Genomic DNA, 52,573 nt, shown 5'->3' on the forward strand with positions numbered 1-52,573 from the left:
GCCGATCAGGCCGGTCAGCACCACGAACAACGAGATCACGAACAGCGCTTTTTCGGCGGTGCCCATCATGCTCCACAACTCTTGCAGCGCCACGCCCGGCAAGATCGCCAGCATCGGCTCCCCACGGAAATCATTGATTTCCCGTTGCAGCGCGAACGTGGAGATCTTGTTGTTCAGGCCGAGCATGAACGCGGTGATGGCCTGGGGCGTGAGGTCCATGTTGCGCGCCTGGTCGGCACTGATACGGCCTTTGCCCTGGGCCGGTACGCCGTTGTGCCAGTCGATGTGGATGGCTTCCATGCCCCCGAGGCTGATGTGCAAGGTGCGGTCCACCGGCGTGCCGGTGCGCTTGAGGATGCCGACCACGGTGAAGGGTTTGTCGTCGTGTTTCACCAGGCTGACCACGGCGACACCGTGGGCCAGCACCAGCTTGTCGCCGAGTTTATAGTGCAGCGCGTCGGCCACTTCGGCACCGAGCACCACCTCGAAAGGGTCGGTAGCGAAGGCGCGGCCGCTGGCCAGTTCGAGGTTTTGCTTGCGGCCGTACTGGTAATGCTCGAAGTAGGACTCGTTGGTGCCCATTACGCGGTAACCGCGATGGGAGTCACCGAGGGAAATCGGGATCGCCCATTTCACTTGGGGGTTGGCGGCGAAATGCTCGAAGCTGTCCCAGCGAATGTTGTTGGTGGCGTTGCCGATGCGGAATACCGAGTAGAGCAGCAGGTTCACGGAGCCGGAGCGCGCGCCGACGATCAGGTCGGTGCCGCTGATGGTGCTGGCGAAACTGTTGCGCGCCTCAGTGCGCACACGCTCCACGGCGAGCAGCAAACAGACTGACAGCGCGATGGCGAACGCGGTGAGGATCGCGGTAAAACGGCGGTTAGCCAGGCTGGCCATGGCTAGACGGAACAGATACATCTCAAACCTCTGCGGGCGTGGCGGCGCGATTGAGTTCGGCCAGCGACAGGTTACGGTCGAACAGCGAGGCCAGGCTCTGGTCGTGACTGACAAACAACAGGCTGGCGCCGGCTTCGCGGCATTCGGCGAACAACAGTTGCAGGAAGGCTTCGCGGGCGTCGTAGTCCAGGGCCGAGGTGGGCTCGTCGGCGATCACCAGTTCCGGCTGGCCGATCAACGCACGGGCGGCGGCCACCCGTTGTTGCTGGCCGATGGACAGCGAGTCGGCGCGGCGCTCCAGCAGGTCCTTGTCCTTCAAACCCAAGTGCGCCAGCAAGGCAGCGGCAGCTTTGTCGACACTGCCGTGACGCTGCTTTGCCCGTTGTGCGCGCAGCTTGGAGAAGTGACACGGCAATTCGACGTTCTCACGTACTGACAGAAACGGCAGCAGGTTGAACTGTTGGAAGATGTAGCCGGTGTGGTCGACGCGAAAGCGGTCGCGGGCGCCGGCCGACAGCTCGGTCAGTTCCTGGCCCAACAGGCGGATGCTGCCTTGGGTAGGTTTTTGAACGCCACCGAGCAGGCCCAGCAACGTGGTTTTGCCACTGCCGCTGGGGCCTTTGAGAAACAGGGTTTCCCCGGCTTCCAGGCGGAACGCGGGGATGTCCAGCAACTGGGGGTGACCGGGCCAGTTGAAGGCCAGGTCAGACAGTTCGATCAGTGCTTGAGTCATGTGAAATCAAATTCGCCTGCTGGCTAAATTGGACCCCTGTGGGAGCTGGCTTGCCTGCGATGGCATCGCTGCGGTGTGTCTGCTGTACCGAGGCGTCTGTATCGCAGGCAAGCCAGCTCCCACAGGGGTTTACATCAGAATTTCAGGGTAGCGGCCTGTGCCGTGGCTTGCACACCTTGCTGGCCGCTTGGGCCGATCAGTTGTACCTGAATTTTCTGGGTGGCGGGGAAGGTCTTGAACACCTGGGTCAGGTCGAGGTTGCTCAGTGCAGTCGGCGTCGCGCAGGTGAATTGGTAGTGGGCGTGGATTTCGCTGTGATCGTGATGATGCTCGTGGGCGCCGTCTTTGGCGTCGTGATCGTGGTCATCGTCGTCGTCATGGTCGGCTTCCGGCTTGTCACCGAACAGCGGGCTGTTGAGCTCCTGGGTGCTGACCACGCAACCGGCGCCCTTGGGCAGGTTGAACAGGGCGAGCGGGTTTTCCAGTTGTTTGCGCGCGGCGGCGACTTTGGCTTTGTCGGCCGGGGTGGTGGCCAGGTGTTCGAAGCCCACCAGGTTCATCGCCGGGCTGTCCAGTTCAAGCTCCAGGGCCTGGCCATCGAGCACGGCATTCAGGCGACCAACGCCGTGTTCGTGGGCGCCGAGGCTGCCGTGCTCGTGTTCATGTTCGTCAGCGGCGTGGGCGATAGCCAGTGGCAGGAGGGCAAACGGCAAAGCGAGCAACAGACGGCGCATGAGAAGGCTCCAGAACATGAAAGTTTTGTTATGTGATCTTATAACAATAGTGCCAGAGTTTGACCGCCCGCTTGGCGTTGCGCAAGCCGCGTGGGAGCATGCCTGTCAGAAAACAGCAGGAGGAAGGACGATGTTGCGAATCCGTGGAACCGTCGGCGACTGGCCGGTGGACTTGACCCTGGAGCTGGACGAAGGCGATTGGGCACGCCTGGGCGCGCAATTGCAGGCGGCCCCTGTAACCGCCGCACCGGCAGCCGCACCGGTCAAACAGAATGACGACCTGTGGCAGAACGCCCAGGCTCTGTTGCGTAACGCCGGGCAGCTCACGGGCCTGGAACTGCTCGATCAATTGGAAGGCTTAGCCGGTGACGCCGCGTCAGGCAAGCGCCTGCTGGTGCGCCTGCGCCACAGTTCAAGCGTGAAAGTGGCCAGCGGCGCAGACACGCCGCTGTACAGCTGGGTCGGCGATTAGTACAGCGCGGCAAACAACTTGCGGCGGTACACGGTCACCAACGGGTGATCATTGCCCAGCAGTTCGAACACCTGCAGCAAGGTCTTGTGCGGCAAACCTTCGCTGTAGCTGCGGTTGCGGATGAACAGCTTGAGCAGGCCTTCCAGCGCCGCGTCGTACTGCTGGCGCGCCAATTGCTGGATGCTCAACTGATAGGCCGCTTCGTCGTCTTGCGGGTTTTGCGCCAGGCGGCTTTTCAAGTCGGCGGCGTCTGGCAGGTCGGCCGCCTGGCGCAGGAAGGTGATCTGCGCCTTGGCGCCGGCGAGGGCGGCTTTGTGATCGTCGCTCTTCACTGCGTCCAGCACGGTCTGGGCTTCGCCCAATTCACCGCGTTCAGCCAGGCAGCGTGCGTACAGGATCAACGCGCCGGCGTTGGTGTTGTCCTCACCCAGCAAGGCCACCAGCACGGCTTCGGCATCGCTGATGCGGCCGTCGGCGAACAGCGCCTGGGCCTGCTCCAGCGGGTCCGCCGCTGCCGGTGGTGGCATCTGTACATGGGGCTCCAGCATCGCCCGCACCGCCGACTCCGGCTGCGCCCCGGCAAACCCGTCCACCGGCTGGCCGTCCTTGAACAGCACCACCGTCGGCAGGCTGCGAATACCGAAGCGCGCAACGATGTCCTGCTCGGCCTCGCAATCGACCTTGGCCAGCAACAACTCGCCTTGATAACTCTCGGCAATCTGCGCCAGCAACGGCATCAACGCCTTGCACGGCGCGCACCACTCGGCCCAGAAATCCACCAGCACAGGTTTGTGGAACGAATTCTCGATCACCGCCTGATCGAAGGTGGCGGTGGTGACATCGAAGATGTACGGCGTGGGCTCACTCATGGGGCGTCTCGAATAAAGCGGGAATGGGGCAACTATAAGGGCTGGCGCAGCTAGCTGAAAGCGTGGCGGTTTCAAGACCGCTATCGCAGGCAAGCCAGCTCCCACAGGGGAGCGCGATCACGCGTAGGAGCCGGCTTGCCGGCGATGCCTTTAAAGGCGGCGCGAATGGTACAGGCTCACCTTGCGAAACTCCCAAGGCTCGGCCAGATCCGGCAACGTCAGCGCATCCAGGATCTCCAGCCGCCGATAATCCGGGTGCTGAAAGTCCCGCACCCGCGAGTCCGCCACCAGCGCCTCTCGGCCGCGAGTGAGAAACTGATCCAGCAGCGGCAGGTTCGCCCGGTCATAAAGCACGTCAGCCACCAGGATCAAATCGAAGCGGTCAGCCTCGGCAAAAAAATCTTCCGAGTAACCCAGCGCCACACCGTTAAGCTCGGCATTCGCCCGGCAAGACGCCAGCGCCAACGGGTCCAGGTCGCAAGCCACCACTTCCAGCGCACCGGCTTTGACGGCAGCAATCCCCGCCACGCCAGAACCCGCGCCGAAATCCAGCACGCGTTTGCCGGCGACCCACTCAGGATTGGCCGCCAGATACCTCGCCAACGCCAAGCCACTGGCCCAGCAAAAGCTCCAATAGGGCGGCTCGTGCAGGATGCGCCGGGTTTCTTCGGGGCTGAAGGCGCGGTCCATGTTGTCGGCGTCCAGCAGCCACAACGACAGCTCGGTGCCCGGCAGCGGGCAGGGCACCAAGTGCGCATCGCCGATCAGCTCACTGAGCGCGGCTTGCAGGCCCAGCGGTGGCGTCATGGTGCCGGGACGAGTTGCAGGGGGCCGGTGCTCTGGGTGATCGCCTGGGTGATGCGCACCGCAGGCAGGTGCAGGATCAACTGGCCCGACTGGCTGGCGCGGCCGCGCAACTCCACCCGCGCACCGGCCGGGAAGGCCTCGGGGTTAAAGCGCAAACGAAAGGCCAGGGGTTGGTTGTTGCCGGTCAGCACGCTGCTGGCGAGCAGTTGTTGCGGGCGCGAGCGGTCGTCGATCACCAGCAGCGCCAGCTCAACTTCGGCACCGGCAGGCACGCCGTTGAGGGTGCCGTTGATTTCACGCTGATACGCCGGCAACGGGCCGAGGTCTTCAATGCCCGGGACTTTTTTCTCCTGGGCGGGCGTCGGTTGAGGGGTGGTTGGCTTGGGGGCTTCGCTGCTGCAGGCGACCAGGACACTGAACAGGGCGAGCAAAACAAGTGGTCGTAACTGCATGTACGGCTCCAGAAAGGGCAAAATCCGTGACTTGAACACAAAGAAACATATAAGCCAGCCTATATACCGTAAAGGCTATGGCTTGTCTTGCCACAGGGATGCGCTACCATGGCCCTCCCTTTTTTTGTTGCCTGCCAACCATGCACTGTCCCTTCTGCGGTGCCAACGACACCAAGGTCATTGACTCGCGTCTGGTCGCCGAGGGCGATCAAGTGCGTCGCCGGCGCGAATGCCTGGCCTGCGGTGAGCGTTTCACCACCTTCGAAACCGCCGAACTGGTGTTGCCCCGCCTGATCAAGTCCGACGGCAGCCGCCAACCTTTCGACGAAGAAAAACTGCGTGCCGGTATGCAGCGCGCCCTGGAAAAACGCCCGGTGAGTGTCGAGCGCCTGGAAGCGGCGCTGGTGCACATCAAGCACAAACTGCGTGCGACCGGCGAGCGCGAGGTCAAGAGCCTGGTGGTTGGAGAGCTGGTGATGGGCGAGCTGCAAAAGCTCGACGAAGTTGCCTACATCCGTTTCGCCTCGGTGTATCGACGCTTCCAGGACCTCAATGAGTTCCGCGAAGAGATCGACCGCCTGGCCCGTGAGCCTGCCAAAGAATGAATTCGCCTAGCGCTGAACAAGCTGTCCTCGACGCCCACTACATGGCCCGTGCCCTGGAACTGGCCCGTAAAGGCCTGTACACCACCCACCCCAACCCTCGGGTGGGCTGCGTGATTGTGCGGGATGGGCAGATTGTCGGCGAAGGCTGGCATGAACGTACCGGCGAGCCCCATGCCGAGCCCAATGCCCTGCGCGCCGCTGGCGACAAGGCACGCGGCGCCACGGTGTACGTGACCCTTGAGCCCTGCAGCCACCACGGCCGCACGCCGCCATGCGCCGATGCGCTGGTGAGTGCGGGTGTGGCGCGTGTGGTCGCCGGCATGCAGGATCCCAACCCGGAAGTGGCGGGGCGCGGCATGCAGCGTCTGGCCCTGGCGGGTATCGAGACTCGCAGCGGCGTGCTGGAACAAGAAGCGCGGGCGCTGAACCCGGGCTTCCTCAAACGTATGGAACACGGCTTGCCGTTTGTGCGGGTCAAGCTGGCGATGAGCCTGGACGGGCGCACTGCGATGGCCAGCGGCGAAAGCCAATGGATCACCGGCCCCGACGCCCGCGCAGCGGTGCAACGCCTGCGCGCCGAGGCGAGTGTGGTGCTGACCGGTGCCGACACCGTGTTGGCCGACGGTGCTCGCCTGACCGTACGCGCCGCCGAGCTGGGCCTGGATGAAGCAACCACCGCCCTGGCCATGTCGCGTCCGCCCTTGCGCGTGTTGATCGATGGCCGCCTGCGCGTGCCGCTCAACGCGCCGTTCTTCAAGGCTGGCCCGGCGCTGGTCATCACTTGCGTCACCCCGGAAAATCAGTTCCCCCGTGGCCCTGAATGCCTGGTGGTGCCGGGCGTAGATGGGCAGGTCGACCTGCGCTCGGCGTTGGTTGCGCTGGCAGCCCGTGGCGTCAACGAAGTGCTGGTGGAGGCCGGCCCGAGCCTGGCAGGTGCGTTTGCCCAACAGGGCCTGGTGGACGAGTACGTGATATTCGTCGCCGGCAAGTTCCTCGGTTCCGCTGCCCGGCCTTTGCTCGACTGGCCGCTTGAGAAACTGGCCGACGCCCCCCACCTCAAGATCACTGAAATGCGCGCTGTAGGCGACGACTGGCGAGTCACTGCCATCCCTGTGCCAGCAGCGAGCGTATAATTCTGACCGGACGCTCAAGTGTCCCGTACCGTTTTCCAGGAGAAGGCCATGTTCACCGGCATCATCGAATCCATCGGCAGCATCCGCGCCATGACCCCCAAAGGCGGCGACGTTCGCCTGCTGGTTGAAACCGGCAAGCTGGACCTGGGCGACGTCAAGCTGGGCGACAGCATCGCCGTCAGCGGCGTGTGCCTCACCGTCATCGAACTGCCAGGCAACGGTTTCGCCGCCGACGTCAGCCGGGAAACCCTGGACTGCACCGCGATGAACGACCTTAAAGCTGGCAGCCCGGTCAACCTGGAAAAAGCCCTGACCCCGACCACCCGCCTGGGCGGCCACCTGGTCAGCGGCCATGTCGATGGCGTCGGCGAAGTTGTCTCGCGCAGCGAAAACGCGCGTGCCGTGGAATTCCGCATCCGCGCACCCAAAGAGCTGGCCAAGTACATCGCCCACAAAGGCTCGATCACCGTCGACGGCACCAGCCTCACCGTGAACGCCGTGAACGGCGCCGAATTTGAACTGACCATCATTCCCCACACCCTCAGCGAAACCATCATGGCGTCTTACCAGCCGGGTCGCCGGGTGAACCTGGAAGTGGACTTGCTGGCCCGTTACCTGGAGCGCCTGTTGCTGGGCGAAAAGGCCGCAGAGCCTACTGCCGGTAACATCACTGAAAGTTTTCTGGCCGCTAACGGCTACCTGAAATCCTGACCAAGGGGGTGCCACGTGGCGCTCAATAGCATCGAAGAACTGGTTGAAGACATCCGCCAAGGCAAGATGGTCATCCTGATGGATGACGAAGACCGCGAGAACGAAGGCGACATCATCATGGCCGCCGAGGCCTGCAAGCCTGAGCACATCAACTTCATGGCCAAGCACGCCCGTGGGCTGATCTGCATGCCCATGAGCCGCGAGCGTTGCGAGTTGCTCAAGCTGCCGCTGATGGCGCCGCGCAATGGGTCGGGTTTTGGCACCAAGTTCACCGTGTCTATTGAAGCGACCACCGGCGTCACCACCGGTATCTCCGCCGCTGACCGCGCGCGCACCGTGCAAGCCGCCGCCGCGAAAGACGCCAAGGCCGAAGACATCGTCAGCCCTGGCCATATCTTCCCGCTGATGGCCCAACCGGGCGGCACCCTGGCCCGTGCCGGCCACACCGAAGCGGCCTGCGACCTCGCGCGCATGGCCGGTTTCGAGCCGAGCGGCGTGATCTGCGAAGTGATGAACGACGACGGCACCATGGCCCGTCGCGCCGAACTCGAAGCCTTTGCCGCTGAACACGACATCAAGATCGGCACCATTGCCGACCTGATCCACTACCGCATGATCCACGAACGTACCGTTCAGCGGATTGCCGAGCAGCCGCTGGACAGCGAACTGGGCCAATTCAATTTGGTGACCTACCGTGATTCAGTGGAAGGCGACGTGCACATGGCCCTGACCCTGGGCACCATTTGCGCCGAAGAGCCGACCCTGGTGCGCGTGCATAACATGGACCCCTTGCGTGACCTGTTGATGGTCAAGCAACCGGGCCGTTGGAGCCTGCGAGCCGCCATGGCCGCGGTTTCCGAGGCGGGCAGTGGTGTGGTGCTGTTGCTGGGCAACCCGGTGGATGGTGATGTGCTGCTGGCGCATATCCGTGAAACCGCCGAGCACACCCAGGTCAAGACACCGACCACCTACAGCATCGTCGGTGCCGGTTCGCAGATACTGCGCGACCTCGGCGTGCGCAAAATGCGCCTGATGAGTGCGCCAATGAAATTTAATGCGATATCCGGTTTCGACCTGGAAGTAGTAGAATACGTGCCCTCCGAATAAAGGCTGGCGATTTTTGCCCCTTGTTCGCGGTTAACACATCACTGAGGGACGCACTTTTCGCGTCCCTGCTCTTTAAGAGATTTGTCGAATGACCCTGAAGACCATCGAAGGTACCTTCATCGCCCCCAAAGGCCGCTATGCCCTGGTGGTTGGCCGCTTCAACAGCTTCGTCGTTGAAAGCCTGGTAAGCGGTGCTGTGGACGCCCTGGTTCGCCACGGTGTGAGCGAAAGCGATATCACCCTTATCCGTGCCCCTGGCGCCTTCGAGATTCCACTGGTTGCGCAAAAAGTTGCTCAACAGGGTGAATACGCGGCAATCATCGCCCTGGGCGCGGTCATTCGTGGCGGTACTCCGCACTTCGAATACGTGGCAGGCGAATGCACCAAGGGCCTGGCCCAGGTGTCCATGGAGTTCGGTGTGCCGGTAGCATTCGGCGTGCTGACCGTTGATTCCATCGAGCAAGCCATCGAGCGTTCCGGCACCAAGGCCGGTAACAAAGGTGCTGAAGCTGCCCTGTCCGCCCTGGAAATGGTCAGCCTGCTGTCGCAGTTGGAGGCCAAGTGATTTCCGACGAGAGCGACAACTTCAACCCGCGCGAACCACGCCCTGCCGATGCTGGCAAGCCGTCCAAGAACGAGAAGCGTCGCGCTGCTCGTCAACTGGCGACCCAGGCGCTGTATCAGCGTCACCTGGCCGGTGCCTCGCTGAACGAGATCGAAGCACAGTTTCGTGTCGACAACGATTTCACCTTTGCCGACCTGCCGTACTTCCACGACATCCTGCACGGTGTGCATGCCCACCTGACCGAGATCGACACGGCCCTGGCACCTTGCCTGGACCTGACCATCGAAGAGCTGGACCCGGTTGAACTGTGCGTGATGCGCCTGTCGGCCTGGGAACTGCTGTATCGCGTCGACGTGCCGTACCGCGTGGTGATCAACGAAGGCATCGAACTGGCGAAAGTCTACGGTTCGACCGACGGCCACAAGTTCGTCAACGGCGTGCTCGACAAGCTGGCCCCGCGCCTGCGTGAAGCCGAAGTGAAGGCGTACAAGCGCTAAGCGCTTGAGTCCTGAATGGGCGAGTTTGAGCTGATCCGCAACTACTTCGCCGCCGCGCCCTGTGCGCAAGGCGGCGAAGGCATTGCGTTGGGGATCGGCGATGACTGCGCCTTGCTGGCGCTCCCCGCCGGGGAGCAGTTGGCAATCTCCACGGATACCCTGGTAGCCGGCGTACACTTTGCCGACCCTTGTGATCCGTACCTGCTCGGCCAGCGCTCGCTGGCCGTGGCGGTGAGCGACCTGGCCGCCATGGGCGCCCACCCTCTCGCGTTTACCCTTGCCCTGACTACCCCAACGGTCGATGCCGATTGGCTGCAACGCTATGCCCAGGGTTTGAACGCCATGGCGCAAAGCTGCGGCGTGGGCTTGGTAGGCGGGGACACCACGCGCGGCCCGTTGAGCCTGACCCTGACCGTGTTCGGCCGCGTGCCGGCCGGGCAGGCGCTGACGCGCAGCGGTGCACAGCCGGGTGACCTGCTGTGTGTCGGTGGTGAGCTGGGCAATGCGGCCGGCGCCTTGCCGTTGGTCTTGGGGCAGCGCAGCGCCGATGCCGCCGTCGCCGAGCCGCTGCTGGCCCATTACTGGTCACCGCAGCCGCAGTTGGCCCTGGGGCTGGCGCTGCGGGGCAGGGCGACGTCTGCAATGGACATCTCCGACGGGCTGTTGGCCGATTGCGGGCATATCGCCAAGGCGTCGGCTGTCCGCCTGTTGATCGAGCGCCAGGCCTTGCCGTTGTCCCAGGCCTTGCTGGCGTTTGTCGGGGATGAGGCCGCCCGCGTGGCTGCGCTGAGCGGCGGGGATGACTACGTGCTGGCGTTTACCCTGCCGCCTGCCGAACTGGCGCCCTTGTTGGCGGGCGGTTGGCCGGTGCATGTGATCGGCCGGGTCGAGGCGGGGCAGGGCGTGACATTGCTTGATGCCCAAGGGCAGGACATCACCCCGGCCGTGCGCGGCTATCAGCACTTCAGCGAGACGCCCTGATTCGGCGAGCTGCGCTACCCTCTATACGGTTCTCAAGGTGTAGGAGGTTGTCATCATGGATGTGCGCCGTTGGCTGCTGATTGTGCTGTGCGCGGTCGCGACACTTGTGCACGCGGACGAAGCCCCGGTACCTGGCAAGATCATGCTGGCCAGCGAAGAGTGGAACGACTACACCAACAAAGACGGCAGCGGCCTGGCGTGGGATGTGTTGCGTCAGGTGTTCGAGCCGGCCGGAATCACCCTGCAAACCCGCAGCGTGCCCTATACCCGTTCGGTCGGCTTGGCCCAGCGCGGCGAAGTGGATGGCTGGGTCGGTTCCTACCGTGACGAAGCGACTGGCGTGCTGTACCCCCACTGGAACTTCGACTCCGACCACATCTACGCCCTCGGACTGGCCACTGCGCCGACGCCCAGCGTGGCCACGCTGGGCAACTACCGCCTGGCCTGGGTGCGCGGCTACAAGTACGAGGAGTACTTGCCCAACGTGCACCGCTTCAACCAGATCGAACGCCGCGACGGCATCCTGCCGATGCTGCAGCACGGCCGCGCAGACTTCTACATCGACGCCCTCAGCGAAGCCCAGTACGTGCTTGGCCAGGCCGATGACCCGACGCAATTCACGCTCACCCACATCGCCGAACTGCCGCTGTACCTAGGGTTTGCTGATACCGAGCGCGGCCGGGCATTGATGGCTGTATACGACCAGCGCATGGCGGCGCTGGTGAAAAACGGCGAGTTGAAGCCGATTTTCGAGCGCTGGAAACAGCCCTATCCGTTCTGATGGGCATAGAACCGGGATGAAGGCCAATCGAACCGATTGATCTTTATCAGCGATAATTCAGCTTAAGCGTCTGTAGGAACCTGCTGTTACAATGCCCGTCATCGTAAAAACTGAAATCAGGAGCACACGGTGCCCGTCGTTTTCGTCGCCGCTTCCAAGCTGCCTACCCCTTTTGCCACGTTCACCATGAATGGCTTTCTCGAAGAAGCCACCGGCCGCGAGCACGTTGTGCTCAGCCTGGGCGACATCGCTGACGGCGCGCCGGTGCTGGGCCGTGTGCATTCCGAATGCCTGACCGGTGACGCGTTGTTCAGCCAGCGTTGCGACTGCGGTTCGCAACTGGAAGCCGCGATGCGTGCCATCGCCCGCGAAGGCCGGGGCGTTCTGCTCTACCTGCGCCAGGAAGGCCGTGGTATCGGCCTGATGAACAAGATCCGTGCGTATGAGCTGCAAGACGGCGGCGCCGACACCGTTGAAGCCAACGAGCGCCTGGGCTTTGCCGCTGACCAGCGCGACTACGCGATCTGCCTGCCGATGCTGGAGCACCTGGGCGTCAAATCCCTGCGCCTGATGACCAACAACCCACGCAAAGTCAAAGCCTTGACCGACATGGGCATCACCGTGGCCGAGCGCGTGCCGCTGCACACCGGGCACAACCCGCACAACAAACTGTACCTGGCCACCAAGGCCAGCAAGCTCGACCACATGATGGGCAACGAGCATCAGGGCGAGGTCGACCGCGCGTGACCCGTGGCCAGGTGAAACGGAGACTGTCCTTCAATTGGTGGCAGTACCTGGCCCTGGCACTGCTCCCGCTGTTTGTGATCAACCTGGTGTTTGGCCAGGCTGAATCATTGCTTCCCGTATTGGCCATGCCGTTCTTCATTGCCGGCGTGGCCTCTATGTTTCTGAGCCTGCGTTATTTCCATGGCTATAAACACGCACTGATCGCCACCTCCAAAGCCCTCGATACCCCTGAAGAACCGGCGGCCTGGATCACCCTGGCGGCCCGTCGGCGCACGGCGTTGCTGGTTGCCGCCATTCCTGCGTGGATCGGCGCGCTGGCGGTGTTTGTCGGACTGGAAGCGGTGCCGCTGTTTCTGTTGGCCCTGTCGACGCTGGTGTTGTTCTACCTCTATCGCATTCCGCGTCAGCTGGGATGAGGCGTTACTGGCTGGCGCTTCTGCTGGCATTAAGCACCCAGGCGTTGGCGGCCGAACGTGTGATCAGCCTGGCGCCGTCCCTCTCTGAAATCGTGGTTGAACTGGGCGCTGCCGACCTGCTGGTGGGCGTGCTCGACGGCGGCGATCGGCCTGCGGCTTTGGCGAATGTGCCGTCAGTGGGGCATTACGGCCAGTTGGACATGGAGCGCCTGCTCAGCCTTAAACCGGACCTGATCCTGCTCTGGCCGGGCAGCGTTGGCCCGGCCCAGCGCGAACAACTGCAGCGCCTGAATATCCCGGTGTACGTCGCCGAACCCCACAGCCTTGAGCAACTGACTACCCAGGTCCAGGCCATCGCCGACCAATTGGGGCATGCTGAGGCGGGTCGACAACTGGCCGCACAACTGCGCCAGCGACTGGCTGAGTTGCGCCAGCGCTATCAGCGCGCCGAGCCCTTGCGCGTGTTTTACCAGGTGTGGAACCAGCCGCTGTATACCGTGGGCGGCGGGCAAATCATCAGCGATGCGTTGAGGGTGTGCGGCGCGCGTAATGTGTTCGATGACCTCAAGCTACCGGCGCCGCAGGTGAGTATCGAGTCGGTGTTGCAGCGTGATCCCGAGATGATTCTGGTGGGCGATCAGGTGCAGAAGGAGGCCTGGAAGGTGTGGACGGCGATGGCTGGGCGGGTGCGGCTGGTGCCAGACAAGGGCCTGGAGCGACCCAGCGGGCAGATGTTGGAGGCGGTGGGGCGGTTGTGTCAGGTCATAGCGCCGGGCCTGTAATACCGCTATCGCAGGCAAGCCAGCTCCCACATTTGGAACGCGTTCCCCCTGTGGGAGCTGGCTTGCCTGCGATGAGGCCGGACCTGCCAACTCAGATCTCAGGTGTCCAAGTCACCCCAACCCTCCAAACCCGACCCTCTTCACGATAATACTGGTTGTTCTCGAAATCCGGGTCCTGATAGCTGTACATCGCCCGCGCATAGGCCTTGTCCAACACATTATCGACCTTGAACGACACCAGCACCTCGCGGTTCAACACCCAACTGCTGCGCAGCCCCAATAAGGCATACCCGCCGAGGCGATTGCGATTCTCTTCATCGTCATAGCTGCGGCTGATCGCTTGCCAGCTGGCACCCACCCCCAGCTTGTCGAACTGCCGATCCACATCCAGGTTCAGCGTGCGCCGCGCCCGACGGGCCAGGGTATGGCCGCTGTCTCGGTCGCGAGGGTCGATGATCGAGACGCCCAGGTTGCCTTGCCAGCCGAACACCTGCTGCTTGAGCGCCGCTTCAAACCCGTTGATCCGTGCGGACGCCACGTTGTGCGGGATGTAGAGGTCCGCCGGCTGGGCGACGATGGCGTCTTTCAGGTCGGTGCGATACAGCGAGGTTTCCAGGCGCGTGGTGTCGCTCAGCTGGCTGCGCCACTGCACCTCATAGGTTTTTGAATGTTCGGGCTTGAGGTCGGGGTTGCTGCTGCCGGGGTAGTACAAGTCATTGAAACTTGGCGCACGGAAGCCTTCGCTGTAGGACAGCAGTACGTCGTTGTCCGGGTTCAGCGGCACGGTCAGGGTGCCACTCCACGTATTCTGGCTGCCGAACTGCTGGTTGGTGTCGTGACGCAGGCCCAGCTCGGTGGAAAACCGCTCGGCCGCGAAGCGATGCTGGATGAACACCGCACGGTTCCAGCGGCTGTCTTCGTCGAAGTCAGTGGTGGCGCGCACGCGGTCTTCATACCAGTCGCCACCGAGGATCAGGCTGTTGCGGTCATCCAGGGTCAGGTCGTTCTGCCAGTTCACCGAGTCGCGGTAGGTGTTGAAGGCGCTGCCCTCATCGCTGAGATGGTCGCGCTTCTTGTCGCGGTTCTCGCTGTGGCCCAGTTCCAGGCGGGTTTGCCAGCGCTCGTTGAGCTTGGCGTCGATGTAACCGCTGGCGCTGCTCACGGTGTAGTCGGTGTAGGGTTTCTGGCCGACGGTTTCGAAAAAGCTGACGTAGCGCCCGAACGGGTTGTCGTATTCCGACTTGCCCCGGCCATCCAACAGGTTGAAGCCGACTTCGAGGTCATCGCTCAACGAGTGGCTGAGGTTCAGGCTCAAGGACTTGTTGCGGTAGGCATCATGATCGCCATCGCTGGCAAACGACTCATGGGTCCAGTTGATGCCCTGGGTTTCATCCAGGCTGGCGCCGAGGTTGAAGCGCGTGCGCTCGTCGCCGCCCGACAGGCCGAGGCTGCGTTCCCACGTCTGGTTGCTGCCAAAGCCTACGTGCAGACGCGGATGAACGCCGGCCTGGGCGTTGCGCCGGGTGAAAATCTGGATGACCCCGCCGATGGCATCGCTGCCGTAGATCACCGAGCGCGAACCGCGCAGCACTTCTACCCGCTCAATCTGGTCGACGCTGAGGAACTGCAACCCGCTGTCGCCCGAGGTGGCGTTGGCGATGCGCTGGCCGTCCACCAGCACCAGGCTTTGGGCCGACTTGGTGCCGCGAATGAACACCCCCGGCAAACTGCCGCGCCCACCGGTTTGTGCGATTTGCACGCCGGGCACGCGGCTCAGCAGGTCGGTGACGCTGGTGGGTTGCAGGCGGTCGATGTCGTCGCGGGTGAACACGGTGTTGGCGGCGCTGCTGTCGTTGCGGGCCTGCACCTGGCGGTTGGCGGTGATGACGACGTCGGGGAGGTTCAGGGCCTGGTCGCGGGTGTCGGCGAGCAGTTCGGGGGCGGGGAGGAGCAGGAGGGGCAGGGCGAGGCGAAGGCGATTCATGAGCTGTCCATAGCATTCAAATGCAATGCAAAACCACTGTGGGAGCTGGCTTGCCTGCGATGCAGGCACCTCGGTTTTTCAGGGTGACCGGGGTGATGCTATCGCCGGCAAGCCGGCTCCTACAGGTATGGTGTTTACAGGTTGAGCAAGCCCAGGCGTTCACGCACCGACGCCTCGATCCCGGCCTCGTCCAACCCGCATTCGGCCAGCATCTGCGCCGGCTTGGCGTGTTCGACGTACACATCCGGCAAGCCCAGGTGCAGCACCGACTTGAGGATGTTCTCCCGCGCCAGGAACTCGCTGACGGCCGCACCGGCGCCGCCCATGATGGCGTTCTCTTCGACGGTCACCAGCAGCTCATGGCTGCCGGCAATCTCACGCACCAGGTCTTCATCCAGGGGTTTGACGAAACGCATGTCGACCACGGTGGCGTCGAGCTTCTCGGCCACCTTCAGGGCCTCGGCCAATTGCACGCCGAACACTAGGAAGGCGGTCTTGCTGCCTTGGCGACGCACGATGCCCTTGCCGATCTCGATAGGCTCCAGGTCCTTCTCGATCACCGCATTCGGACCGTTGCCGCGTGGGTAGCGCACGGCGGCCGGGCCGTTGTACAGGTGGCCGGTGCTGAGCATCTTGCGCAGTTCGTTTTCGTCGCTCGGCGTCATCACCAGCATGCCGGGGATGCAGCGCAGGTAGGACAAATCGAAGCTGCCGGCGTGGGTCGGGCCGTCTTCGCCCACCAAGCCTGCGCGGTCGATGGCGAACAGCACATCAAGGTTCTGTACCGCCACGTCGTGGACCAGTTGGTCGTAGCCGCGCTGCAGGAAGGTGGAGTAGATCGCCACCACCGGCTTGGCGCCTTCGCAGGCCATGCCGGCCGCAAAGGTCACCGCGTGCTGTTCGGCAATCGCCACGTCGAAGTAGCGCAGCGGGAAACGCTCGCTGAAGGCCACCAGGTCGGAGCCTTCCTTCATCGCCGGGGTAATCCCCACCAGGCGAGGGTCGGCGGCAGCCATGTCGCACAGCCATTCGCCGAACACACCGGAATACTTCGGCCCGCTGGCTTTTTTCGGCGCAGCGGCGGGAGCGTCCAGGGGTTCCAGCTTGGTGATGGCGTGGTAGCCAATCGGGTCGACTTCCGCCGGGGCGAAGCCTTTGCCTTTCTTGGTGACGATGTGCAGGAACTGCGGGCCCTTGAGGTCACGCATGTTGCGCAGCGTGGCGATCAGGGTGGGCAGGTCGTGGCCGTCGATCGGGCCGATGTAGTTCCAGCCCAGTTCTTCGAACAGGGTGCCGGGCACCAGCATGCCTTTGGCATATTCTTCGGTACGGCGGGCAATTTCCCACGCGCCGGGCAGACGCGAGAGCACCTTCTTGCTGCCTTCACGCATGCTGGCATAGGTGCGGCTGGAGAGGATTTTTGCCAGGTAATTGGACAGGCCACCGACATTGCGCGAGATCGACATGTCGTTGTCGTTGAGGATCACCAACATGTTGGCGTCCACTTCCGGCGCATGGTTCAGCGCTTCGAACGCCATGCCGGCGGTCAACGCGCCGTCGCCAATCACCGCAATCGCCTTGCGATCGCTGCCTTGCAGGCGGGCGGCAATGGCCATGCCCAGCGCTGCACTGATGGACGTGCTGGAGTGGCCGACGCCAAAGGTGTCGTACTCGCTCTCGGAGCGACGCGGGAAGGCGGCAATGCCGTCCTTCTGGCGCAACGTGCCCATCTGCTCGCGGCGACCGGTGAGGATCTTGTGCGGATACGCCTGATGGCCCACGTCCCACACCAGCCGGTCATCCGGGGTGTCGAACACGTAATGCAGGGCGATGGTCAGCTCGATGACGCCCAGGCCGGCACCGAAATGCCCACCGGTCTGGCCGACCGTGTAGAGCAATTCCAGGCGCAACTCATCGGCCAGGGTTTCCAGCTCGGCTTCACCCAGTCGACGCAGGCCGGCCGGCGTGACAGCACGGTCAAGCAGGGGCGTGGACGGGCGCTTGCGGGGAATCTCTTGAAACGTCGTGGGCATCAGGCGAATCGTTATAGGTATAGAAGAGGCGGCAGTTTACCTCAAGCATCGCAAACTGCCCACGCAGAGCGCCGAACTTGGCCGATATGCGGCCGTAAAGGCCGCCGTTATCAGTGGCGACGTTCGACGATATACCGCGCCAGGTCACGCAGTGGCTCGGCCGCCGCGTCGAAAGGTCGCAGGGCGTCCAGGGCCTGGTCGCGCAGTTCCAGGGCGTAGGCCTTGGCCGCGTCCAGCCCAAGTAGCGCAGGATAAGTCGGTTTGTCCCGTGCGATGTCGGCACCTTGGCGTTTGCCCAGGGTGGCGGTGTCACTTTCTACGTCGAGAATGTCGTCCTGCACTTGGAAGGCCAGGCCGATGGCGCGGGAGTAGGTCTGTAGGGCGGCCAATTGCGCAGCGGTCGCTTGGCCGCTGGCCAGTGCGCCCAGCTCCACGGCGGCTTCGATCAGCGCGCCGGTCTTGTGGCGATGCATGTGCTCAAGGGCGTGCTGGTCGAGCTTGAGGCTGACCGAACCCATGTCGATGGCCTGCCCGCCGACCATGCCGGCCGGGCCCGCTGCGTGGGCCAACTTGGTCACCATGCGCAGGCGTATCTCGGCATTGACGCTGCTCAAGGCCGGGTCCAGCAACGCGCTGAACGCCAGGCTCTGCAGACCGTCGCCGGCCAGGATCGCATAGGCTTCATCAAAGGCTTTGTGGGTGGTGGGCTGGCCGCGACGCAGGTCGTCATCGTCCATCGCCGGCAGGTCGTCATGCACCAGGGAATAGGCGTGAATCAGCTCCACTGCACAGGCGGCGCCATTGGCCTCTTCGGCCGGCGCACCCAGGGCTTCGCACGCGGCATAGGCCAGCAACGGGCGCACGCGCTTGCCGCCGTTCATCACGCTGTAGCGCATGGCCTCATAGAGGCGGTTCATTTCCGGGCTTGGCGCAACAAACAAGGGCGCAAGCGCCGCATTGACCCGGGCTTGGCTACTGGCCTGATACGCGTCGATCATTCTGGCTGTTCCGCATCGAAAGGTTCTTCGGCCAACTCCCCGTCACGTTCGAGCAGCACTTGCACCTTCTGCTCGGCCTGCGCCAGGGCACTTTGACAGTCACGGGTCAGGCCGATGCCTTGCTCAAACGCTGTCAACGAGTCTTCCAGCGACAACTCGCCGTTCTCCAGACGCTCGACCAGGGTTTGCAGGTCGGCGAGGGATTGTTCGAAATCGAGTGCAACTTTTTTGCGGGCCATGGCGGCTATTCCGGTAGACGGTAAACCGGCGCGACACTAGCAGACATGGGGATTCTGGGCAAATGAGCGGGGGTGTCACTTGTCCGTCGTATTGACAGTTGCGGTTGATCGCGGCTGGTTTCGAACCATTCGTTGTGTGAGCCGAATAGAAACGCTATTCGGCTCATCGTCCACTCAGGCCAGTGCTGTCGCCGATTGAGCGCAGCGGCCTTCTGCGTCCTTTAGCTGGGCTTCGAACGCAAGCAATCCTGCCTGCATCTTTTGCAGTGCTGCAATCTGAGTGGCCAATTCGTGTTTCTTCTCGGCGATTGCCTGGTCCGCCCGTTCCCAAGGCAATGCATCACCTACGTAGCCTGAGAGAATTTCCTGCAACTCCTTAAGCTTGAACCCAAACTGCTGCGCGCACTTTATGAGCATCAATAGCTCGACACTCTGCGCCGAATACACCCGGTACTGCCCCTGGCGTTGCGGCGTGGGCAGCAGCCCGATCGCCTCATAGTGACGGATCGCCTTGACGGTCGTGCTCGACAGTTGCGCGGCTTTGCCGATGTACATGAAAACTCCCTTTTTCAACGAGTGTGCCCGCTTGCTTCAACCACTTTGTTCGCTGCGCCGGCGTAGAGCCCAGCACCGGCCCGAACAGCAGCGTCTTGACTGGCTTGATGCCACAAAACGCCAGGGTGGTCTTGCGCATCTGGTGGACGCCCGGCATGCGATAGAACCAGCGGTAATACCACGGCGGCGTGTCCAGGGTCACCAACAAATGTGCAGTGCGGCCGAGCAACAGCTTGTCGGGGAAAGCCTTGCCCTTGCGGTATTTGAAGGCGAAGCCGGGTAGGAAGATTCGGTCAATGAAACCCTTCATCAACGCCGGAATACCGCCCCACCAGATGGGATAGATGAAGGTCAGGTGGCTCGCCCATAGGATGTCGGCTTGGGCGCTGAGCAGGTCGGGTTCCAACGGTTGGGGTTGGGTGTAGCCGCTGTGCAGATTGGGGTCGAAAACCAGCTCGCCCAAGCGTAGGACGCGGGCTTCATGGCCGGCGATTTTTGCGGCCTGGATGTAGGTATCGGCCAGTGCGGAACACAAGCTGGACGTTGAAGGATGGCCAAGGATAACCAGGGTGCGCGGCGTCATGGGTGGATCCTGAAATAGAGTATTTCAGGGTAAGGGCTGCCGTATAGGGGAGAGTCAAGGCGTAGGGCCGCCATGGCCAGCAGGGCATTCGGTATTGTTTGAAAGGCTCTTCCTTGAGCGTTCTTGGCCCCTTGTGGCCGTCAATGCCCCTGACTAGCCTGCCTCAACACTCAAAGAGCGAAACGGCATGAGCGAACCCGGTATCGGCTTGACCACACCGCCTGCGGGCTACAGCGACTGGTTGACGGACTTGAAAGGCCGAATTCACACGGCGCAACAACGTGCAACACTGGCCGTGAATCGGGAATTGGTGTTGCTCTATTGGCAGATTTGGCCACGACATTTTGACCCGCCAGGCGGAGCAGGGCTGGGGTAGCAAAGTTATTGATCGACTTGCCCAGGATTTGCGCGTGGCGTTTCCCACAATGAAGGGTTTTTCGCCGCGCAATCTCAAGTACATGCGTGCTTTTGCCGAGGCGTGGCCCTGTTCTGAATTTGTGCAACAAGCTGCTGCACAATTGCCCTGGGGCCACAACTTGGTGTTGCTCGACAAACTCCCAGGCCCCGAAACCCGCCGCTGGTACATCGCCCAGGCGATAGAAAACAACTGGTCGCGTAACTCGCTGGTGGTGCACATCGAAAACCGCTTGCTGGAGCACAGCGGCAAAGCTGTCAGCAATTTTGAAAGTCCCCCCAATTTGCCAAGCATCGAGCAGATTGCGCGGGAGTTGGCGGCGCACTAAACAAAAAGCCTGCTTTTCAGGGCAGGCTTTGTGTGCGGTTTTTAATCAGTCCTTACGCGCCGTCAGCGCCGCGTACCCATTCATCAAGTTGCGATAGTTGGGAATACGTTGGGACAACAGGTTCCCCAAGCCTTCGATGTCGTTGCGCCAGTCGCGGTGCAGCTCACAGGCCACCGAGAACCAGTTCATCAGTTGCGCGCCCGCTTGGGTCATCCGGCTCCAGGCCGCCTGTTGCACCGTGGTGTTGAAGGTGCCCGAGGCGTCAGTCACCACGAACACTTCGAACCCTTCCGCCAACGCCGACAAGGTTGGGAACGCTACGCACACATCGGTGACCACACCGGCAATGATGATCTGCTTACGGCCGGTGGCCTTGATCGCCTTGACGAAGTCTTCGTTGTCCCATGCGTTGATCTGGCCAGGGCGGGCGATGTACGGCGCATCCGGGAACATCTCTTTCAGCTCGGGCACCAGCGGGCCGTTGGGGCCTTGTTCGAAGCTGGTGGTGAGGATGGTCGGCAGGTTGAAGAACTTGGCCAGGTCCGCCAGGGCCAGCACGTTGTTCTTGAACTCGTTGGGCGAGAAGTCCTGCACAAGGGAAATCAGGCCGGTCTGGTGGTCGACCAGCAATACGATGGCGTCGTCTTTGTTCAAGCGGTTGTAGGTTGGAGTGCTCATGGTTGAAATCCTTTTTTGTTTAAGTGGGTTTGGCGTTGCGTTCAACATGGGCACAGATTAATGGGCAGGCGATGAGGGATAAATCGGCTGGAACAGGTAATACCGTCAACTCAGAAGAGACAAATGCCAGGCTACTAGCGGTTCTGATGGTGTTCGTCGCGGGGAAATGTGAGACAAAAAATCTCACGCGTGAGCTATTGAGCATTGCAAAAATTGCCTGTAGATTTTCTCACGCGTGAGTTTTTCACAACGAGGTCAGCACCATGAAAAGCAGCTCTCCATCGGGCCAGCCCGCAGGGCCCGATACCGATTCAGCAAGCCTTCAGGGAGAGCGCTTGAAACCGTCCGCGAAAAAACCATCGAGCTTCTACATGAAGCAGATGCGCGCGGGCCTGGCGGCCGCCGGTTATGTGAAACACGAGACTTGGGTGCTTCCCGAAAACCGAAGCCTGCTCAAGCAGATGGAGAAACAGCTCCGCCAGCCGATTCTGGCTGGCTCAATCATGTCGGAGATTTACATGAGCGCAGGCACTAACTGGAACATCGATCGACTGTTCACGGCGCTGCAGGCCCTGGACGAAGTGGTTTCCAACGACATCACGCTTTCTCTGGTTCAAGGCTCGGAGTCCAGCATCAAGCTGGAAATGAACGACTTCGGTGGCTTGCCGATTTACATCGCGGTGGTGGGCGAGCAGATCATCGTCGACACCGTGCTGGTCGACGTCGAGTCCATCAACAACGTCGAAAAATTCAATGACGCCGTGCTGCGCAGCCGGGAAATGTTCCCGCTGTCGTCGATCGGCATCGAGTCCATGCCCAACGGGCAAGTGGTTTACAACATGTTCGGTGCGCTGAGTTCTGACTCCAGCCTCACCAACATCGTGACCGAGGTGAAAACCCTCGTCGACAACGTGCAGCGCGCCAGCGAAGCCTTCGAACGTTTCTTCAATTAAGTATTCGGGAGTATCTGATGACTCAGTCCATCTGGAGCAAACTGTTCACCGCGCTGCGTGGCGGTGCCAGCGAAGTCGGCGAAGCGATCGTCGACCAACAAGCCCTGCGCATCCTCGACCAGGAAATCCGCGATGCCGACACCGCGCTGGCCAACGCCAAGCGTGAGCTGGTCAGCATCATGGCCAAGCACAAGTTGGCCAATGACCGCGTCGGCGAGTACGACGCCAAGATCACGGACCTGGAGACCAAGGCGATGGCCGCCATCCAGGCCAACCGCGAAGACCTGGCCCTCGAAGTGGCCGAAGCCATTTCGACCCTGACCAACGAGCGCGACGCCGAGCAGAAGCAAGCCGCCGAATTCGGTGGTTACGCCGACAGCATGCGTAAGGACATCACCAAGGCCGAAAGCCGGATCAAAAGCCTGCGCCAGCAAGTGGACATGGCCAAGGCGCGTGAAAGCGTGCAAAAGGCTCAGGTCAGCGCGTCCATCGCCAGTGGCGGCGCCAACGGCAAGTTGGAGACGGCCGTTGGCACGCTGAACCGCTTGCAAGCCAAGCAGCAGCAACGCGCCGCTGAACTGGAAGCCCAGGACGAACTGGCCGAGGCCTCGACGGGGACTGACCTGGAACGCAAGTTGCGCGAAGCCGGCATCACGCCGAACGAAGGCAGCGCCAATGCGATTCTGGAGCGCCTGAAGCAGAAGTCGGCTGAGTAAATAATGCCGCAACAGGGAGGGCCTATTCTCGGCCCTTTCTTTTTACGTCGAGGTCAGGATGGACGCCCTCAAGGGTTTCAAGATGATCGCAGGCCTTGCCCTGCTGATGGTCGCACTGCAGCTGTTCAATGTGGCGACCGGTTACAGCCTCATGGCCTTTGGCTTGATCCCCAGGACGGTGCCGGGCCTGTTCGGCATCCTCACTTCACCGTTTTTACACGGGTCCTTGGCTCACCTGAGCGCGAACCTGATTGCCTTTTTGGTACTGGGCACGCTGGTGATGATCGAAGGGTTCAACCGATTCGTGACCGTCAGCATGATCATCATTCTGCTCGGCGGCGCGCTGGTCTGGCTGTTCGGTTTCAGTGGCGTGCACATCGGCGCCAGCGGCTGGGTATTCGGGCTGTGGGCCTACCTGTTGTCGCGTGCCTGGTTCCACAGGAGCTGGACCAACCTGATCACGGCCGGCGTCGTGGCGCTGCTGTATGGCGGCCTGGTCTTTGGCTTCCTGCCGCGCCAGGGCGTTTCCTTCGAGGGGCATCTGTTTGGTGCGCTCGCCGGATTTATTGCGGCCAAGGTACTTCTCTCTGCGCCGCGCAGCAGGTTTAATGCCGGCTGAGCGCACTGGAGCATCCAGGCGTCGAGGCGATGGCAACTACCCAGGGAATCAGGGGCAAAATGTCGATTTTTCTTTTGTTGCGCCTATACGCCTCGTCCCTCTTTCACCGTTTCGGCTGGGCAGGTCTGGTCATCGCCTTGGGTTTGCACCTGAGCACGGCGTACCTGGGCCTGGTGCTACTGGGCGAACAGCACCTCACCACGCTCGCCACGTTTATTTACTTCTACCTCACTACCACCCTCACCGTCGGTTATGGCGACCTCGCGCCGCAGACCTCGGCCGGGCGGGTGTTCGTGGCCGCCTGGATCATGCTCGGCGGCATTGCGCTGCTGACGGCAGCCATCGGCAAAACCACCAGCAGTGTCATCGATGCATGGAGAAAAGGCATGAAGGGCAAAGGCGATTTCACCGGCAAGGTCGGCCACACGGTGCTCATTGGCTGGGAAGGCGCATCCAGTGAGCGGGTCATCGAGTTGTTGCTGCAAGATGAAACCTCGAACGACAACCTGATCGTCATTTGCGATTGCACCCTTGATGAAAACCCCATGCCCGGCAAAGCGGCGTTCATCCGCGGTGAAAGCCTGTCGTCCACCGCGTTATTGCTGCGTGCGGGTGTGCCCGGCGCCGAACGTGTACTGGTGCGAACCCCGTCGGACGACCTGACACTCGCCACCGTGCTGGCGGTGAACCAACTGAGCCCTGTCGGCCATGTGGTCGCCCACTTCAATGAAAGTGAAATCGCCGCACTCGCCAGCTCCTACGCGCCGCGGCTGGAATGCACCTCAAGCATGGCCATCGAGATGCTGGTGCGTGCTTCCCAGGACCCGGGCTCGTCAGTCGTCATCAATGAGTTGTTGTGCGTGGGCCAAGGCGCCACCCAATACTTGATGAAATTGCCCGAGGCCTTCGAAGCCACCTTCGGCGACCTGTACAGCCGCATGAAGGAGCATCACAACGCCACCCTCATCGGCTACCGCGCCAAAGGCGCCCAGCAACCTTCGATTAACCCGCCCAGCGCAACGCGCGTCGAGGGCGGCGAACTCTTCTACATCGCCTCCACCCGCCTCAAGGACATTTCCAATGGGATGGTTTAAACAGTTGATGGGGCTTGAAGCCCCGAACGCGCGCACTGAGTCGCAACAGGCGGCCGGCCAAACCCTGCCGAGCACCGGCCCGCTGGGCCTGGCACCGGGCAAAGGCGTGATGTTCGACTCCAGCCTCAAATTGCTGCTCGACGAGAAAACCTCGGTCGTCATCCCCGGCTCCCAGGAGATCTGGAGCAACGGCACCGTCGACCTCGGGCAATCGACCTGGCTGTCGCGCTATTACATGAACGACGAAGACTACTGGCTGCAAGTGCACACCACCGGCGAAATCGCCGGGCAGGTGGAGTCGGTAATCCTGTTCAACTACCTGAGCTACGTCACCCTCAGCAGCGAAGCGGAACTGCGCCGGCTGGCCGGCCCGCAAAGCCCGATCGGGCTGCCGACCTACACCCACAACGGCGTCGAATTCACCCGTGTGTGGGGCAGCGAAGCGGGCCAGACCGAGCTGGTGGCGATGACCGAGCACGTGGTCAATCCCGAAGAGGCCTACAGCGTCGAGCACCGTTCGATGCTATACGCCCGTGACACCGGCCTGACGGACCGCCGCGAGTTCCTGCTGTTTTCCGTCGAAGAAGACGCCGAAGGCACCATCAGCCTGAGCACGTCGCTGGGCATTTCGCTGTACACAACCGACCTGACCGCGCTCTAAACAAGGAAGCCATTCATGCTAGAAGCTCTCTCCATCTCCCTGAACAAAGCCGCCGTACTCGGGTTTGTCCTCTACATCCTCGGGGCTGCCGTCCTGTTCGTGCTGTTCCAGTTCCTCTACACCCGCATCACCCCGCACAAAGAGTTCGAGCTGATCCGTGCGGGCAACGTGTCTGCGGCGGTCGCCCTGGGCGGCGCCATCGTCGGCTTTGCCATTCCGGCCAGCAACGTGATCGCTTACTCGATCAGCCTCCTCGACTTCGTTGTCTGGGCGCTGATCGCGGCAGTCGTGCAACTGTTGGCGTTCCTGCTGACCAGCCTGGTGCTCAAAGGCACGTCCGAGCGCATCAAGAATGGCGAACTGGCGGCCGGTATCTACGTGGCGGCCGTGGCCATCAGCGTCGGCATGTTGAATGCCGCGTGCATGACGCCAACCTCGAACTGATCGCCCACGGAGCTCCCGATGAAACGAAGCAAGTACGTCCAGCTGTCGCTGGCAGCGTCGGTCGCCATGGCGATATCCGGCTGTGGGCCAACGGAAAAAACCTACGATTTGCAGAAGAAGTACAACTTTCAGTCGGTGCAGCAATGCGCCGATGAAAAACTGCCGGTGGACGTCTGCTCGGACGCCTACATGACCGCCATGGCCGAGCACCGCCGCATTGCGCCGGTGTACGACAACCAGGCCGATTGCGATGCCGACTTTGTTGCCGACTGGTGCCAGCAAGACTCCACCGGCAAATTCATCCCCCGGTTGGGCGGTTTCGAACTGACCGCCGAAGGCCGGGTGACGCAGTCCCAGGTCGACGCGGCCAACGCCCAAGTCGGTGGCGCACAAGCCAACAGCGGCGGCTCGGGCTTTTCCACCAGCAGCCTGCTGACCGGTCTGCTGATCGGCAACATGCTCAGCAACAACCGCAACAGCTACCGCTCCGAGCCGGTGTACCGCTACCGCGATGACCGTGGCGACTACGGTTCCTCAACGCTCAGCCAGCGCGTCTCCAAAGGCTCGACCTTCAGCCGCTCGAACCAGGCCCGATACGGCAGCAGCAACTACTCGAACACGCTGCGCACCTCCAACAAATCCAGCACCGTTGCATCGGCCACCTCCCGTGGCGGCTTCGGCAGCAAGGCCAGCGCACGCAGCGGCTGGGGCGGCGGCGGGTCGAGCAGTTAAGGAAGGCGAGCCATGAAGAAAATCCACTGCGCAGAACGTCACGACTGGAAACAGACCGCCGACAGCCTCGGCTTTCTGTTCCACACCATCGACGACGAACCCTACTGGGACGAAAGCGCGTACTACCAGTTCACGCTCAAGCAAATCGAGCACGACCTGGAAGACCCGACCACCGAGATCCATGACATGTGCATGGACCTCGTCGCCCGCGTGGTCGAGAGCGAAGAACTGCTGGAACGCCTGAGCATCCCCGCGCCGTTCTACGACATGATCCGCACCTCATGGCGCGAAGGCCACCCGCACCTGTACGGGCGCATGGACTTCTCCTACAACGGCACCGGCCCCGCCAAACTGCTCGAACTCAACTACGACACCCCCACCAGCCTCTACGAAGCCGCCGCGTTCCAATGGGGCTGGCTGGAACAATGCATCGAACGCGGCCTGCTGCCCAAACACGCCGACCAATTCAACAGCATCGACACCAAACTGCACCAGGCCTTCGCCCAACTGCAGATCAACCAACCGTTCTACTTCGCCTCGATGAAAGACTCGGTCGAAGACAAAGGCACCACCGACTACCTGCGCCTCGTCGCCGAAAAAGTCGGCATCGAATCCCGCCACATCGACATCGAAGACATCGGCCTCACCGCCGAAGGCCGCTTCGTCGACCTTGAAGATCGCTGGATTCCCCACCTGTTCAAACTGCACGCCTGGGAATTCATCTTCCACGAACCCTTCGGCGCCGCGATCGCCGAGAGCGACACACAGTTCTTCGAGCCCGCGTGGAAATCCATCCTCTCCAACAAAGGCATCCTGCCGCTGCTGTGGGACTTCAACAAAGGCCACCCCAACTTACTCGCGGCGCACCTGGATACCGACCCGGGCAAAGCCGTGCCCAAAGGCTGGGTGCGCAAGCCATTCTTCTCACGGGAAGGGGCGAACATCGAACTGCAAACGGCGGATGGGCTGATCGTAAAAGAGGACGGGCCTTACACCGATGCGCCGTTCATCCTGCAGGAGTTTGCTCCGCTGCCGAAGTTTGGGGACAGCTATACGCTGATTGGGTCTTGGGTGATTGGGGACCAGGCGGCGGGGATTGGCGTGCGAGAAGACAATAGTTTGATCACCAAGGATTCGAGCCGGTTTTTGCCGCATTTGATATTGGATTGAGGACGTTAGTAAGGATTATTTCGGACATTAAAAAGCCGGCTTGTGGCCGGCTTCTCGGGGACTGCTTCAGCTTGTTTTTGACAAACCTCACCAGCCTTCAAATCGCTCAGCCCACGTTGCGTCGGGCTGAATAGTAAGGGCATCCGCGGGAACTCCTCCGCTTCGTCAGGCAAGGTGGATAGCGCAAAGTCACCCCCTGCCAAATGTGGGCCGCATGATACCCACATTCACCTCAAATGCCCACCTCCGGATCCGATTTAGAGCCTTCCCAGCCCAATACATGCTCATCCAGCGGCACGGGTGGGCGGCGGTTATTCAGGGTGGACCACCAGAACACCCAGCCCACGATCTGGAAGTTCTGTTCGAAGCGTTGCTCGTACGTGAGGTATTCGTCGGGGTGTTCGCCGGCGTTGTGGCTGCGCATGCGCAAACCGCCGCCTGGGCGGTTGTAGAGGTATTTGATGCGCAGCATGCCGTCGTGTTCTACGGCGTAGATTTCGCCGTCGATGATTTGGGTGCGGCCTCGGTCGATGGCGAGGGTGGCACCTTGTTGGATGATGTCGATCATGCTGTTGTCGACCATGTAGGCACCCAGGGCGCGGTCGGGGTTTACGTTGAGGGCCTGGAGCGTGTGCAGGGTGACGCGGATGCATTCGGTGGAGGTGAAGGAGGGGTGGAGGTCGATCTCCACGTCGATTTTTTCCGGGCTGGGGGCGGGGCCTGTGAGGTATTTGCCGGCGTCTTCGCGGGCAGAGAGCGCGTTCCTTGCGTTGGGGCCTTCCAGCAGGAAGTTGGCCGGTGGGTGTTTGGGGCCTTCGCCGGTGCGCAGCCAACGGCTGGAGATGCACAGCAGTTCTGCGATCTCGTTGAGTCGGCCCATGGGCACGCCGCGCTTGAACCAGTTGTTCACGTGCTGGGGCGTGACGCCGCGGTTCTTGGCGAAGTCGGAGGCGGAAAGGTGGACTTCCCGTAGTAGCGCTTTTAAGCGATCACCTGATGTATTCATAAACGCAGAGCTTACTGACCGGGGGAACAGATCAAATAAACCATGCGTTGAGCGGCGCCTGTAGGTCTTTGCTTAGTTGTAGCCCGATACTTCTATTGTGGATGGCAATTAAACATCATCTATAAAATGTTGAACTTGCCGTTTAATTTTTCCCACAAAAAAAGCCCCGAATGATCGGGGCTTTTTTTATTGCCGGGGCAATGAGGAGCGGGTATCAGCCTTTGTAGGCAGCGACCGACTTCAGGATCTCGGCGCGGGCGGCGTCTGCGTTGCCCCAGCCTTCGATCTTCACCCATTTGCCTTTTTCGAGGTCTTTGTAGTTCTCGAAGAAGTGCTTGATCTGTTCCAGCAGCAGTGGCGGCAGGTCGGTGTATTCCTTCACGTCCACGTACAGCTGGGACAGCTTGTCGTGTGGTACCGCGATAACCTTGGCGTCGCCGCCGCCGTCGTCGGTCATGTTCAGGATGCCGACTGGACGTGCGCGGATCACCGAGCCTGGCGCAACCGGGTAAGGGGTTACGACCAGCACGTCGAGGGGGTCACCGTCGTCGGCCAGAGTGTTTGGGATGAAACCGTAGTTGGCCGGGTAGAACATTGGGGTGGCCATGAAACGGTCAACGAACAGGCAATCGCTGTCTTTGTCGATTTCGTATTTGATCGGCGCGTGGTTGGCCGGAATCTCGATGGCGACGTAGATGTCGTTCGGCAGGTCTTTGCCAGCCGGAATCTTGCTGTAGCTCATTGGGCGTTGCCCCCGTTAATTGGCCATGAAACATGGCCGGATTGGCCTAAAAGTGGCGGCGATTATAGGCATATTCTGACGCCGATGCCATGCGTCAGACGTCGTACGGCGCCTGGGGTTCAGTCCGGTACCGCGCGTCGCTGGCCTGCAGTTGGGTCAAGCGGGCCAGGGGATCCTGGCGGTAAAAGCGGCTGAGCTGCGCGTACACCTGTGGATAACTATTGACCAGTAAATCCGGGGCGCTGAAGAAGTATTCGCTGGTGACGGCAAAGAACTCGGCCGGGTTTTCGGCGGCGTAGGGGTCGATCTCGGTTTCGACGTGCGGGTTGGCGTCGAGCTGGCGATTGAGGTCGTCGTAGGCGCTTTGCATCACGCTGGCCCATTCTTGCACGCGCATGTCGCTGTGCAGCGGCGGCAGGCCGTTGGCGTCGCCGTTGAGCATGTCCAGCTTGTGGGCCAGCTCGTGGATGACCAGGTTGTAGCCTTCCCACTGGCCGCTTGCTAGCACGCCGGGCCAGGCCAGGATCACCGGGCCTTGTTGCCAGGCTTCGCCGCTGTGTTCGCCGTCCCACTCGTGTTCGATACCGCTGCTGTCGCGGTGGCGTTGTGGGCTTAAGAAGTCGTCGGGGTACAGCACGATTTCGTGGAAGCCCTGGTACCAGTCGAGGTCGCCCAGGTTCATCAGCGGCAGTTGCGCTTGGGCGGCGAGCAGCAGGCGTTGTTCCTGATGCAGCTCGACGCCGGGCAGGGCGGTGAGGTGTTTTTCGTCGAGGAATACCACGCAGGCTTCACGCAACCAATGGTCTTGCTCGGCGCTGATGCCGTCGAGGAAGGTCAGGTGGTGGCGCACCCGCTGCCAGGTGTCATCGGCAATCGGGTGCTTGGCCAGCAGGCGCCGGCGACGCCAGGCGCTGAGGGACCACATCGTAAAATTACTGCGACTTGGCTTCGGAGGACGCGCGACCAAAGCGGCTGCGGGCCACGCCAATGATCATCGGCACCAGGGACAGCAGGATGATGAACACCACCAGCAGCGACAGGTTTTTCTTGATGAACGGCACGTTGCCGAAGAAGTAACCCAGGGTCACCAGGCCGCCGACCCAGATGATGGTGCCGAACACGCTGAAGCCGAAGAAGCGTGGGTAGGGCATTTTGGCGATGCCGGCGACGAACGGGGCAAAGGTGCGCAGGATCGGCAGGAAACGCGCCAGGGTCACGGTTTTGCCGCCGTGCTTGTCGTAGAAGTCGTGGGTCTTCTGCAGGTAGTCGCGGCGGAAGATTTTCGAGTTCGGGTTACTGAACAACCGTTCTCCGGCCGTTCGGCCTATCACGTAGTTGGTACTGTCCCCGAGGATCGCCGCCAACATCAACAGACCGCCCAGCAGGATCGGGTCCATGCCGCCGCCCGCGGCGATGGCGCCTGCAATAAACAGCAACGAATCACCCGGCAGGAACGGCATGACCACCAGGCCGGTCTCGCAAAAAATCACCAGGAACAGGATGGCGTAGATCCACACGCCGTAATTCCTCACCAGCGTATCGAGATACACGTCGAGATGCAGGATAAGGTCTAGCGGGTTGAAATCCATGGATGGCACCTGTGTGAATGGCCCGGCTCAGCAGGCCTGTGCGGGGGCGTCGGGAAATAAGGCTACAAGTCTATGTCGCGATTCTTACAACCCTGAGAGGTTCGCATTATACGGATTGAGAGGTGAAAAGCGTGTTGGTTTTGTAGCGGGGGATGTCGCGATGCAGCGGCTGTCACCGTTCACCTGTCGGCATTGGTTTGTGTAGGAGCTGGCTTGCCAGCGATGCAGGCACTTCGGTGTATCGGTGAGACCGAGGTGATGCTATCGCCGGCAAGCCAGCTCCTACAAAAGCCAGTTCGCCTAGGGGATTTGCGGTGTTTGGGCTTAGTCTTCGCTGATCGGCAACACGTAGTTCTTGAACTCCGTGTCCTCGCGAAACCCGATTGACTCGTACGTCTTTTGCGCCACTTCGTTGTCACTGCTGGTCGACACCCGCAGCCGTACCGCGTGGGTTTCCTTGGCCATCTTCTTCGCCGTGCGCATCAGGTTGTCTGCCACCAGTTGGCGGCGGGCGTCTTCGGCCACGTAGATGTCGTTGAGGATCCACACGCGCTTGAGCGACAGCGACGAATAGCTCGGGTACAACTGGCAGAAGCCGAGCAGCTTCTTGTCGTCATCATCAGCCAGGGCCAGGTAGATCACCGATTCCTTGCGGCGCAGGCGCTTTTCCAGAAAGGCCCGCGACGAGTCCGGAAAGGGCAGGGCACCATAAAACTCTCGGTATTTGACGAACAGCGGGGTCAACAGGTCCAGGTGTTCCAGGGTCGCTTGAGTAATCCGCATGCCAGGCCTCAACTTCCAAAGGGGGAATGACCACACAAGCGGCCGTGACTCGATGCTGCCTAATGGCGCGAAAAAGCGCAATCATGCAGCAATCAGTCATCCGGTGAACTGAGCAGGAAATTGCCTTTCATCAGGTCAGGATCATCCGATTCGATGGTCTGAACCTGCGCCTCGTCCTTGAGATTGACCCCCGACAGCTGCCGACGACACGCCTCTCGCATCAAGTAAAGCAGGCGATGCGCGGCCATGCCGTAGCTCAGGCCTTCCAGGCGCACATTGGAGATGCAGTTGCGGTAGGCGTCGGTGAGGCCGACCTTGGGGTTATAGGTGAAATACAGGCCCAGGCTGTCCGGTGAGCTGAGCCCCGGCCGTTCGCCGATCAGAATGACGGTCATCTTGGCCCCCAGCAGCTGGCCCACTTCATCCGCCACCGCCACGCGGCCCTGTTCCACCAGGATGACCGGCGACAACGACCAACCGTCGGCGCTGCTCTGTTCCTCCAGGCGCGTCAGAAACGGCAAGGTGTGTTTATGCACCGCCAGTGCCGACAGGCCATCCGCGACCACCACCGCCAAGTCCACGCCACCGGGATTGGCCGACGCATGATCGCGCAGCAATTGGGCCGACTCATCGCTCAAGCGCCGCCCCAGGTCTGGGCGTTGCAGGTACAGGTGACGGTCAGTGGCCGCACTGTGCAGCAACAGGCTGTCGCGCCCGCGCTCGGCCACCTGGCTGCTGAGGCCGGCATGGTCGAAGGGCAAATGCACTGCGTCCCGCGCCTGGGCGTGGGCAAACTGGAAGTCCAGCTGTGCGCTGGTGGGGATGCTGGTGCCGGTGCGGCCCAGGGCAATACGCGCCGGGGTCAGGCGGCGCAGTTCCAGCCACGGGTTGTCAGGCAGGTCGAGTTGCACGGGCGGCTCCTTCATCCCAGTTGCGCCAAGGCTTGGCGGAAGGCCGGTGGCAGGCTGTTGCCAAACTGCACCTTACCGTCGGCTTGCGTGAAAATGCCCATTTTGGCCAGCCACTGTTCAAACTCCGGCGCCGGCTTTAAACCCAATGTTTGGCGGGCGTATAGGGCGTCGTGAAACGAGGTGGTCTGGTAGTTGAGCATGATGTCATCGGAGCCCGGGATGCCCATGATGAAGTTGATCCCGGCAACCCCCAGCAGGGTCAGCAGGGTGTCCATGTCGTCCTGGTCGGCTTCGGCATGGTTGGTGTAGCAGATGTCACAACCCATCGGCACGCCGAGCAACTTGCCGCAGAAGTGGTCCTCAAGGCCGGCGCGGATGATCTGCTTGCCGTTGTACAGGTACTCGGGGCCGATAAAGCCTACGACCGTATTCACCAAAAACGGCTTGAAATATCGGGCCACCGCGTAGGCGCGGGTCTCACAGGTTTGCTGGTCGACGCCAAAGTGCGCGTTGGCCGACAAGGCGCTGCCCTGGCCGGTCTCGAAATACATCAAATTCTGGCCCAGCGTGCCGCGCTTGAGGCTCAAGCCCGCGTCGTAACCTTCCTGCAGCACGCTCAGGCTGATGCCGAAACTGGCGTTGGCCGCCTCAGTGCCGGCAATCGATTGAAACACCAAGTCCAGCGGTACGCCGCGGTTGATCGCTTCAATCGAGGTGGTGACGTGGGTCAGCACGCACGCCTGGGTCGGGATCTCATAACGCTGGATGATCGCGTCGAGCATCTCCAGCATGGCGCAGATCGAGGCGATGCTGTCGGTGGCCGGGTTGATGCCGATCATGGCGTCGCCGTTGCCGTAGAGCAGGCCATCGAGAATGCTCGCGGCGATGCCGGCCGGTTCGTCCGTCGGGTGGTTGGGTTGCAGGCGCGTGGATAAACGCCCGCGCAGGCCCAGGGTGCCGCGAAACTGCGTGACCACGCGGATCTTCTGCGCCACCAGCACCAGGTCCTGCACGCGCATGATCTTGGACACGGCGGCGGCTATTTCCGGTGTCAGCCCGGGCGCCAAGGCGCGTAGGGAATGTTCGTCAGCCGCGTCACTGAGCAGCCAGTCGCGCAGGCCGCCGACGGTCAAATGGCTGACCACCGCAAACGCCTGTTTATCATGGGTATCGATGATCAGCCGAGTGACTTCGTCGCTTTCATAGGGGATCAGCGCTTCTTCGAGGAAGTGCTTGAGCGGGATATTCGCCAGCGCCATCTGCGCCGCCACCCGCTCACCGTCGTTCTGCGCGGCGACGCCGGCCAGGAAGTCCCCCGAACGTGCGGGGCTGGCCTTGGCCATCACGTCCTTGAGGCTGTCGAAGCGGTAGGTTTGAGCGCCTACCGCGTGGGAAAAGCTTGCCATACAGTGTCTCCTTGGCGATGCGGGCCCAATGTGATCAAGGGGCCCGCGTCGAGGTTTACGGCATTCAGTGCAAGGCGGCCTCTGCGGCCTGGATCGCCGCGAATTCCTCTTCGGGCGTGCCTGCTACCAAGTGATGCCGGCTGTAGAAAGCAAAGTAAGCAATTAATACTCCATAGATGATCGCGGCGCCAATCACCACCCGTGGGTCCACCAGAAAGCCCGCCACCACGGCCACGCAGGCCAGTACCAGGGCGATGCCGGACGTAAAGATACCGCCTGGCGTGCGGTACGGACGCTCCATTTTGGGGCGACGGATACGCAGCGTGATGTGCGCGGCCATCATCAGCACGTAGGAAATGGTCGCGCCAAACACCGCCACCAGGATCAACAGGTCGCCCTGGCCGGTCAGCGACAAGCCAAAACCGATAATGCCGGGGATCACCAGGGCCAGCACGGGCGCCTTGCTCTTGTTGGTCTGCGACAGTTTGCGCGGCAGGTAGCCCGCGCGGGACAAGGCGAAGATCTGCCGCGAATAGGCGTAGATGATCGAGAAGAAGCTGGCGATCAGGCCCGCCAGGCCCACCAGGTTGACGAAGCCGCCCATCCACGTTGAACCGCCGTAGGACAAAGCCAGCGCTTCCACCAACGGGTTGCCGGATTTGACCAGCGCATAGGTGCCGGCGCCGCCCGGTGCGATCACCAGGATCAACAGGGCAAAACTGGTCAGCACCACAATGGCGCCGATCAGGCCGCGGGGCAGGTCGCGCTTGGGGTTCTTGGTTTCTTCGGCGGCCAGGGGCACGCCTTCTACCGCGAGGAAAAACCAGATGGCATAGGGAATCGCCGCCCACACGCCGACATAACCGAACGGCAGGAAGGTGCTGGCGCCCTTAGCTTCGGTCACTGGAATGTCCAGCAGGTTGGCCACGTTGAAGTGCGGCACCATCGACACCAGGAACACGCCCAGCGCAATCGCTGCAATGGCGGTAATCACAAACATCAGCTTCAAGGCTTCACCGACGCCGAAGATGTGGATGCCGATAAAGATGATGTAGAACGCCAGGTAAATCATCCAGCCGCCGATACCGAACAGCGACTCACAGTAGGCGCCGATAAACACCGCGATGGCGGCGGGGGCGATGGCGTATTCGATCAGGATGGCGGTGCCCGTGAGGAACCCGCCCCAGGGGCCAAAGGCGCTGCGGGCAAAGCCGTAGCCGCCACCGGCGGTAGGAATCATGGAAGACAGTTCGGCCAGGGAAAAACACATGCACAGGTACATGGTGGCCATCAGCAATGTGGCGAGGAACATCCCGCCCCAGCCACCCTGGGCCAGGCCGAAGTTCCAGCCGGCATAGTCGCCGGAGATCACGTACGCAACGCCAAGGCCTACCAGCAGCACCCAGCCAGCGGCGCCTTTTTTGAGTTCGCGTTGTTGGAAGTAGTGGGAGTCAACTTTTTCGAAGTCGACAGAAGATCCAGTCGGTTCGCTAGGCATGGGAAAGTATCGTCCGTTGTTATTGTTTTATTCCGGCCTCTTCGTGCCGAATGCGTTTTGCAAGTACTTATGAAGATCTAAAACTGTGGGAGCTGGCTTGCCTGCGATAGCGGAGTGTCAGCCAATGCATCGCCAACTGGCCCACCGTTATCGCAGGCAAGCCAGCTCCCACATTTGATTGCATTTCAAATGTGGGAGGGGTTATTGGTTAGAAGAACCCGAGTGGATTAATGTCGTAGCTCACCAGCAGGTTCTTGGTCTGCTGGTAGTGATCCAACATCATCTTGTGGGTCTCACGGCCCACACCGGACTTCTTGTACCCCCCGAACGCGGCATGCGCCGGGTACAGGTGGTAGCAGTTGGTCCATACGCGGCCCGCCTTGATCGCCCGGCCCATGCGGTAGGCGCGGTTGATGTCGCGGGTCCACACGCCGGCACCCAGACCGAACTCGGTGTCGTTGGCAATCGCCAGGGCTTCGGCTTCGTCTTTGAAGGTGGTGATGCTCACCACCGGGCCAAAGATTTCTTCCTGGAACACGCGCATTTCGTTGGTGCCCTTGAGCAGGGTCGGCTGGATGTAATAGCCGCCCGCCATGTCGCCTTCGAGCTTCTCGACCTTGCCACCCGTGAGCAGTTGCGCGCCTTCGCCCTTGGCGATTTCCAGGTACGACAGGATCTTGTCGAATTGCTGCTCCGACGCCTGGGCGCCGACCATGGTGTCGGTGTCCAGCGGGTCGCCGCGTTTGATCGACTCGATCTTCTTCATGACCACTTTCATGAACTCGGGGTAGATCGACTCCTGTACCAGCGCGCGGGACGGGCAGGTGCACACTTCGCCCTGGTTGAAGAACGCCAATACCAGGCCTTCAGCGGCTTTCTCGATGAAGGACGGCTCGGCCTTCATGATGTCGTCGAAGAAGATGTTCGGCGACTTGCCGCCCAGCTCAACAGTGGACGGAATAATGTTCTCGGCCGCCGCATGCATGATGTGCGAGCCCACCGGCGTGGAGCCGGTGAAGGCAATCTTGGCGATGCGCTTGCTGGTGGCCAGGGCCTCGCCGGCTTCTTTACCGAAACCGTGCACCACGTTCAGCACGCCCGGTGGCAGCAGGTCGCCGATTACTTCCAGCAGCACGTTGATGCCCAGCGGGGTTTGCTCGGCGGGCTTGAGCACCACGCAGTTGCCCGCCGCCAGGGCCGGTGCGAGTTTCCAGGCGGCCATCAGCAGTGGGAAGTTCCACGGGATGATCTGGCCCACCACGCCCAGCGGTTCGTGGAAGTGGTACGAGGCGGTGTGTTCGTTGATCTCGGCGCTGGTGCCTTCCTGGGCGCGGATGCAACCGGCGAAGTAGCGGAAGTGGTCGGCGGCCAGCGGGATGTCGGCGTTGAGGGTTTCACGCACGGCCTTGCCGTTGTCCCAGGTTTCGGTGATGGCCAGCAGTTCGAGGTTCTGTTCGATGCGGTCGGCGATTTTCAGCAGCACCAGCGAGCGGTCCTGGGCCGAGGTCTTGCCCCAGGCGTCGGCGGCGGCGTGGGCGGCGTCCAGCGCCTTGTCGATGTCTTTGGCCGTGGAGCGAGGGAATTCTGCGATGGGCTTGCCGTTGACCGGCGAGGTGTTGGTGAAGTAGTTGCCATCGACCGGCGCAACGAATTCGCCACCGATGTAGTTGCCGTACTTGGCCTTGAACGAAACGATGGCGCCTTCAGTACCGGGGTGTGCGTAACGCATGGTGGGTATCTCCTGGCTCTTATGTTTATTGGGAGTGCAGCGCAACGAGCGCGTTATAAAGCGTAGAGCAAAGGTTGGGCCACCGCTTTGCAGGCCAGGTAAATCAAGGGGTTAGGGTTTGTTGCAAAGGGTTGCTGTGGCAGGGCTGGTACAACGGGTGTGACAGTTTGTGCCACCTTCGGTACAGCTCGTGACCGGTGAGTCCATCCGGGATTGCATTGGCTCAAGGCCTGGGGGATGCTGGGGGTTCTCACGCAGGGAGAATAATAAGAAATGCACAACGATCATTTCAGTCGTCATGCCCAGCAAGTCCTCACTGTGGCCCATGGTCGCGACCCGTCCAGCGATCCCTCCATTGCCCGGTCCTGGCTGCGTTGCCTGGAGGACTACCACCTCGACCCTGCGCAAACCATTGCCCCCACCGTGCTTGAGCATGGCCGCCTGCTGGAAAGCCGCGAGCGCCTGCAACAGGTGCTGCACATTGCCGGCAGCGAGATGAACAGCCTGCATCAGCAACTCTCGGGCGCCGGTCATGCGGTATTGCTGACCGATGCACGGGGCGTGATCCTCAACTGTGTCACCGCGCCGTCCGAGCGCAAGATCTTCGAGCGCGCCGGGCTGTGGCTGGGCGCTGACTGGAGCGAGGCGTGCGAGGGCACCAACGGCATCGGCACCTGCCTGGTGGAACGCCAGTCCCTGACCATTCACCGTGATGAGCATTTTCGCGGACGACATACTGGCTTGACCTGTTCGGCCAGCCCGGTGTTCGACCCCCATGGCGAATTGCTGGCGGTGCTGGATGTGTCCTCGGCTCGCGAGGCGGTGTCGCGCCAGAGCCAGTTCCATACCATGGCACTGGTGAACCTGTCGGCGAAGATGATTGAGAGCTGCTACTTCCTGCGTCACTTCGAAAACCACTGGCTGCTGCGTTTTCACCTGCAGGCCGAGTCGGTCGGGTTGTTCAGCGAAGGGTTGCTGGCGTTCGACGGCGAAGGGCGGATCTGCGCGGTAAACCAGAGCGCCCTGAACCTGCTGGGGCAACTGCGCGGCGGTTTGCTGGGGCAACCGGTGGAAGCGTTTTTCGACTGCTCCCTGGACCAATTGCTCGGCCGCGCCAGCGCCAATGCCACGGCCAGTTGGCCGCTGCGCACCCGCGATGGACGGCCATTGTTCGCTGCATTGCGCGGTCAGCCGCGCAGCGTGCCTGCCCCCATCATGGCCAAGCCGGCGCCGCCTCAGTTGTCCGGCATTTGCCTGGGCGATCCGGCGCTGCAAAATGACTTCCGCAAGGCGTTGCGGGTGTTTGAGCGTGATGTGCCACTGCTGATCAATGGCGAAACCGGCTCCGGTAAAGAAGCCTTCGCCAAGGCTGTGCACCGCGCCAGTCAGCGCGCCGATAAAGCGTTTGTGGCGCTCAATTGCGCGGCCATTCCGGAAAGCCTGATCGAAAGCGAGTTATTCGGCTATCGTGGCGGCAGCTTTACTGGTGCCCTCAAGGATGGCATGCGCGGCAAGCTCCAACAGGCCGACGGTGGCACGTTGTTCCTTGACGAAATTGGCGATATGCCACTGGCTTTGCAGACCCGTCTATTAAGGGTGCTGGAAGATCGCCTGGTGGTCCCCATCGGCGGCGAGCCTCAAGCCGTGAATGTCCGAATTATCAGCGCTACGCACCGTAATTTGCATGAACGCGTACGGGACGGCAGCTTTCGCGAAGACCTGTATTACCGGCTTAACGGCCTGGAAATCGGCCTGCCGGCGTTGCGCGAGCGCAGTGACAAGTCGCAACTGCTGGACTTCCTGCTGGGGGAGGAGGCCGGAGATCAGTCGATCAGTGTGGAGCCCGAAGCGCGCGAGGCATTGCTGGCCTTCGCCTGGCCGGGCAATGTCCGTCAGTTGCGCACGGTATTGCGCACACTGGTGGCACTCAGCGATGACGGGCGGATAGAGTTGTTGGATCTGCCCGCTATGGTGCAATGCCCCCCTGTTCAACACGCCAGCGAGTCACTCCTAGATAATGCCGAGCGCCAGACGTTGCTGACAGCATTGGAGCAACGGCACTGGCATATGACGTACACGGCGCAAGCGCTGGGTATCAGTCGTAATACGCTTTATAGGAAATTGCGAAAATATAAAATTAAACGGTGTGCGGCAGTGCCTAGTTAATGTGAGCGTGCCCTGAGGTCTTTAAGGCAGTATTTAAACTCGGGTGGAGGGGGCTTTTCAAAAGGCTGTAGGGAACTGTTTTGTTTTTGGTGACCACGTAATGAGCAGAAGCCATGAGGCTTCACTGTTGGGTTTAATGCCCGTTCATTATGAGGTGACTATATGCCGATAATCAAACCGCCTACCGTTCATGTACCTAAATCTATACCGGCGCCGGCTAGACCGATTCCGCATTACGCGCCTTCAGGCAGTTATTATAATAAGCAAGGGCACCTGGTCAATAAGCAGGGTCAGTTGCTCAATGACAAAGGGCAGGCGGTTAACAAACAAGGGTTTCTGGTTAATCCGAATAACCAGCGGATTAATGAGCAGGGGCAGCGGGTTAATAACAGCGGTCAGGCAATCGATAATAAGGGCCGTCTGATCGATGAAAAGGGGCGATTGATAAATACCCAAGGAAAACTTATCAATGAGAACAATCATCTCGTCGATACCCAAGGCCGCTTGGTCAATCACTCGGGCCGCTTGGTCAACGCTCAGGGGCACTTGGTCGATAAGGACGGAAAGCGTGTCAATCGAGAAGGCCTTCTGATTGATGGCACTGGAAGACCGCTCGATAAGAACGGCAAGGTAGCAAGGGATCAGGCCAGTGCGGTCAAGGGCAATAACGAACCTCATGAGCAACTGCTTTCGCCCAAAATCAACCAAAAGATTCTCGATTGGAAGAACAAGGTCCCAGCGCCCGCGGCTACGCCTAAAATGACGATTGCGGAAGCCACGACCCGGATGATGAATGCCGAAAAAATGGTCAAGTCGGGCGTGATTCCATCGTCGCCATCTGCGGCGCGTACTGCGCGCGATGCGGCGATCAGTGCCGGGATAACGGGGGTAGTGTCTGCGCCAATTAACATTGGGGCATATGCCGGGTCTACGGCGGCTTCCGAACAAATCAAGGCGTCGTATCTGCCTCAACCCATGATTCCTCCGACGCCGATCGGTAAGTCATCGGTCGAACGTCCAGAGGCGCCGGCGGCCCCAGAACTCAATAAGCTCTACGTAAGAATGGATGACGCTCAGATCCAGGCGTTCACGTTGGCGAATCAGTCGATGGTGCTCAAGTTTGGGGATACCGAAACGGGTTTTGTGCCGAGTCAAAATTGGTCGAAAGACCCGCTTGAACGCATGAGCCAACTTGAGAATCTGTTGGACTTCGCTGAACAACATACGAAGGACGTTGCCGATCAATATGAGGTTTTCTTCAAGCCTCATCTGGCTGCTCAACCGGCTGCCCAAGGCCTTGATGGGCTGGAAAGTCGTATGGCTACACTCGAACAGCGAATAGCAAAGGTGAATAAGGCACAAGCTGATATTTTGCTGAAAATGGAAAAATCCGTGACTAAACAGTGAGCGGGTCAGTGCCAAGTTTCATAGTTGGCTTTTGCAGTGCATGTTAATTCTCAATGTCGATAGGGGGTAGTCGACGGATATTGGTAATAAGCCTGGCGCTGAATGGAGTATCTGTGACAGGCTTTTCTGAAAGGTTGCCCGGTAACGCGCAATAGCTTTCGGGGTATTGCAATGATTTCCAATCATTTGAGTTCATCACGTTTTATATCGTTCTACCCTCAGTCTGAATCGCCGATAGATAATAAGTCTAACAGTGCAACTCCTCCAAATATATCCACAGCTTTCCCACCTTCACGCTATCGACGCAGTGCGGCGTCTTCTTCATCTCCACACGCGGCTGATTATGGCGGGCTGCTAACTAAAGACGTCCCTTTGGCGGCTGACGCCCAGGCCAAATTACGCCAGGTAGTTGCCACTTGGAAAGCCGCTCAACCCAAAGCAAACACCGATGATGCCAGCGGTGTGCCGAGTCTAATCGAATGCTTGCGGCTTACCCTTCCTGAGCCTTTACGGTCTGGTAAGGATGAACCTGAAAAAACCCTTAAAGCCATTCTCGATTCTCTAGAAGGCCTTGCGTTGGCCAGGTTACTCCAGGACAGCATCGACGCAGTACCTACGGCCACCAGCCTGCAGGAAGTACTGCTTAGCGCGCTATTGTTGGATGTGGATTCGGCAGGAGGCCTGGAGCGTAATAATCTGGCTGGGTACGCGTTGCGTCAGCCAGGTAACTGGGGTTACAGCGCAGCGCAAATGGTCACGCGTTTTGAAGCGCACCTGGCCACCCGCTTCGGCGACGCCAATGCCAAAATCATCGCTTTTCAACTGTTGTCGGTTTCCGCCCCCGAGTTTCTGGTAAAGGATCTGCCCTCATCGCTGGTGTATGGTTCCCACCAATGGGCCTCCTTCAGTGCAGCGGTGGCTCGCCAAGAGGCGAGTCACCCGGGATCAACGCATGCGAAAACCTATGCACAGATCATGAAACTCGATGAGATAGCGCCTGTTTCTGAATTTGAAAAGCGTCAGCAACAACTCGCTCAGATGACGGCCGTTATCGACTGGGGTATTGCCAACGGCGTCATTGTTGAAAAAAACGATGATGCGTACACCCCCGAAGAAGTCGAAAGCGCGTTGAAGGCCATGCAAGCACAGCATAAGACCTTGGCTGATTCCGTTGATGCATTGTCGACGCCGATGCCAACCCGGCGAGAGTTGGCGCTCGTTGAGCTGCGGCGCGTGTATGGCGTCGAAAATGAAGCTTTTTTTGAGCTGAAGCTGCTGGGGAATATCCCGCCGGGGTCGCCCGGCCGAAAAGCCTATTCGCTGCTGGACATTTACATGTCAGGCGACCTGGGTAAGCACTTCTGGATATCCAGCGACCCTGCCTTCAATACCGTCAAAGTGAATCTGGGTTTTCCGAAGTTGCCAAACATCAAACAGCAGTTTGATGAAAGCTTCGACAAATACACCCAAGGGCTCAAAGATGGTTTTGCCGCGCAGTTCAAGTATCAACTCTCATTGCTTGCGCTCGAAGACCGGCGGCTGATTGAGTACGGCAAGGTCACGACATTCAACCTCCAGACGCCCAGTGCCAATCAGGGCCCTGTCAGCACCGATCATAAAATTCAAGCGTATATAGGCAGCGGTGCAGTAATTATCAGGGCTGAACGTGATGGGAAGGTTTGTCATTATCTGTATTCACCGGCGCAGGGCCGAATCATCAAGGACGCCGACCCTTCCAGTCCTGGCCTGCAGTTTCCAGGCTCTCGTTTGTACTTCTCCATGTCGCTGCCTGATTCGCCGGGCGGTAAAGAACCGCCGGTCACTATCCTGTGGCAGACAGTCGGTAGTGCATCGCCGAAAAACGATCCGGTGAACTTTTCCGCCTATCGTATCTACCCCTCCAAATCGTTGGAGGCCGGTATACCCGGAGAGCATCCCTCCCCGCCGCCGACTTTTTTTTCGCCTAAAACCGATGAGCTGTCAGCCGCTGTCGGTGCTTATTTCACGCGAGGTTTGGATGAGACGAAAGCAACGGCCAATGGCAGCACAGAGCAAGAGCGGGAAAGCGCGCGTTCAAAGGCCGTCAATGCGTTCTTTTTAGGACTGATTCCTTTCTACAATGCGGTTGAAAGTTTTATTAATGGCAGGCCCGCTGAAGGTTTTTTCAATGTGGTGCTGGATGTGTTTGGCTTTTTTATTCCGGGGCTAAAAGGCGGGGTCCAAGGCGTCAAGCAGGGTGTCAGAGCCGGATTGGGCACGACGCTGAACTTCATCAAGGGGGTTGGCAAGGCCGGTGTGAAGGCGCTTAACCCTCTAGCAGGTATTTATGACGTGGGCCGTGGTGTATTTAAACTGGGTAAAGCAGGCTTTAAAAAAATAAGCCGTCTTGGCGGGCGTGGGCGCAGTTTTGATCTTCCCCAACTAGGCAACAAAGGCGGGATTGCCGATGGCCTCTACAGGCCGTTGGGCGCTAATAGCGATGCGGTTCACGTCACCGCCGTGGAACGCAACGGAAAATGGTATGCCTTCGACCCTGCGACTCAAACGCCATACGGCGCGCCATTGAAAGGTTTTGCCCAGTACTCTTCTTCCGATTTTGTCGGTCAGGTCAAGCAGTGGGCAATGGAGGCGGTGACCGATGTTGGTATTGGGGCTGCTGTCATTGCGACGCAAAAAGCGCTTCAAAAACACTATGAGCGTCCTGCTGCTCCTGACGGCGGTGTTAACCCCGGCGACGTAGAAGTCGCGGACCTGGGGCCGGTAGTTGAACCCGTTGATCCTGCCCTTCGAGTTCGCCTCGACGCTGCAACGCGGGGCGCCAATGAGTTGGGTAAGTTATCGTTGCAGTTGACGCCGGGTGCTGTGGTGGACATCCCGAAATGGTCCAGCGAGCCGCAGCAGGTCGTCAACCAGTTGGAGGCTTTCCTGGCGTTGCTCGAGGAACTCACGATTGATCTTTCACAGGCTTATGAGGTTTTTTTCAAACCGTACACACACGAAGGCTCCGTCAGTCAGGGCGACGGGGGTGTTGCGGATCGATTGAACACCATTGAGAAAAAAATAGCTGCCATACGTGGTGCGTTGACGCAGGTGTCGGCTCGGCATAAACAGGCCGTCGCATAGTGGGGGCGGCTCACCTAAAGAGTGCGATTTCCCCCTCCCTGCGCTAACCTGCCTCGATGTTTTACGAGGTCGACTATGCACATTCATATTCTTGGTATCTGCGGCACTTTCATGGGTTCGATGGCGGTTCTGGCCAAAGAACTGGGCCATCACGTCACCGGCTCCGATGCCAATGTCTACCCGCCCATGAGCACGCAGTTGCAGGCTCAGGGCATTGAGCTGACCCAGGGTTACGACCCGTCGCAGTTCGACCCGGTGCCGGACCTGGTGGTCATTGGCAATGCCATGTCCCGTGGCAACCCGGCCGTCGAGTATGTGCTCAACAAAGGTTTGCCTTATGTGTCTGGCCCGCAGTGGCTGGCAGACCACGTGCTGCAAGGCCGTTGGGTGCTCGCTGTTGCCGGTACCCATGGCAAGACCACCACCAGCAGCATGCTGGCCTGGGTGCTGGAACATGCTGGCATGGCCCCGGGCTTCCTGATTGGTGGCGTGCCGCAGAACTTCTCGGTCTCGGCGCGCCTGGGCGACACGCCGTTTTTTGTGATCGAAGCGGATGAATACGACAGTGCCTTCTTCGACAAGCGCTCCAAGTTCGTTCACTACCGCCCACGCACGGCGATCCTGAACAACCTGGAGTTCGATCACGCCGACATCTTCCCCGATCTGCCGGCCATCGAGCGGCAGTTCCACCACCTGGTGCGTACCATTCCAAGCGAAGGCCTGGTGATCCACCCGACCACCGAGCCCGCCTTGCAGCGGGTGATTGAGATGGGCTGCTGGACCCCGGTGCAAACCACCGGCGCGGGCGGGCAGTGGCAGGTCAAGTTGCTCAGCGACGACGGCTCCAAGTTCGAAGTGCTGTTTGAAGGCGAGCCCCAAGGCATTGTCGAGTGGGGCATGACCGGCCAGCACAACGTGGCCAACGCCCTGGTCACCCTGGCGGCCGCACGGCATGTGGGCGTTGTGCCGTCCATGGGCATCGCCGCCTTGAGCGCCTTCAAGAGCGTGAAACGCCGCATGGAAAAAGTCGCCGACGTGAATGGCATTACTATCTACGACGACTTTGCCCACCACCCGACGGCAATCGCCACCACCCTGGATGGCCTGCGCAAGCAGGTGGGCGATGCGCCGATCATTGCGATCATCGAGCCGCGTTCCAACTCCATGAAACTGGGCGCGCACCGCGATGGTTTGCCGGAAAGCGTCAACGATGCCAACGAGGCCGTCTGGTACGCACCGGCCAACCTCGGCTGGGACCTGCCGGGCATTGCCGCGCGGTGTACGGTGCCGTCCACGGTGTGTGATTCCATCGAAGGCATCATCGAACACGTCAAGCGCCAGGCCAAGCCGGGCACTCACGTAGTGGTCATGAGCAACGGCGGCTTCGGCGGCCTGCATGGCAAGTTGGCCGAGGCGCTGAAATGAGCGGCCCGGAACGCGTCACCCTGGCGATGACCGGCGCATCGGGCGCGCCTTATGGGTTGCGCCTGCTCGATTGCCTGGTGCGCGAAGACCGCGAGGTGCATTTTTTGATCTCCAAGGCCGCGCAGTTGGTACTGGCCACCGAGACCGACGTCGCGCTGCCGGCCAAGGTGCAGATGATGCAAGCCTTCCTCACCGAGTACACCGGTGCGGCGGCGGGGCAGATCCGGGTGTACGGCAAGGAAGACTGGATGTCGCCGGTGGCCTCGGGCTCTGGCGCACCGGCGGCGATGGTGGTGGTACCGTGTTCCACCGGCACCTTGTCGGCGATCGCCACCGGTGCGTGCAACAACCTGATCGAGCGCGCGGCGGACGTGACCCTCAAGGAGCGTCGCCAGTTGATCCTGGTGCCGCGTGAAGCGCCGTATTCGAGCATTCACCTGGAGCACATGCTCAAGCTGTCGAACATGGGCGTGACCATTTTGCCGGCATCGCCGGGCTTCTATCACCAGCCGCAGACCATCGATGACCTGGTGGACTTTGTGGTGGCGCGCATTCTCAACCTGCTGAACATCCCTCAGGACATGCTGCCACGTTGGGGCGAACACCATTTGAGCAGCGATGAATAAACTCTTGATGGTACTGCTGGCGCTGCAACTCGCCGGCTGCGCGACCGCTCGCACGCTGGACGCCGCGCAACCTGGTGCACCCGTGGTGTATGCTGGTACGCGGCTCGACTTGTATGCGATCAACGGCGGCTGCTGCGCCAAAGACCGCTTCGGTGCCGAGGCGCCGAGCTATCCCCATGTCGACCTGCCAGCCAGCGCGTTGCTCGACACGCTGCTGTTGCCGCTGTCGGTGTTGACGGTGTTGGGGGTAGGGTTTAACGCCACGGGCGGGCTATAGACCCATTTTGAATGCATTCCAACGTTTGGGCTGATGGTGCCGGGGCTGGCCTCATCGCCGGCAAGACGGCTCCTACAATTGGAATGCATTCCCCTGTAGGAGCTGGCTTGCCAGCGATAGCGCCAGTCCAGTCAGCAAAGAACTATTTGCCGAGCTTGCGCAACTCATCCGACTCCACCACCCGCACCCCGTCCTGCTCTTCCAGCGCCAGGCGCCACATGGCCCGGGCCAGTTCGCACACTTCGATGCCGCGGTACTTGCCGGGGATCAACTTCGATAACGGCCCCGCCAGTTGCTCGGCCAGACGCGGCTCCAACCGCTCGCCCAGCAGCAGCGAAGGCCGCACGATGGTCAGTTGCGGCCAGTCTTGCGCCTTCAGCGCCTGCTCCATTTCGCCCTTGACCCGGTTGTAGAAGATCGAGGATTTCGGATCGGCGCCAATCGCGCTGATCACGATCAGGTGGCGTGCGCCCATTTCCCGTGCGCGCTTGGCAAAGGCCACGACCATGTCCAGGTCCACGGCGCGAAACGCTTCTTCAGAGCCCGCTTGTTTGATGGTGGTGCCCAGGCAGCAGAAGGCAATGTCCACGCGGCCGCTCAGTTGCGGCAGGAAGACCGCCGGGTCGCCCACCGGGTTTTCCAGGTGCGGGTGTTCGGCCAGCGGCTTGCGGCTTGGTGCCAGTACGCGGGTCACCGTGGGTTCGTTGAGCAGGCGGTCGAGCAGGTGTTCGCCGGTCAGGCCGGAGGCGCCAGCGAGCAGGATATGCTGAGGTGTCAGGTACATGGTGTTTCCCCCTTGTTACACAGTTCAGCTTAGTTGCCTTTGGCTTCCTTGCTATTCATTGAGACGCTTTCGAGCGCCTTTCGTGCCTGCTGTTTGCGTAAAAGTTGCCAATGGGCGATCACACCCTTGGGGGCCCAGATCTGCGGCTCGGAGGCTTCGAAGTTGTCCGCCTGTTCGCGTTCGGCCACGTGCTGCTGCGCCAGCTTGAAGGCTTGCTGCAAGTCGTCGGTCTGGTTGAAGGCTTGGGCGAAGAGGGCGTCGCCGAAGTAGGTGAAGTCTGCCTCTTCGGAGCAGCCGAAGGACACGCGGTCGGCGCGGGAGGCGGTCATGATCAGGGTGCGCTCGTCTTTAAGCGCCGGGATGAAGCCACCGGAGTAGCAGGCGGAAATCACGATGATCTTGTCGCGGTTCTTCAACGGCGCGAGCACGGCGGCCAGCTCATCGGCGGGCAGGTCGGCCAGCTCCATGCGTGGCTGGTCCAGCACCAATTCGTGTTCGTGAGTACCGTGGCTGGTCATATAAATGAACACCAGGTCTTCCGGGCCGGTGCGTTCGGCCAGGGTTTGCACGGCGCGGCGCAGGCTTTCGCGGGTCGCGAGGGGGCGGTCGGCGATATGGTCGCGGTGGTTGACCAGGCGGATCTGCCCACGCGCACCAAAACGGGTGGCGAGCATGTTGCTGACGTAATCGGCTTCGCGCAGGAACACGCTTTGCTTGCCATCACCGGCCAGCACCAGGGTGTACAGCTCGACAGCAGGGGTGGACGGAGGCACCGCGGCGAGGGCGGCCTCCAACAGGCGGCCTTGAGCCAGTATTCCGGTTTCCAGCGGATCGGGCAGCAGCTTGCCGTCGGCATCGCGCACGCGCATGCCATTGACCCAGGTGCCTGCTTGCACCGTGCCATCGGTGAGCACCAGGGTGCCCTTGCCTTGGTAGCTGTCGCTGTCGAAACCGCCGATATAGAAGCTGCCGTCGGTAAGGTTCAGGCGGCCTTCGCCGGTAAAGCGCCAATCGCTGAATTGGCCCACATAGTGGCTGCCGTCGATGCCAATCAACTCGCCTTTGCCGCTGAGGGCGCCTTCCTTGAACTGGCCGATCCACACGTCGCCGTCGGCGTTTTCGTAGCGGCCCTTGCCGTTGAGCTGGTTTTGTTTGAACTGGCCGACATAGATGTCGCCATCGGCGCTGTTGAACGTGCCGTTGCCTTCAAGCTGGCCATCGACAAAGTGGCCGCTGAACTGGTTGCCGCTGTCGTCATTGCGCTGGCCTTCGCCATTGGGCTTGCCGTGGGCGAACTGGCCCTGGTACTGGCTGCCGTCGGCCAGCTCCAGGCGGCCGAGGCCGGAATACTGATCGTCCTTGAACTCGCCGCGATAGGTCATCGCCCCTTCCTTGAGGGTGCCTTCGCCATTGCGTCGACCGTTCTTGAAGCCGCCCACATAGCTGCTGCCCGAAGTGGTCAGGCTGCCCTGGCCGTCGAACAGGCCTTGCTGGAACTGGCCTTTATAGACCTCGCCGTTGCTGCCATGCCATTCGCCCTGGCCGTGCCACTGGCCCTTATCGAACTGGCCGGCGTACCAACTGCCGTTGGGGTAGTCCACCCGGCCCTGGCCTTGCAGCAAACCGTTGACCACATCGCCCCGGTAGCGGCCGCCGTCGGGCAGGCGCGCATCGGGCGGCAACAGCGATTCGCCGTCTCCGCAAGCGGTGAGCAACAGGGCAAGGGCAAGAGGAGCGAGTGGGCGCATAGCGGGATCCGGATAATTGAGCGCCGAGTATGCCGCAGCTGCGAGATTCATACATAAATTTACATACATTGTGGCGAGGATTTTGCCCCGCCACTCACCTGTAGAAGCCGGCTTGCCGGCGATGCAGCGTCGCTGCGTTTATCGCTGGCAAGCCAGCTCCTACGGGGGGCTGGGCGTTACACGAAGCAGAGTGACAACGACTCTGCGATGTAAGCCGGTTTTTCCTGGCCTTCGATTTCCAGGGTAGCGGTGGCCTTGAACAGCCATTGGCCTGGCTTTTTCTCGGTGACGTCAGTGAGCGTGACGTTCAGGCGGACCTTGGAATTGACTTTCACGGGTTGGATGAAACGCACGCTGTCCAGGCCATAGTTGACCGCCATCTTCAGGCCTTCGGGCATGATCAGGATGTCTTCCATCAGCTTGGGCATCAGCGACAGCGACAGGAAACCGTGGGCGATGGTGCTGCCAAACGGCGTTTGCGCGGCCTTGACCGGGTCGACGTGGATGAACTGATGATCGCCAGTGGCTTCTGCGAACAGGTTGATACGGGCCTGGTCGATGGTGAGCCATTCGGAACGTCCCAGTTCCTTGCCGACATAATCTTTGAGCTGCGCTACAGGTACATAGGGCATTGCGACTCTCCTTGGTTCATCGGTTTTTATAGGTGTGCGAAATCCATCTTAGATCATCATGGGCACCCCGCCCGGTCAAGCCACCATGCTTTTGGCGAATGCCTGAGCATAGGGCGGGCGTGCTTATAATGCCGGGACGTTTCGAGGGGGAAGAACGGATGCTGCTACGTGGCCTGACCTGGCTGGTGCTGTTTCAATTGATCGGCACGGCGATCAACCATTTGCTGTTGCCCATCTTGCCGGGGCCGATTATCGGGCTGCTGCTGATGCTGGGCTTTCTGATCTGGAAGGGCGAAGTCGGCGAGCCCCTGAGCCTGGCGGCCAGCAGCTTGCTGCGCTATCTGCCGCTGCTGCTGGTGCCACCTGCGGTTGGGGTGATGGTGTACGCCAAGGACATCGCGGCGGACTTCTGGGCCATCGTCGGTGCGCTGGTGCTGTCGCTGGTGATCGCCATGGGCTTTGTCGGCGTGCTGATGCAGCAGATGGTCAAGCGCAAGGAGAAGGATCAATGATCTTCGACTGGCAGGGTGCGTGGACCGCCGTGATTCATCACCCCTTGTTCGGCATCGGCATCACCCTGGGCGCCTATCAACTGGTGCTGGCGGCGTTTGAGAAAACCCGCTGGATCTTCCTGCAACCGGTGCTGGTGTCCATGCTGCTGGTGATCGGTGTGCTGGTCAGCTGTGGCCTGACGTACGCCGAGTACCGCAAGAGCACCGAGATCATGGGCATCCTGCTGGGCCCCGCGACCGTGGCCCTGGCCGTGCCGCTTTACTTGAACCTGCGGCGCATTCGTCAATTGTTCTGGCCGATTTTTACTACGCTGGTGGTAGGCGGGGTGTTGGCCACCGGGCTGTGTGTGCTGTTGGGCTGGTGGTTTGGCGCCGAACACATGATGTTGATGACCATGGCGCCCAAGTCGGTGACCTCGCCGATTGCCATGCTGGTGGCCGAGCAGATCGGCGGCGTGGCTGCGTTGGCGGCGGTGTTTGTGCTGATCACCGGCGTGATCGGTGCGATGATCGGCCCGGCCTACCTGTCGCGCCTGGGCGTGCACAGCCCTGAGGCGCGCGGCATGGCGCTGGGCATGACGGCCCACGCCGTCGGCACCTCGGTGGCCCTGCAAGAGAGTGAAGAATGCGGCGCCTTTGCCGCGCTGGCGATGAGTCTGATGGGCGTGGCCACGGCGGTGTTCCTGCCGTTGGCTGTGTCGGTGATCGTTTAATCCGGGTTTGAAGGAAACCTTTATGAGTCTGGCGCTGTTCCCGCTCAACACCGTGCTGTTCCCGGGTTGCACCCTCGACCTGCAACTGTTCGAAGCGCGCTACCTGGACATGGTCGCGCGCTGCATGAAGAAGGGCGAAAGCTTCGGCGTGGTGTGCATCCTCGACGGCAACGAAGTGGGCACGGCCCCGGATGGCTACGCGCTGATCGGCTGCGAAGCGCTGATCCGTGATTTCAAGCAACAGGACAACGGCCTGCTGGGTATTCGTGTCGAAGGCGGGCGGCGTTTTCGTGTGCGCGACGCCGGCGTGCAGAAGGACCAACTGCTGGTCGCCGAGGTGCAATGGCTCGAAGAACTGCCGGACCAGCCGCTGGAAGAAGAGGACGCCGACCTGCTGGCGTTGCTCCAGGCCCTGGCGGAGCACCCGATGGTGGCCTCGTTGGACATGGACGCCCATGCCGACGGGCAGCAAGCCTTGGGCAATCAGTTGGCGTATCTGCTGCCGTTCACCGAGGCCGACAAGATCGACCTGCTGCAACTCGACGACCCACAGCAGCGCCTGGATGCGATCCAGATGCTGCTCGATGAGTTGCAGGGCGAATTGTTCACTTAATAGGCATAACGCAGCAGGGCGTGGGGCGTGCCGGTAAACGCGATGAACCCCATCACGGCGACCAGTGCCGGCAACAGCAGCCACCAGGTTTTTTGCGACAGGGCCGGCAGCGGGCTTCGATACTGGCTCACGCCCAGGCTGAACGCGCACACCGTCATCGCCAGCAGCGTGCCGGCCAGGATGTCCGTGGGCCAGTGGGCGCCGAGGTAGACCCGCGACAGCGCGATGAAGGCCGCCGGGATACAGCCCAGCAGCATCCAGGTCAGGCGCAGCCGGATGGGTTGCCCGCGACCGGCCAGTACGGCCAGCGCCAGGAAAAACGCAAACGCGCCGGAGGCGTGACCGCTGGGCATGCTGAAACTGGTCAGCGGGTCGGTGAGGATTTCCGGGCGGCCACGGGCGAAAAACAGCTTGGTCCCGGTGTTGATCAGCGCTGAACCGGCCAGGGTCGCGCCGACAAACAGCGCATGGCGCCATTGCCGCGCCAGTAGCAGCAGGCCGGTGAATACGGCGCTGGCCACGAACATCTTCTTGAACTCACCCAGCTGAGTGATGCGCACCATCACTTCGTCCAGCCAGGGGCTGCGGTGTTCTTGCACCAGGGCGCTCAGGCCTTGGTCGAAGTCATTGAGGTGGGGGTAGCCGATAAACAGGGTGATCAACACGGCGAGGCTGGCGCAGCCAATCCACAGCGTGGCGCGGCGATGGCCGCGCAGGCTGCTGTTCAGGCTCAGTCCCACTACCACCGCGATACAGGCCGCAACGATGCCGGCCTCGGGCCAGAAACCCTCGGGCAACGGCAGGCGAAACGCAGCGCCGGTCGCCCAGCCCGGCAGCAGATAAGCCACCGACCAGCCCGCCGCCGCAACGATGCTCACCGCCGCGAAACGGGGGAAGGGCATGTCGCACATGCCGGCCACCATGGGCAACATGGGCCGCAGCGGGCCGATGAAGCGCCCGACCAGCAGGCTGGCGATGCCGTATTTGTGGAAGTAGGTTTCGGCGCTGTTCATCCATTCGGGGTGGTGGCGCAAGCCGGGCAGGCGCCGGATGTTCTGATGGAAATGTCGCCCCAGGTAGTAGGACACCGCATCACCCAACAACCCGCCGAGAAAACCCAGCAGCAGGGTTTCGCTCAAGGACAGCGCGCCGCTGCCGGCAAGGGCGGCAATGGCGAATAACAATACCGTGCCTGGCACGATCAGCCCGGCAATGGCCAGGCACTCCACGCAAGCGACGATGAAGACCGCCACCGCCAGCCATTCGGGGTTCAGGGTCAGCCAGCCGGTAATGCTATCGAGCCATTGGCCCATACAATCCTCTCCATCCAAGGTTGTACACCCTGTAGGAGCCCGGGGGGGGGGGGGGGGGGGGGGGGGGGGGGGGGGGGGG

General features: G+C 61.1%; 55 protein-coding genes and 1 pseudogene (1 of these 56 only partly in view). 30 read left to right on the forward strand and 26 right to left on the reverse strand.

The features are described from left to right. From AC07OV_RS19350 to AC07OV_RS19360, 3 genes are all read right to left on the reverse strand, one after another. On the reverse strand, window positions 1–918 hold the 5' portion of the coding sequence (locus AC07OV_RS19350; protein WP_495092779.1) for an ABC transporter permease. 348 nt of this gene lie to the left of the window's left edge; only the first 918 of its 1,266 coding nucleotides appear in the window; its start codon is at window positions 916–918; its stop codon lies off the left edge, out of view. Between the two features lies 1 nt (window position 919). Next, on the reverse strand, window positions 920–1,630 hold the full coding sequence (locus AC07OV_RS19355; RefSeq protein WP_495092780.1) for an ABC transporter ATP-binding protein: 711 nt from the start codon (window positions 1,628–1,630) through the stop codon (window positions 920–922). Window positions 1,631–1,764: 134 nt separating this feature from the next. After that, entirely contained in the window at window positions 1,765–2,364 is a 600-nt protein-coding gene (locus AC07OV_RS19360; RefSeq protein WP_494998101.1) for a DUF2796 domain-containing protein, read from the reverse strand. A gap of 130 nt (window positions 2,365–2,494) precedes the next feature. Between AC07OV_RS19360 and AC07OV_RS19365 the strand changes: the two genes are divergently transcribed. Next, the gene (locus AC07OV_RS19365; protein ID WP_495092781.1) at window positions 2,495–2,836 is read left to right on the forward strand and encodes a hypothetical protein; all 342 of its coding nucleotides are present in this window, start codon (window positions 2,495–2,497) and stop codon (window positions 2,834–2,836) included. Here the strand turns inward: AC07OV_RS19365 and trxA are convergent. From trxA to AC07OV_RS19380, 3 genes are all read right to left on the reverse strand, one after another. After that, window positions 2,833–3,705: a thioredoxin gene (gene trxA, locus AC07OV_RS19370; RefSeq protein ID WP_178924271.1), complete on the reverse strand. Its 873-nt coding sequence runs from the start codon at window positions 3,703–3,705 to the stop codon at window positions 2,833–2,835. The genes AC07OV_RS19365 and trxA overlap by 4 nt on opposite strands. 150 nt (window positions 3,706–3,855) lie before the next feature. Further along, entirely contained in the window at window positions 3,856–4,512 is a 657-nt protein-coding gene (locus tag AC07OV_RS19375) for a class I SAM-dependent methyltransferase (protein ID WP_494998104.1), read from the reverse strand. Next, window positions 4,509–4,964 (reverse strand): YbaY family lipoprotein, encoded by a 456-nt coding sequence (locus tag AC07OV_RS19380; RefSeq protein ID WP_176999276.1) that lies wholly within the window; start codon window positions 4,962–4,964, stop codon window positions 4,509–4,511. Before AC07OV_RS19380 ends, AC07OV_RS19375 begins: the two co-directional genes overlap by 4 nt. A gap of 140 nt (window positions 4,965–5,104) precedes the next feature. Here AC07OV_RS19380 and nrdR point away from each other — a divergent pair, with 140 nt between their 5' ends. From nrdR to AC07OV_RS19435, 11 genes are all read left to right on the forward strand, one after another. Continuing rightward, window positions 5,105–5,569: a transcriptional regulator NrdR gene (nrdR, locus tag AC07OV_RS19385; RefSeq protein WP_010206843.1), complete on the forward strand. Its 465-nt coding sequence runs from the start codon at window positions 5,105–5,107 to the stop codon at window positions 5,567–5,569. After that, the gene (gene ribD, locus AC07OV_RS19390) at window positions 5,566–6,702 is read left to right on the forward strand and encodes a bifunctional diaminohydroxyphosphoribosylaminopyrimidine deaminase/5-amino-6-(5-phosphoribosylamino)uracil reductase RibD (RefSeq protein WP_494998106.1); all 1,137 of its coding nucleotides are present in this window, start codon (window positions 5,566–5,568) and stop codon (window positions 6,700–6,702) included. The genes nrdR and ribD overlap by 4 nt, the downstream gene beginning before the upstream one ends. A 48-nt stretch (window positions 6,703–6,750) precedes the next feature. Beyond that, window positions 6,751–7,413 (forward strand): riboflavin synthase, encoded by a 663-nt coding sequence (locus tag AC07OV_RS19395; protein WP_016973956.1) that lies wholly within the window; start codon window positions 6,751–6,753, stop codon window positions 7,411–7,413. A 15-nt stretch (window positions 7,414–7,428) separates the two neighbouring features. Continuing rightward, the gene (gene ribBA, locus AC07OV_RS19400) at window positions 7,429–8,520 is read left to right on the forward strand and encodes a bifunctional 3,4-dihydroxy-2-butanone-4-phosphate synthase/GTP cyclohydrolase II (RefSeq protein WP_176999278.1); all 1,092 of its coding nucleotides are present in this window, start codon (window positions 7,429–7,431) and stop codon (window positions 8,518–8,520) included. A gap of 88 nt (window positions 8,521–8,608) precedes the next feature. Further along, entirely contained in the window at window positions 8,609–9,085 is a 477-nt protein-coding gene (gene ribH, locus AC07OV_RS19405; RefSeq protein WP_003194576.1) for a 6,7-dimethyl-8-ribityllumazine synthase, read from the forward strand. Next, window positions 9,082–9,582 (forward strand): transcription antitermination factor NusB, encoded by a 501-nt coding sequence (nusB, locus tag AC07OV_RS19410; protein ID WP_010206836.1) that lies wholly within the window; start codon window positions 9,082–9,084, stop codon window positions 9,580–9,582. The genes ribH and nusB overlap by 4 nt, the downstream gene beginning before the upstream one ends. Before the next feature lie 15 nt (window positions 9,583–9,597). After that, window positions 9,598–10,563: a thiamine-phosphate kinase gene (gene thiL / locus AC07OV_RS19415; protein ID WP_494998107.1), complete on the forward strand. Its 966-nt coding sequence runs from the start codon at window positions 9,598–9,600 to the stop codon at window positions 10,561–10,563. 55 nt (window positions 10,564–10,618) lie between these two features. Then, complete coding sequence (locus AC07OV_RS19420; RefSeq protein WP_494998108.1) at window positions 10,619–11,344, forward strand: substrate-binding periplasmic protein; 726 nt, start codon at window positions 10,619–10,621, stop codon at window positions 11,342–11,344. Between the two features lie 129 nt (window positions 11,345–11,473). Further along, window positions 11,474–12,091, forward strand: a complete 618-nt coding sequence (ribA, locus tag AC07OV_RS19425) for a GTP cyclohydrolase II (protein WP_095013680.1) — start codon at window positions 11,474–11,476, stop codon at window positions 12,089–12,091. After that, window positions 12,088–12,507 carry a nuclear FMR1 interacting 1 family protein gene (locus tag AC07OV_RS19430; protein WP_176999281.1) on the forward strand — a complete coding sequence of 140 codons (420 nt, stop codon included), beginning with the start codon at window positions 12,088–12,090 and terminating at the stop codon, window positions 12,505–12,507. Before ribA ends, AC07OV_RS19430 begins: the two co-directional genes overlap by 4 nt. Continuing rightward, the gene (locus AC07OV_RS19435) at window positions 12,504–13,289 is read left to right on the forward strand and encodes a cobalamin-binding protein (protein ID WP_495092782.1); all 786 of its coding nucleotides are present in this window, start codon (window positions 12,504–12,506) and stop codon (window positions 13,287–13,289) included. Before AC07OV_RS19430 ends, AC07OV_RS19435 begins: the two co-directional genes overlap by 4 nt. Window positions 13,290–13,380: 91 nt before the next feature. Here the strand turns inward: AC07OV_RS19435 and AC07OV_RS19440 are convergent, their stop codons facing one another. The 6 genes from AC07OV_RS19440 to AC07OV_RS19465 form a co-directional block, all read right to left on the reverse strand. After that, complete coding sequence (locus AC07OV_RS19440) at window positions 13,381–15,273, reverse strand: TonB-dependent receptor domain-containing protein (RefSeq protein ID WP_495092783.1); 1,893 nt, start codon at window positions 15,271–15,273, stop codon at window positions 13,381–13,383. A gap of 134 nt (window positions 15,274–15,407) precedes the next feature. Beyond that, window positions 15,408–17,306, reverse strand: a complete 1,899-nt coding sequence (gene dxs, locus AC07OV_RS19445) for a 1-deoxy-D-xylulose-5-phosphate synthase (RefSeq protein ID WP_495092784.1) — start codon at window positions 17,304–17,306, stop codon at window positions 15,408–15,410. A gap of 110 nt (window positions 17,307–17,416) precedes the next feature. Further along, the gene (ispA, locus tag AC07OV_RS19450; protein WP_495092785.1) at window positions 17,417–18,304 is read right to left on the reverse strand and encodes a (2E,6E)-farnesyl diphosphate synthase; all 888 of its coding nucleotides are present in this window, start codon (window positions 18,302–18,304) and stop codon (window positions 17,417–17,419) included. Then, complete coding sequence (locus AC07OV_RS19455) at window positions 18,301–18,543, reverse strand: exodeoxyribonuclease VII small subunit (protein ID WP_003176346.1); 243 nt, start codon at window positions 18,541–18,543, stop codon at window positions 18,301–18,303. Before AC07OV_RS19455 ends, ispA begins: the two co-directional genes overlap by 4 nt. 174 nt (window positions 18,544–18,717) lie before the next feature. Then, window positions 18,718–19,098, reverse strand: a complete 381-nt coding sequence (locus AC07OV_RS19460; protein ID WP_495092786.1) for a MerR family transcriptional regulator — start codon at window positions 19,096–19,098, stop codon at window positions 18,718–18,720. Next, window positions 19,037–19,681 carry an NAD(P)H-dependent oxidoreductase gene (locus AC07OV_RS19465; RefSeq protein ID WP_495092787.1) on the reverse strand — a complete coding sequence of 215 codons (645 nt, stop codon included), beginning with the start codon at window positions 19,679–19,681 and terminating at the stop codon, window positions 19,037–19,039. Before AC07OV_RS19465 ends, AC07OV_RS19460 begins: the two co-directional genes overlap by 62 nt. 187 nt (window positions 19,682–19,868) lie before the next feature. Between AC07OV_RS19465 and AC07OV_RS19470 the strand changes: the two are divergent. Next, a pseudogene (locus AC07OV_RS19470) lies at window positions 19,869–20,409 on the forward strand (DUF1016 N-terminal domain-containing protein); the annotation flags it as partial. A 60-nt stretch (window positions 20,410–20,469) separates the two neighbouring features. Here the strand turns inward: AC07OV_RS19470 and ycaC are convergent. Further along, window positions 20,470–21,102 carry an isochorismate family cysteine hydrolase YcaC gene (ycaC, locus tag AC07OV_RS19475; protein WP_176999289.1) on the reverse strand — a complete coding sequence of 211 codons (633 nt, stop codon included), beginning with the start codon at window positions 21,100–21,102 and terminating at the stop codon, window positions 20,470–20,472. 371 nt (window positions 21,103–21,473) lie between these two features. Between ycaC and AC07OV_RS19480 the strand changes: the two genes are divergently transcribed. Genes AC07OV_RS19480 through AC07OV_RS19515 form a run of 8 tightly spaced genes read left to right on the forward strand, consistent with a single transcriptional unit; the run spans window position 21,474 to window position 27,491 of the window. After that, a complete protein-coding gene (locus tag AC07OV_RS19480; protein WP_494998117.1) occupies window positions 21,474–22,055 on the forward strand; it encodes a YjfI family protein in 582 nt (193 codons plus the stop codon). 17 nt (window positions 22,056–22,072) lie between these two features. Next, window positions 22,073–22,771: a PspA/IM30 family protein gene (locus AC07OV_RS19485; protein ID WP_176999290.1), complete on the forward strand. Its 699-nt coding sequence runs from the start codon at window positions 22,073–22,075 to the stop codon at window positions 22,769–22,771. Between the two features lie 58 nt (window positions 22,772–22,829). Next, a complete protein-coding gene (locus tag AC07OV_RS19490; protein ID WP_494998118.1) occupies window positions 22,830–23,390 on the forward strand; it encodes a rhomboid family intramembrane serine protease in 561 nt (186 codons plus the stop codon). A 59-nt stretch (window positions 23,391–23,449) separates the two neighbouring features. Then, on the forward strand, window positions 23,450–24,484 hold the full coding sequence (locus AC07OV_RS19495) for an ion channel (RefSeq protein WP_495092788.1): 1,035 nt from the start codon (window positions 23,450–23,452) through the stop codon (window positions 24,482–24,484). Beyond that, window positions 24,471–25,145 (forward strand): DUF2491 family protein, encoded by a 675-nt coding sequence (locus AC07OV_RS19500; RefSeq protein WP_495092789.1) that lies wholly within the window; start codon window positions 24,471–24,473, stop codon window positions 25,143–25,145. Before AC07OV_RS19495 ends, AC07OV_RS19500 begins: the two co-directional genes overlap by 14 nt. 15 nt (window positions 25,146–25,160) lie before the next feature. Then, the gene (locus AC07OV_RS19505) at window positions 25,161–25,589 is read left to right on the forward strand and encodes a DUF350 domain-containing protein (RefSeq protein WP_176999294.1); all 429 of its coding nucleotides are present in this window, start codon (window positions 25,161–25,163) and stop codon (window positions 25,587–25,589) included. A gap of 18 nt (window positions 25,590–25,607) precedes the next feature. After that, complete coding sequence (locus tag AC07OV_RS19510; protein WP_178924306.1) at window positions 25,608–26,321, forward strand: DUF1190 domain-containing protein; 714 nt, start codon at window positions 25,608–25,610, stop codon at window positions 26,319–26,321. A 12-nt stretch (window positions 26,322–26,333) separates the two neighbouring features. Beyond that, window positions 26,334–27,491: a glutathionylspermidine synthase family protein gene (locus AC07OV_RS19515; RefSeq protein ID WP_495092790.1), complete on the forward strand. Its 1,158-nt coding sequence runs from the start codon at window positions 26,334–26,336 to the stop codon at window positions 27,489–27,491. A gap of 232 nt (window positions 27,492–27,723) precedes the next feature. Here the strand turns inward: AC07OV_RS19515 and AC07OV_RS19520 are convergent, their stop codons facing one another. The 9 genes from AC07OV_RS19520 to exaC form a co-directional block, all read right to left on the reverse strand. Then, window positions 27,724–28,497, reverse strand: a complete 774-nt coding sequence (locus tag AC07OV_RS19520) for a LexA family transcriptional regulator (protein ID WP_495092791.1) — start codon at window positions 28,495–28,497, stop codon at window positions 27,724–27,726. Between the two features lie 214 nt (window positions 28,498–28,711). Further along, window positions 28,712–29,239, reverse strand: a complete 528-nt coding sequence (gene ppa, locus AC07OV_RS19525; protein WP_176999304.1) for an inorganic diphosphatase — start codon at window positions 29,237–29,239, stop codon at window positions 28,712–28,714. Between the two features lie 94 nt (window positions 29,240–29,333). Further along, window positions 29,334–30,164: a M90 family metallopeptidase gene (locus tag AC07OV_RS19530; protein WP_495092792.1), complete on the reverse strand. Its 831-nt coding sequence runs from the start codon at window positions 30,162–30,164 to the stop codon at window positions 29,334–29,336. Window positions 30,165–30,171: 7 nt separating this feature from the next. Next, window positions 30,172–30,828 (reverse strand): DedA family protein, encoded by a 657-nt coding sequence (locus AC07OV_RS19535; protein WP_176999306.1) that lies wholly within the window; start codon window positions 30,826–30,828, stop codon window positions 30,172–30,174. Between the two features lie 324 nt (window positions 30,829–31,152). Further along, window positions 31,153–31,611 (reverse strand): GNAT family N-acetyltransferase, encoded by a 459-nt coding sequence (locus tag AC07OV_RS19540; protein ID WP_176998552.1) that lies wholly within the window; start codon window positions 31,609–31,611, stop codon window positions 31,153–31,155. A 92-nt stretch (window positions 31,612–31,703) separates the two neighbouring features. Further along, window positions 31,704–32,537 carry an ethanolamine ammonia-lyase subunit EutC gene (gene eutC / locus AC07OV_RS19545; protein WP_495092793.1) on the reverse strand — a complete coding sequence of 278 codons (834 nt, stop codon included), beginning with the start codon at window positions 32,535–32,537 and terminating at the stop codon, window positions 31,704–31,706. After that, window positions 32,534–33,928 (reverse strand): ethanolamine ammonia-lyase subunit EutB, encoded by a 1,395-nt coding sequence (locus tag AC07OV_RS19550; protein WP_495092794.1) that lies wholly within the window; start codon window positions 33,926–33,928, stop codon window positions 32,534–32,536. The genes eutC and AC07OV_RS19550 overlap by 4 nt, the downstream gene beginning before the upstream one ends. Before the next feature lie 64 nt (window positions 33,929–33,992). After that, complete coding sequence (eat, locus tag AC07OV_RS19555; RefSeq protein WP_176998549.1) at window positions 33,993–35,426, reverse strand: ethanolamine permease; 1,434 nt, start codon at window positions 35,424–35,426, stop codon at window positions 33,993–33,995. Between the two features lie 208 nt (window positions 35,427–35,634). Then, window positions 35,635–37,155: an acetaldehyde dehydrogenase ExaC gene (exaC, locus tag AC07OV_RS19560; RefSeq protein ID WP_176998548.1), complete on the reverse strand. Its 1,521-nt coding sequence runs from the start codon at window positions 37,153–37,155 to the stop codon at window positions 35,635–35,637. A 273-nt stretch (window positions 37,156–37,428) separates the two neighbouring features. On the opposite strand from exaC, the gene AC07OV_RS19565 reads away from it, so the two are divergent. From AC07OV_RS19565 to AC07OV_RS19590, 6 genes are all read left to right on the forward strand, one after another. Continuing rightward, window positions 37,429–39,321 (forward strand): sigma-54-dependent Fis family transcriptional regulator, encoded by a 1,893-nt coding sequence (locus AC07OV_RS19565; RefSeq protein WP_494998127.1) that lies wholly within the window; start codon window positions 37,429–37,431, stop codon window positions 39,319–39,321. A 162-nt stretch (window positions 39,322–39,483) separates the two neighbouring features. Continuing rightward, a complete protein-coding gene (locus AC07OV_RS19570) occupies window positions 39,484–40,728 on the forward strand; it encodes a hypothetical protein (protein WP_495092795.1) in 1,245 nt (414 codons plus the stop codon). A 372-nt stretch (window positions 40,729–41,100) separates the two neighbouring features. After that, the gene (locus AC07OV_RS19575; RefSeq protein WP_495092796.1) at window positions 41,101–43,851 is read left to right on the forward strand and encodes a hypothetical protein; all 2,751 of its coding nucleotides are present in this window, start codon (window positions 41,101–41,103) and stop codon (window positions 43,849–43,851) included. 75 nt (window positions 43,852–43,926) lie between these two features. Then, window positions 43,927–45,276 carry a UDP-N-acetylmuramate:L-alanyl-gamma-D-glutamyl-meso-diaminopimelate ligase gene (gene mpl / locus AC07OV_RS19580; protein ID WP_494998130.1) on the forward strand — a complete coding sequence of 450 codons (1,350 nt, stop codon included), beginning with the start codon at window positions 43,927–43,929 and terminating at the stop codon, window positions 45,274–45,276. Further along, on the forward strand, window positions 45,273–45,902 hold the full coding sequence (ubiX, locus tag AC07OV_RS19585) for a flavin prenyltransferase UbiX (protein ID WP_071485426.1): 630 nt from the start codon (window positions 45,273–45,275) through the stop codon (window positions 45,900–45,902). Before mpl ends, ubiX begins: the two co-directional genes overlap by 4 nt. Then, on the forward strand, window positions 45,895–46,179 hold the full coding sequence (locus AC07OV_RS19590) for a YceK/YidQ family lipoprotein (protein WP_176998543.1): 285 nt from the start codon (window positions 45,895–45,897) through the stop codon (window positions 46,177–46,179). The genes ubiX and AC07OV_RS19590 overlap by 8 nt, the downstream gene beginning before the upstream one ends. A 142-nt stretch (window positions 46,180–46,321) precedes the next feature. On the opposite strand, the gene AC07OV_RS19595 is transcribed toward AC07OV_RS19590, so the two are convergent. The 3 genes from AC07OV_RS19595 to AC07OV_RS19605 all read right to left on the reverse strand — a co-directional run bounded on the left by AC07OV_RS19595 (window position 46,322) and on the right by AC07OV_RS19605 (window position 49,343). After that, window positions 46,322–46,963, reverse strand: a complete 642-nt coding sequence (locus AC07OV_RS19595; protein WP_494998132.1) for an oxidoreductase — start codon at window positions 46,961–46,963, stop codon at window positions 46,322–46,324. Between the two features lie 29 nt (window positions 46,964–46,992). Continuing rightward, window positions 46,993–48,711, reverse strand: a complete 1,719-nt coding sequence (locus AC07OV_RS19600) for a C13 family peptidase (RefSeq protein WP_494998133.1) — start codon at window positions 48,709–48,711, stop codon at window positions 46,993–46,995. A 176-nt stretch (window positions 48,712–48,887) separates the two neighbouring features. Beyond that, on the reverse strand, window positions 48,888–49,343 hold the full coding sequence (locus AC07OV_RS19605; RefSeq protein ID WP_003194496.1) for a MaoC family dehydratase: 456 nt from the start codon (window positions 49,341–49,343) through the stop codon (window positions 48,888–48,890). Window positions 49,344–49,501: 158 nt separating this feature from the next. Between AC07OV_RS19605 and AC07OV_RS19610 the strand changes: the two genes are divergently transcribed. Genes AC07OV_RS19610 through AC07OV_RS19620 form a run of 3 tightly spaced genes read left to right on the forward strand, consistent with a single transcriptional unit; the run spans window position 49,502 to window position 51,181 of the window. Next, window positions 49,502–49,855 (forward strand): CidA/LrgA family protein, encoded by a 354-nt coding sequence (locus tag AC07OV_RS19610; protein ID WP_178919383.1) that lies wholly within the window; start codon window positions 49,502–49,504, stop codon window positions 49,853–49,855. Next, entirely contained in the window at window positions 49,852–50,568 is a 717-nt protein-coding gene (locus tag AC07OV_RS19615; protein WP_176998539.1) for an LrgB family protein, read from the forward strand. The genes AC07OV_RS19610 and AC07OV_RS19615 overlap by 4 nt, the downstream gene beginning before the upstream one ends. 22 nt (window positions 50,569–50,590) lie before the next feature. After that, on the forward strand, window positions 50,591–51,181 hold the full coding sequence (locus AC07OV_RS19620) for an LON peptidase substrate-binding domain-containing protein (RefSeq protein ID WP_176998538.1): 591 nt from the start codon (window positions 50,591–50,593) through the stop codon (window positions 51,179–51,181). Here AC07OV_RS19620 and AC07OV_RS19625 read toward each other — a convergent pair. Further along, complete coding sequence (locus AC07OV_RS19625) at window positions 51,178–52,494, reverse strand: bifunctional DedA family/phosphatase PAP2 family protein (protein WP_495092797.1); 1,317 nt, start codon at window positions 52,492–52,494, stop codon at window positions 51,178–51,180. The two genes, AC07OV_RS19620 and AC07OV_RS19625, sit on opposite strands and share 4 nt — an antisense overlap. Window positions 52,495–52,573 lie beyond the last annotated feature (79 nt).

The organism is Pseudomonas sp. GW821-FHT09A09, from assembly GCF_059418405.1.

Bases quoted from the DNA above. Each gene is read 5' to 3' on its own strand.
- ubiX (WP_071485426.1), top strand. From the start codon at position 45,273: ATGAGCGGCCCGGAACGCGTCACCCTGGCGATGACCGGCGCATCGGGC.
- mpl (WP_494998130.1), top strand. From the start codon at position 43,927: ATGCACATTCATATTCTTGGTATCTGCGGCACTTTCATGGGTTCGATG.
- AC07OV_RS19615 (WP_176998539.1), top strand. From the start codon at position 49,852: ATGATCTTCGACTGGCAGGGTGCGTGGACCGCCGTGATTCATCACCCC.
- AC07OV_RS19570 (WP_495092795.1), top strand. From the start codon at position 39,484: ATGCCGATAATCAAACCGCCTACCGTTCATGTACCTAAATCTATACCG.
- dxs (WP_495092784.1), bottom strand. From the start codon at position 17,306: ATGCCCACGACGTTTCAAGAGATTCCCCGCAAGCGCCCGTCCACGCCC.
- AC07OV_RS19600 (WP_494998133.1), bottom strand. From the start codon at position 48,711: ATGCGCCCACTCGCTCCTCTTGCCCTTGCCCTGTTGCTCACCGCTTGC.
- AC07OV_RS19355 (WP_495092780.1), bottom strand. From the start codon at position 1,630: ATGACTCAAGCACTGATCGAACTGTCTGACCTGGCCTTCAACTGGCCC.
- ribH (WP_003194576.1), top strand. From the start codon at position 8,609: ATGACCCTGAAGACCATCGAAGGTACCTTCATCGCCCCCAAAGGCCGC.
- AC07OV_RS19480 (WP_494998117.1), top strand. From the start codon at position 21,474: ATGAAGCAGATGCGCGCGGGCCTGGCGGCCGCCGGTTATGTGAAACAC.
- AC07OV_RS19420 (WP_494998108.1), top strand. From the start codon at position 10,619: ATGGATGTGCGCCGTTGGCTGCTGATTGTGCTGTGCGCGGTCGCGACA.
- AC07OV_RS19620 (WP_176998538.1), top strand. From the start codon at position 50,591: ATGAGTCTGGCGCTGTTCCCGCTCAACACCGTGCTGTTCCCGGGTTGC.
- AC07OV_RS19395 (WP_016973956.1), top strand. From the start codon at position 6,751: ATGTTCACCGGCATCATCGAATCCATCGGCAGCATCCGCGCCATGACC.
- eutC (WP_495092793.1), bottom strand. From the start codon at position 32,537: ATGAAGGAGCCGCCCGTGCAACTCGACCTGCCTGACAACCCGTGGCTG.
- AC07OV_RS19510 (WP_178924306.1), top strand. From the start codon at position 25,608: ATGAAACGAAGCAAGTACGTCCAGCTGTCGCTGGCAGCGTCGGTCGCC.
- AC07OV_RS19515 (WP_495092790.1), top strand. From the start codon at position 26,334: ATGAAGAAAATCCACTGCGCAGAACGTCACGACTGGAAACAGACCGCC.
- AC07OV_RS19490 (WP_494998118.1), top strand. From the start codon at position 22,830: ATGGACGCCCTCAAGGGTTTCAAGATGATCGCAGGCCTTGCCCTGCTG.
- exaC (WP_176998548.1), bottom strand. From the start codon at position 37,155: ATGCGTTACGCACACCCCGGTACTGAAGGCGCCATCGTTTCGTTCAAG.
- AC07OV_RS19605 (WP_003194496.1), bottom strand. From the start codon at position 49,343: ATGCCCTATGTACCTGTAGCGCAGCTCAAAGATTATGTCGGCAAGGAA.
- ribD (WP_494998106.1), top strand. From the start codon at position 5,566: ATGAATTCGCCTAGCGCTGAACAAGCTGTCCTCGACGCCCACTACATG.
- AC07OV_RS19495 (WP_495092788.1), top strand. From the start codon at position 23,450: ATGTCGATTTTTCTTTTGTTGCGCCTATACGCCTCGTCCCTCTTTCAC.
- AC07OV_RS19500 (WP_495092789.1), top strand. From the start codon at position 24,471: ATGGGATGGTTTAAACAGTTGATGGGGCTTGAAGCCCCGAACGCGCGC.
- AC07OV_RS19435 (WP_495092782.1), top strand. From the start codon at position 12,504: ATGAGGCGTTACTGGCTGGCGCTTCTGCTGGCATTAAGCACCCAGGCG.
- AC07OV_RS19485 (WP_176999290.1), top strand. From the start codon at position 22,073: ATGACTCAGTCCATCTGGAGCAAACTGTTCACCGCGCTGCGTGGCGGT.
- AC07OV_RS19565 (WP_494998127.1), top strand. From the start codon at position 37,429: ATGCACAACGATCATTTCAGTCGTCATGCCCAGCAAGTCCTCACTGTG.
- thiL (WP_494998107.1), top strand. From the start codon at position 9,598: ATGGGCGAGTTTGAGCTGATCCGCAACTACTTCGCCGCCGCGCCCTGT.
- AC07OV_RS19540 (WP_176998552.1), bottom strand. From the start codon at position 31,611: ATGCGGATTACTCAAGCGACCCTGGAACACCTGGACCTGTTGACCCCG.
- eat (WP_176998549.1), bottom strand. From the start codon at position 35,426: ATGCCTAGCGAACCGACTGGATCTTCTGTCGACTTCGAAAAAGTTGAC.
- AC07OV_RS19465 (WP_495092787.1), bottom strand. From the start codon at position 19,681: ATGACGCCGCGCACCCTGGTTATCCTTGGCCATCCTTCAACGTCCAGC.
- ycaC (WP_176999289.1), bottom strand. From the start codon at position 21,102: ATGAGCACTCCAACCTACAACCGCTTGAACAAAGACGACGCCATCGTA.
- AC07OV_RS19595 (WP_494998132.1), bottom strand. From the start codon at position 46,963: ATGTACCTGACACCTCAGCATATCCTGCTCGCTGGCGCCTCCGGCCTG.
- AC07OV_RS19455 (WP_003176346.1), bottom strand. From the start codon at position 18,543: ATGGCCCGCAAAAAAGTTGCACTCGATTTCGAACAATCCCTCGCCGAC.
- AC07OV_RS19460 (WP_495092786.1), bottom strand. From the start codon at position 19,098: ATGTACATCGGCAAAGCCGCGCAACTGTCGAGCACGACCGTCAAGGCG.
- ispA (WP_495092785.1), bottom strand. From the start codon at position 18,304: ATGATCGACGCGTATCAGGCCAGTAGCCAAGCCCGGGTCAATGCGGCG.
- trxA (WP_178924271.1), bottom strand. From the start codon at position 3,705: ATGAGTGAGCCCACGCCGTACATCTTCGATGTCACCACCGCCACCTTC.
- AC07OV_RS19625 (WP_495092797.1), bottom strand. From the start codon at position 52,494: ATGGGCCAATGGCTCGATAGCATTACCGGCTGGCTGACCCTGAACCCC.
- ppa (WP_176999304.1), bottom strand. From the start codon at position 29,239: ATGAGCTACAGCAAGATTCCGGCTGGCAAAGACCTGCCGAACGACATC.
- AC07OV_RS19365 (WP_495092781.1), top strand. From the start codon at position 2,495: ATGTTGCGAATCCGTGGAACCGTCGGCGACTGGCCGGTGGACTTGACC.
- AC07OV_RS19375 (WP_494998104.1), bottom strand. From the start codon at position 4,512: ATGACGCCACCGCTGGGCCTGCAAGCCGCGCTCAGTGAGCTGATCGGC.
- AC07OV_RS19550 (WP_495092794.1), bottom strand. From the start codon at position 33,928: ATGGCAAGCTTTTCCCACGCGGTAGGCGCTCAAACCTACCGCTTCGAC.
- AC07OV_RS19440 (WP_495092783.1), bottom strand. From the start codon at position 15,273: ATGAATCGCCTTCGCCTCGCCCTGCCCCTCCTGCTCCTCCCCGCCCCC.
- AC07OV_RS19610 (WP_178919383.1), top strand. From the start codon at position 49,502: ATGCTGCTACGTGGCCTGACCTGGCTGGTGCTGTTTCAATTGATCGGC.
- nrdR (WP_010206843.1), top strand. From the start codon at position 5,105: ATGCACTGTCCCTTCTGCGGTGCCAACGACACCAAGGTCATTGACTCG.
- AC07OV_RS19530 (WP_495092792.1), bottom strand. From the start codon at position 30,164: ATGTGGTCCCTCAGCGCCTGGCGTCGCCGGCGCCTGCTGGCCAAGCAC.
- AC07OV_RS19590 (WP_176998543.1), top strand. From the start codon at position 45,895: ATGAATAAACTCTTGATGGTACTGCTGGCGCTGCAACTCGCCGGCTGC.
- AC07OV_RS19380 (WP_176999276.1), bottom strand. From the start codon at position 4,964: ATGCAGTTACGACCACTTGTTTTGCTCGCCCTGTTCAGTGTCCTGGTC.
- AC07OV_RS19360 (WP_494998101.1), bottom strand. From the start codon at position 2,364: ATGCGCCGTCTGTTGCTCGCTTTGCCGTTTGCCCTCCTGCCACTGGCT.
- AC07OV_RS19520 (WP_495092791.1), bottom strand. From the start codon at position 28,497: ATGAATACATCAGGTGATCGCTTAAAAGCGCTACTACGGGAAGTCCAC.
- AC07OV_RS19505 (WP_176999294.1), top strand. From the start codon at position 25,161: ATGCTAGAAGCTCTCTCCATCTCCCTGAACAAAGCCGCCGTACTCGGG.
- AC07OV_RS19535 (WP_176999306.1), bottom strand. From the start codon at position 30,828: ATGGATTTCAACCCGCTAGACCTTATCCTGCATCTCGACGTGTATCTC.